The 41,103-nt window shown below is 70.0% G+C and carries 45 protein-coding genes (1 of these 45 running past the window's edge); 18 read left to right on the top strand and 27 right to left on the bottom strand.

The window, feature by feature from the left end:
* Positions 1-285 (bottom strand): hypothetical protein (locus CQ034_RS12490; protein ID WP_146114840.1); only part of this gene is annotated, 285 nt, incomplete at its 3' end.
* A 268-nt stretch (positions 286-553) separates the two neighbouring features.
* On the opposite strand from CQ034_RS12490, the gene CQ034_RS19775 reads away from it, so the two are divergent.
* Entirely contained in the window at positions 554-1,894 is a 1,341-nt protein-coding gene (locus CQ034_RS19775; protein ID WP_258134195.1) for a M23 family metallopeptidase, read from the top strand.
* Positions 1,895-1,946: 52 nt separating this feature from the next.
* Here CQ034_RS19775 and CQ034_RS12480 read toward each other — a convergent pair whose 3' ends face one another.
* Complete coding sequence (locus CQ034_RS12480; RefSeq protein WP_105711289.1) at positions 1,947-3,398, bottom strand: gamma-aminobutyraldehyde dehydrogenase; 1,452 nt, start codon at positions 3,396-3,398, stop codon at positions 1,947-1,949.
* A 100-nt stretch (positions 3,399-3,498) separates the two neighbouring features.
* On the opposite strand from CQ034_RS12480, the gene CQ034_RS12475 reads away from it, so the two are divergent.
* The 3 genes from CQ034_RS12475 to CQ034_RS12465 are packed head-to-tail and all read left to right on the top strand — an operon-like array spanning position 3,499 to position 5,742.
* Positions 3,499-3,966, top strand: a complete 468-nt coding sequence (locus CQ034_RS12475; RefSeq protein WP_029262144.1) for an Lrp/AsnC family transcriptional regulator — start codon at positions 3,499-3,501, stop codon at positions 3,964-3,966.
* A 28-nt stretch (positions 3,967-3,994) separates the two neighbouring features.
* Positions 3,995-5,398 (top strand): FAD-binding oxidoreductase, encoded by a 1,404-nt coding sequence (locus tag CQ034_RS12470; RefSeq protein ID WP_105711288.1) that lies wholly within the window; start codon positions 3,995-3,997, stop codon positions 5,396-5,398.
* On the top strand, positions 5,395-5,742 hold the full coding sequence (locus CQ034_RS12465) for a cupin domain-containing protein (protein WP_105711287.1): 348 nt from the start codon (positions 5,395-5,397) through the stop codon (positions 5,740-5,742). Before CQ034_RS12470 ends, CQ034_RS12465 begins: the two co-directional genes overlap by 4 nt.
* 20 nt (positions 5,743-5,762) lie before the next feature.
* On the opposite strand, the gene CQ034_RS12460 is transcribed toward CQ034_RS12465, so the two are convergent.
* The 6 genes from CQ034_RS12460 to CQ034_RS12435 all read right to left on the bottom strand — a co-directional run bounded on the left by CQ034_RS12460 (position 5,763) and on the right by CQ034_RS12435 (position 11,941).
* Positions 5,763-7,274, bottom strand: a complete 1,512-nt coding sequence (locus CQ034_RS12460) for a carboxylesterase/lipase family protein (protein ID WP_105711286.1) — start codon at positions 7,272-7,274, stop codon at positions 5,763-5,765.
* Positions 7,275-7,324: 50 nt separating this feature from the next.
* Positions 7,325-8,302, bottom strand: coding sequence for a site-specific DNA-methyltransferase (locus tag CQ034_RS12455; protein ID WP_258134194.1), 978 nt, complete (start codon positions 8,300-8,302; stop codon positions 7,325-7,327).
* On the bottom strand, positions 8,281-9,330 hold the full coding sequence (locus CQ034_RS12450) for a biotin/lipoate A/B protein ligase family protein (protein WP_105711285.1): 1,050 nt from the start codon (positions 9,328-9,330) through the stop codon (positions 8,281-8,283). Before CQ034_RS12450 ends, CQ034_RS12455 begins: the two co-directional genes overlap by 22 nt.
* Positions 9,331-9,398: 68 nt before the next feature.
* Positions 9,399-10,136, bottom strand: coding sequence for a DUF1684 domain-containing protein (locus CQ034_RS12445; RefSeq protein WP_029262138.1), 738 nt, complete (start codon positions 10,134-10,136; stop codon positions 9,399-9,401).
* 176 nt (positions 10,137-10,312) lie between these two features.
* Positions 10,313-11,170: an alpha/beta fold hydrolase gene (locus CQ034_RS12440; protein ID WP_029262137.1), complete on the bottom strand. Its 858-nt coding sequence runs from the start codon at positions 11,168-11,170 to the stop codon at positions 10,313-10,315.
* Positions 11,171-11,203: 33 nt separating this feature from the next.
* Positions 11,204-11,941, bottom strand: a complete 738-nt coding sequence (locus CQ034_RS12435) for a copper homeostasis protein CutC (RefSeq protein WP_105711284.1) — start codon at positions 11,939-11,941, stop codon at positions 11,204-11,206.
* 59 nt (positions 11,942-12,000) lie between these two features.
* Here CQ034_RS12435 and CQ034_RS12430 point away from each other — a divergent pair, with 59 nt between their 5' ends.
* The 3 genes from CQ034_RS12430 (at position 12,001) to CQ034_RS12420 (ending at position 14,135) form a co-directional block, all read left to right on the top strand.
* A complete protein-coding gene (locus CQ034_RS12430) occupies positions 12,001-12,441 on the top strand; it encodes a MarR family winged helix-turn-helix transcriptional regulator (RefSeq protein ID WP_029262135.1) in 441 nt (146 codons plus the stop codon).
* A 5-nt stretch (positions 12,442-12,446) separates the two neighbouring features.
* Entirely contained in the window at positions 12,447-13,784 is a 1,338-nt protein-coding gene (locus CQ034_RS12425; protein ID WP_029262134.1) for an MFS transporter, read from the top strand.
* Between the two features lie 63 nt (positions 13,785-13,847).
* Positions 13,848-14,135, top strand: a complete 288-nt coding sequence (locus tag CQ034_RS12420; RefSeq protein ID WP_105711283.1) for a hypothetical protein — start codon at positions 13,848-13,850, stop codon at positions 14,133-14,135.
* A 95-nt stretch (positions 14,136-14,230) separates the two neighbouring features.
* Here the strand turns inward: CQ034_RS12420 and rocD are convergent, their stop codons facing one another.
* The 5 genes from rocD to CQ034_RS12395 form a co-directional block, all read right to left on the bottom strand.
* Positions 14,231-15,451 carry an ornithine--oxo-acid transaminase gene (rocD, locus tag CQ034_RS12415; protein WP_105711282.1) on the bottom strand — a complete coding sequence of 407 codons (1,221 nt, stop codon included), beginning with the start codon at positions 15,449-15,451 and terminating at the stop codon, positions 14,231-14,233.
* Positions 15,448-16,326: a dimethylargininase gene (ddaH, locus tag CQ034_RS12410; RefSeq protein WP_105711281.1), complete on the bottom strand. Its 879-nt coding sequence runs from the start codon at positions 16,324-16,326 to the stop codon at positions 15,448-15,450. The genes rocD and ddaH overlap by 4 nt, the downstream gene beginning before the upstream one ends.
* A gap of 171 nt (positions 16,327-16,497) precedes the next feature.
* Complete coding sequence (locus tag CQ034_RS12405) at positions 16,498-17,499, bottom strand: NAD(P)-dependent alcohol dehydrogenase (protein ID WP_105711280.1); 1,002 nt, start codon at positions 17,497-17,499, stop codon at positions 16,498-16,500.
* Positions 17,496-17,732 (bottom strand): helix-turn-helix transcriptional regulator, encoded by a 237-nt coding sequence (locus CQ034_RS12400; RefSeq protein WP_105711279.1) that lies wholly within the window; start codon positions 17,730-17,732, stop codon positions 17,496-17,498. The genes CQ034_RS12405 and CQ034_RS12400 overlap by 4 nt, the downstream gene beginning before the upstream one ends.
* Entirely contained in the window at positions 17,732-18,166 is a 435-nt protein-coding gene (locus CQ034_RS12395; RefSeq protein ID WP_029262128.1) for a hypothetical protein, read from the bottom strand. The genes CQ034_RS12400 and CQ034_RS12395 overlap by 1 nt, the downstream gene beginning before the upstream one ends.
* Positions 18,167-18,286: 120 nt before the next feature.
* Here CQ034_RS12395 and CQ034_RS19445 point away from each other — a divergent pair, with 120 nt between their 5' ends.
* Complete coding sequence (locus CQ034_RS19445; protein ID WP_146114839.1) at positions 18,287-18,529, top strand: hypothetical protein; 243 nt, start codon at positions 18,287-18,289, stop codon at positions 18,527-18,529.
* 195 nt (positions 18,530-18,724) lie between these two features.
* Here CQ034_RS19445 and CQ034_RS12390 read toward each other — a convergent pair whose 3' ends face one another.
* Both CQ034_RS12390 and CQ034_RS12385 read right to left on the bottom strand, forming a co-directional pair.
* Positions 18,725-18,979, bottom strand: coding sequence for a hypothetical protein (locus CQ034_RS12390; protein WP_105711278.1), 255 nt, complete (start codon positions 18,977-18,979; stop codon positions 18,725-18,727).
* Positions 18,980-19,029: 50 nt separating this feature from the next.
* A complete protein-coding gene (locus tag CQ034_RS12385; RefSeq protein ID WP_105711277.1) occupies positions 19,030-22,695 on the bottom strand; it encodes a bifunctional proline dehydrogenase/L-glutamate gamma-semialdehyde dehydrogenase in 3,666 nt (1,221 codons plus the stop codon).
* A gap of 101 nt (positions 22,696-22,796) precedes the next feature.
* On the opposite strand from CQ034_RS12385, the gene CQ034_RS12380 reads away from it, so the two are divergent.
* From CQ034_RS12380 to CQ034_RS12370, 3 genes are read left to right on the top strand one after another with little or no spacing between them, the layout of a single operon-like run.
* Positions 22,797-23,501 carry a hypothetical protein gene (locus CQ034_RS12380; RefSeq protein ID WP_105711276.1) on the top strand — a complete coding sequence of 235 codons (705 nt, stop codon included), beginning with the start codon at positions 22,797-22,799 and terminating at the stop codon, positions 23,499-23,501.
* Positions 23,498-24,058 carry a hypothetical protein gene (locus tag CQ034_RS12375; RefSeq protein WP_051662546.1) on the top strand — a complete coding sequence of 187 codons (561 nt, stop codon included), beginning with the start codon at positions 23,498-23,500 and terminating at the stop codon, positions 24,056-24,058. Before CQ034_RS12380 ends, CQ034_RS12375 begins: the two co-directional genes overlap by 4 nt.
* Positions 24,055-24,654 (top strand): hypothetical protein, encoded by a 600-nt coding sequence (locus CQ034_RS12370; protein WP_105711275.1) that lies wholly within the window; start codon positions 24,055-24,057, stop codon positions 24,652-24,654. Before CQ034_RS12375 ends, CQ034_RS12370 begins: the two co-directional genes overlap by 4 nt.
* Here the strand turns inward: CQ034_RS12370 and CQ034_RS12365 are convergent.
* Complete coding sequence (locus CQ034_RS12365) at positions 24,609-26,009, bottom strand: hypothetical protein (RefSeq protein WP_105711274.1); 1,401 nt, start codon at positions 26,007-26,009, stop codon at positions 24,609-24,611. The two genes, CQ034_RS12370 and CQ034_RS12365, sit on opposite strands and share 46 nt — an antisense overlap.
* 43 nt (positions 26,010-26,052) lie before the next feature.
* Positions 26,053-26,613: an acyl-CoA thioesterase gene (locus tag CQ034_RS12360; RefSeq protein ID WP_105711304.1), complete on the bottom strand. Its 561-nt coding sequence runs from the start codon at positions 26,611-26,613 to the stop codon at positions 26,053-26,055.
* A 131-nt stretch (positions 26,614-26,744) separates the two neighbouring features.
* Between CQ034_RS12360 and CQ034_RS12355 the strand changes: the two genes are divergently transcribed.
* The gene (locus tag CQ034_RS12355; protein WP_029262118.1) at positions 26,745-27,254 is read left to right on the top strand and encodes a GNAT family N-acetyltransferase; all 510 of its coding nucleotides are present in this window, start codon (positions 26,745-26,747) and stop codon (positions 27,252-27,254) included.
* 66 nt (positions 27,255-27,320) lie between these two features.
* On the opposite strand, the gene CQ034_RS12350 is transcribed toward CQ034_RS12355, so the two are convergent.
* A complete protein-coding gene (locus tag CQ034_RS12350) occupies positions 27,321-28,472 on the bottom strand; it encodes an acetyl-CoA C-acetyltransferase (protein ID WP_105711272.1) in 1,152 nt (383 codons plus the stop codon).
* 130 nt (positions 28,473-28,602) lie between these two features.
* Between CQ034_RS12350 and CQ034_RS12345 the strand changes: the two genes are divergently transcribed.
* On the top strand, positions 28,603-29,037 hold the full coding sequence (locus tag CQ034_RS12345; RefSeq protein WP_105711271.1) for a hypothetical protein: 435 nt from the start codon (positions 28,603-28,605) through the stop codon (positions 29,035-29,037).
* On the opposite strand, the gene CQ034_RS12340 is transcribed toward CQ034_RS12345, so the two are convergent.
* The 4 genes from CQ034_RS12340 to CQ034_RS12325 form a co-directional block, all read right to left on the bottom strand.
* A complete protein-coding gene (locus CQ034_RS12340; protein ID WP_105711303.1) occupies positions 29,012-29,452 on the bottom strand; it encodes an ASCH domain-containing protein in 441 nt (146 codons plus the stop codon). The two genes, CQ034_RS12345 and CQ034_RS12340, sit on opposite strands and share 26 nt — an antisense overlap.
* Before the next feature lie 55 nt (positions 29,453-29,507).
* Positions 29,508-30,692, bottom strand: a complete 1,185-nt coding sequence (locus CQ034_RS12335; protein WP_258134193.1) for a cytochrome b/b6 domain-containing protein — start codon at positions 30,690-30,692, stop codon at positions 29,508-29,510.
* A 509-nt stretch (positions 30,693-31,201) separates the two neighbouring features.
* On the bottom strand, positions 31,202-32,173 hold the full coding sequence (locus CQ034_RS12330) for an electron transfer flavoprotein subunit alpha/FixB family protein (protein ID WP_105711269.1): 972 nt from the start codon (positions 32,171-32,173) through the stop codon (positions 31,202-31,204).
* Position 32,174: 1 nt separating this feature from the next.
* Positions 32,175-32,951, bottom strand: a complete 777-nt coding sequence (locus CQ034_RS12325) for an electron transfer flavoprotein subunit beta/FixA family protein (RefSeq protein WP_105711268.1) — start codon at positions 32,949-32,951, stop codon at positions 32,175-32,177.
* 140 nt (positions 32,952-33,091) lie between these two features.
* Here CQ034_RS12325 and CQ034_RS12320 point away from each other — a divergent pair, with 140 nt between their 5' ends.
* From CQ034_RS12320 to CQ034_RS12310, 3 genes are read left to right on the top strand one after another with little or no spacing between them, the layout of a single operon-like run.
* Positions 33,092-33,628: a MarR family winged helix-turn-helix transcriptional regulator gene (locus CQ034_RS12320; protein ID WP_091031433.1), complete on the top strand. Its 537-nt coding sequence runs from the start codon at positions 33,092-33,094 to the stop codon at positions 33,626-33,628.
* 1 nt (position 33,629) lies between these two features.
* Positions 33,630-34,100: an SRPBCC family protein gene (locus CQ034_RS12315; protein ID WP_105711267.1), complete on the top strand. Its 471-nt coding sequence runs from the start codon at positions 33,630-33,632 to the stop codon at positions 34,098-34,100.
* Positions 34,097-34,540, top strand: coding sequence for a YdeI/OmpD-associated family protein (locus tag CQ034_RS12310; RefSeq protein ID WP_105711266.1), 444 nt, complete (start codon positions 34,097-34,099; stop codon positions 34,538-34,540). Before CQ034_RS12315 ends, CQ034_RS12310 begins: the two co-directional genes overlap by 4 nt.
* A 97-nt stretch (positions 34,541-34,637) precedes the next feature.
* Here CQ034_RS12310 and CQ034_RS12305 read toward each other — a convergent pair whose 3' ends face one another.
* From CQ034_RS12305 to CQ034_RS12290, 4 genes are read right to left on the bottom strand one after another with little or no spacing between them, the layout of a single operon-like run.
* Positions 34,638-35,414: an enoyl-CoA hydratase-related protein gene (locus CQ034_RS12305; protein WP_105711265.1), complete on the bottom strand. Its 777-nt coding sequence runs from the start codon at positions 35,412-35,414 to the stop codon at positions 34,638-34,640.
* Between the two features lie 28 nt (positions 35,415-35,442).
* Positions 35,443-36,348, bottom strand: coding sequence for a 3-hydroxyisobutyrate dehydrogenase (mmsB, locus tag CQ034_RS12300; RefSeq protein WP_105711264.1), 906 nt, complete (start codon positions 36,346-36,348; stop codon positions 35,443-35,445).
* Entirely contained in the window at positions 36,345-37,526 is a 1,182-nt protein-coding gene (locus CQ034_RS12295) for an acyl-CoA dehydrogenase family protein (RefSeq protein WP_105711263.1), read from the bottom strand. Before CQ034_RS12295 ends, mmsB begins: the two co-directional genes overlap by 4 nt.
* A 38-nt stretch (positions 37,527-37,564) precedes the next feature.
* Positions 37,565-39,067, bottom strand: coding sequence for a CoA-acylating methylmalonate-semialdehyde dehydrogenase (locus CQ034_RS12290; protein WP_105711262.1), 1,503 nt, complete (start codon positions 39,065-39,067; stop codon positions 37,565-37,567).
* A 416-nt stretch (positions 39,068-39,483) separates the two neighbouring features.
* Between CQ034_RS12290 and CQ034_RS12285 the strand changes: the two genes are divergently transcribed.
* Positions 39,484-40,068 (top strand): antibiotic biosynthesis monooxygenase, encoded by a 585-nt coding sequence (locus CQ034_RS12285; RefSeq protein ID WP_091031451.1) that lies wholly within the window; start codon positions 39,484-39,486, stop codon positions 40,066-40,068.
* Between the two features lie 22 nt (positions 40,069-40,090).
* On the opposite strand, the gene CQ034_RS12280 is transcribed toward CQ034_RS12285, so the two are convergent.
* The gene (locus CQ034_RS12280) at positions 40,091-40,984 is read right to left on the bottom strand and encodes a LysR family transcriptional regulator (protein ID WP_105711261.1); all 894 of its coding nucleotides are present in this window, start codon (positions 40,982-40,984) and stop codon (positions 40,091-40,093) included.
* Between the two features lie 93 nt (positions 40,985-41,077).
* Between CQ034_RS12280 and CQ034_RS12275 the strand changes: the two genes are divergently transcribed.
* A protein-coding gene (locus CQ034_RS12275; protein WP_105711260.1) for a type 1 glutamine amidotransferase domain-containing protein crosses the window boundary here: on the top strand, positions 41,078-41,103 show its 5' portion. 640 nt of this gene lie beyond the right edge of the window; only the first 26 of its 666 coding nucleotides appear in the window; the start codon lies at positions 41,078-41,080; the stop codon falls past the right edge of the window.

Raw genomic sequence — 41,103 nt, 5'->3', positions numbered from 1 at the left:
CCGCCCCGCCCCCGCAGCATCCGTGCGCACCACCCGCTGCAACAACTCGTTCACCGTGCGGCAGCCATAGCGCCCGCAGAACGCCGGCTCCCCCGACCCCGCCGGCCGTTCATCGACCGACGCGACCGCCTCCACGACCACCGCCCCCACGCGCCGCTGCACCTCACCCGCGACCCGCAACAGCCCCATCTTCTCGTCGTCACCGAGCCGGGCGATCACGTCAGAGCGCAGCACCGCATCCAGGTCAGCGACGACCTGGCCGAGCAGTTCCGCGGGGTTGTTCATACCCCCAGTCAACCCGGGACCACCGACATTCGAACCTCGATAACCCCAGTTCAGAGCAATATTCCGAAACACGCGAAACACCGACACGCCCTCCACAGAAACACCGACTCAACACTTGTCCACACTGGCTAGAGCACGCCCCACTGCGACACACGCGGACGCCCCCACCAGGGCAGAGTGTGAGTATCCGCGCCGACACCGCACACACCGATGTCGCCGGAGACAGACCATCCGTCGTCGACATGACGTCGAGCATCCGCTCTTCGATTTGACGCTCACAGGTTCGCCAACTAAATTACAGATCGGTAACGGTGGCATCCGGGGGGATCGACCGCCGCGTACATCTGCCCTCCGGAAGGACTCCGTCACGAACTCCCTGCCACCCGAGCGCGCTCACGACGCCCCGGAAGCCCCCGAAGAAGCACCAGTCGCACCCCGCCCGCTGCTGCGGCGCGATCGGCGGAACTCCGCCCCCACGACTCCTGAAGCTCCCCGCGCGGCGGACGCGCCCTCGAACGCACAGCCTCCCCGCACGGCGGACACGCCCTCGGACGCACAGCCTCCCCGCACGGCCGACGCCTCCACCGCGGAGCGGTCTCCCGTCGACGCGAGCACCGCGACCGCGACGCAGTCTCCCGTCGACGCGAGCACCGCGACCGCGACCGCCACCGAGACGCAGTCTCCCGTCGACGCGAGCACCGCCACAGACGCGCAGTCTCCCGTCGATGCGAGCACCGCCACCACGGACACCCCACGCCCGTCGCACCCGAAGGCCACCGGCACGCCCGGCCGCCCCCGGAGCCCGCGAGGGCGTCTCGCGCGAAAGCCCGCCTCGTCTCCGGTCCGTCCCCGCCGCGCGAAGCGTCCGTGGGCGAAGGCCAAGGCGCTCGGCGCCACATTCGCGATCGGCGTGATGGTCACCGGCGCCGCACTGCCCGCACTCGCCACCGGGAGCGAAGGAGTCGTCGCCGGCGCCACCACCAGCCTCACCACTGCGGCCGCTGCCGATGCCGCGCAGTCCTACACATCCACGTCCGCGTCCGCGTCCTCGTCCTCGGACGAGATCCGCGCGGAGATCGCTCCGCGCGGGACCTTCTCGGCGACGACGCCCGAGGAGATCGAGGAGACACGCTCCCGTGCCGTCGCGGCGGCACTCGCTGCCGGCATGCCGCTCGGAAGCGCCGTCGACATCCCCATCGCCGATCGCATCATCATGCCGATGGCAGACGGGACCTACTCGTTCACCGATGGCTTCGGTGCGTCACGGCCGGGCCGGTCTCACCTCGGCCAGGACTTCGCCGCGGGTGTGGGCACCCCTATCAACGCCGCGATGAAGGGCTGCGTCTCCCGCTCCACCGAGAGCTACCAGGGCTACGGCGTGACGATTCAGATCGAGAGCATCGTCGACGGACAGGCCGTGAGCACCGTCTACTCGCACCTGAACTACGGAACCCGTGCGGTCGAGGTCGGCGACTGTGTCGACGAAGGCCAGTACATCGGCGACGTCGGATCGACCGGCTACGTGTTCGGCTCCTGCCTGCACTTCGAGGTCCACATCAACACCGTCGCCATCGACCCCATGCCCTGGCTCCAGACGCACGTGAGCTGACCCTCACACTCGAACCGTCGGCGCGTTGCGCGGGCTCCGCGGCCGCTGCCACTCAGTCGAGCGCGCTCATCACGTGCTTGATGCGGGTGTAGTCATCGAAGCCGTACTGCGAGAGGTCCTTGCCGTATCCGGAGTGCTTGAACCCGCCGTGGGGCATGTCCGACACGAACGGGATGTGCGTGTTGATCCACACGCAGCCGAAGTCGAGGTCGCGGGAGAACCGCATCGCCCTGGCATGATCCGTCGTCCATACCGACGCGGCGAGCGCATAGGGCACGTCGTTCGCCATCTCCAGCGCCTCGTCGTCGTCGGAGAACGCCTGCACGGTCAGCACCGGACCGAAGATCTCGCCCTGCACGACCTCGTCGTCCTGCCGCACGCCCGACACGATCGTGGCCTCCCAGAAGTAGCCCCGGTCTCCCTGGCGGCGTCCGCCGGTCTCGACGGTCGCATGCGCCGGCAGGCGGTCGATGAAGCCCTGCACCTGAGCGAGCTGCGCCGCGCTGCTCAGCGGGCCGTACAGCACCCCCTCCTCATGCGGTCCGCCGGTGCGCGCGTGCGTCTTCGCCCTGGCCACGAGCGCCGCGACGAGCTCGTCGTGCTGCGACTCGTGCACCAGCACCCGAGTGGCCGCCGTGCAGTCCTGGCCGCCGTTGAAGAAGGCCCCGGTGATGATCCCGTCGACCGCCTTCTCGAGCACGGCATCCGCGAACACGATCGCCGGCGCCTTGCCGCCGAGTTCCAGGTGCACGCGCTTCACGTCGTTCGCCGCCGAGCGCGCCACCGCCATGCCCGCACGCACCGAACCGGTGATCGCGACCATCTGCGGGGTCGGATGCTCGACCAGCGCCACACCCGTGTCGCGATCGCCCAGCACGACGTTCAGAGTGCCGGCCGGGGTATGCAGCGCGACGATCTCGGCGAGCAGAAGCGTGGTCAACGGCGTCGACTCCGCGGGCTTGAGCACGACCGTGTTCCCGGCGGCGAGCGCAGGCGCGATCTTCCAGACGGCCATGTTCAGCGGATAGTTCCACGGCGTCACCTGACCGATCACGCCGATCGGCTCCCGACGCACGAACGACGTGTGCCCGGCGAGGTACTCCCCCGCCGCCCGACCTTCGAGACTGCGGGCGGCACCGGCGAAGAAACGCAGCTGATCGACCGACTGCATGATCTCGTCGGCGACGAGGCTGGCGCGCGGCTTGCCGGTGTCCTGCGATTCCAGGTCGGCGAACTCCTCGGCCCGCGACTCCATCTCATCGGCGATGCGGAACAGCGCCAGCTGCCGATCGGCGGGCGTCGTGTCACGCCAGAGCGGGAAGGCCGCGGATGCCGCGGCATAGGCAGCGTCGACGTCGGCACCGTCGGAGAGCGGCAGTTCGCCGTACGCGGCTTCGGTGACAGGATCGAGGAGCGGCATCCGTTCCGCCCCACTCGCGGGCACGTAGCGACCGCCGATGAAGTTCTGCAACGGCGCGGAGTTCTTCAGAAGGCTGCGGGACATGCCGTCATGGTAGCGCGCGACCTGCGGAATCGGAAGATATCGGCCGCGCGCAGCGACTGAATCAGTTGCAGGATCGAGCCATGACTGTCAATATCGACAGATGAGCCCCAAGCCTGCCCAGCCTGCACTGGACGACATCTCGAAGCGCATCGTCGAACTCCTGCAGGAGGACGGACGCCGCCCCTACGCCGAGATCGCGCGCGAGGTCGGGCTCAGCGAGGCGGCTGCTCGCCAGCGTGTGCAGCGGATGACCGAGGCCGGCATCATCCAGATCGTCGCGGTCACCGATCCGATGCAGCTGGGCTTCCACCGCATGTCGATGATCGGCATCCGCGTCTCCGGCGACCCCCGCGCGATCGCCGAAGAGCTCACCACGATCCCCGAGCTGGCCTACGTCGTCGTCACTCTCGGGACGTTCGACATCCTCGTCGAGGCCGTATGCGAGGACGACGAGCACCTGATCACCCTCATCGCCACCCGCATCCGCACCATCCCGGGCATCGTCCACACCGAGAGTCTGCTCTACGCGGGCCTCTACAAAGACCTCTACAACTGGGGAACGCGCTGAGGCGCACCCCCGACGCATCGGAGTGATCATGGGAACCACCGTCTTCGAACGCCGTCGGCCGCCGCAGCGGGTCGTCGACGACTCCCTGCGCGACACCGCGCTCCGCGTGTTCTGGCTCGATGATGTCGATCGACCGACTCATCCGCGCCTGAACGGCACGGTCCGCGCCGACCTCGCGATCGTCGGCGGCGGCTACGCCGGACTGTGGACGGCCGTGCGCGCCAAAGAGCGCGACCCCGAGCGCCGCGTCGTCCTCCTGGAGGCGTCGCGGATCGCGTGGGCGGCATCCGGTCGCAACGGCGGCTTCTGCGAGTCGAGCCTCACCCACGGTCACGAGAACGGGGTCACCCGCTGGCCCGAGGAGATCGACCGGCTCGAGGAGCTGGGCCACGAGAACCTCGACGGCATCGAGCAGACCGTCGCACGCTACGGCATGGACGCGGAGTTCGAGCGCACCGGTCAGCTGGCCGTCGCAGTCGAGCCGCACCAGGTCGAGTGGCTCCGGGACGAACCGGGCTTCCTCGACCGCGAAGCCGTGCAGGCGGAGGTGCACTCCGAGACGTTCCTCGCCGGAGCCTGGGACCGCGAGGGCTCTGCCCTGGTGCACCCGGCCAAACTGGGCGTCGAGCTGGCACGCGTCGCCGCAGACCTCGGCGTCGAGATCTACGAGCACAGCATCGTGCGCGCCATCGAAGGCGACGCCTCGGGTCCGATCACGCTGGTCACGCCGAACGGTCGGGTCGTGGCGGATGCCGTGGCCCTCGCCACCAACGTGTTCCCCTCGCTCCTCAAGCGCAACCGCCTGATGACCGTGCCGGTCTACGACTACGTGCTGATGACCGAGCCGCTCTCCGCCGAACAGCTCGCGTCGATCGGCTGGTCGAACCGCCAGGGCCTCGCCGACAGCGCGAACCAGTTCCACTACTACCGACTCACCGCCGACGACCGCATCCTGTTCGGCGGCTACGACGCGGTCTACCACTACGGCGGCAAGGTGCGCCCGGAGTACGAGGACCGCATCGAGAGCCACCGCAAGCTCGCCTCGCACTTCTTCACGACCTTCCCGCAGTTGGAGGGCCTGCGCTTCACCCACCGCTGGGCCGGGGCGATCGACTCGTCGAGCCGTTTCTGCGCGTTCTTCGGCACCGCCCGCAAGGGCCGCGTCACCTACGCGACCGGCTTCACCGGACTGGGTGTGGGGGCTGCCCGCTTCGCCGCCGACGTCATGCTCGACACGCTGTCGGGGGATTCGACCGAACGCACCGAGCTGCGGATGGTGCGCGAGAAGCCGATCCCGTTCCCGCCGGAGCCCGCCGCGTCGATCGGCGTGAACCTGGTGCGCGCGGCCATGGACCGGGCGGACCACAACGAGGGCAAGCGCAACCTGTTCCTCAAGACGCTCGACGCCGTCGGCATGGGCTTCGACTCGTGAACGCTCTCGCGGCGGGGACGGGGATGGATGCTCGTGGTCTCGCGCTCGCGCACGAGCCGTTGCCCGCGGGCGAGGTGCTCGCCGGCGCCCCGACGACCGCCGTACACGAGCTGGCGAGTCTCGGCGGGGTCGAGATCGGCGTGTGGGAGATGACACCCGGCACTGCGACCGACACCGAGGCCGACGAGGTGTTCGTCGTGCTGAGCGGCCGCGCCACGATCTCGTTCGGCTCGTCGGGGCTGCCCGACCTCGAGATCGGCCCCGGCTCGGTCGTGCGTCTCGCCGAGGGCATGCGCACGACCTGGACCGTGACCGAGACGCTCCGCAAGGTGTACGTGGCCTGACGGCAGGTCGGCTCAGACCGTCAGGACGACTCTCCCAGCAGCGGACGCACGGAGGCATAGGCATCGCGGACGTCGCGCGTCGGCACGTCGTAGACCCGGACGATGCCCGCACCCCCCTCGTGCCGCGGCCACCCGGGATCCCCGCCCGTGACGAACGCGACCGCCGCGCCGTGCACCTCATCGGCCAGCTGCTGCGGCGGGTTCGGGCCGGCGAGCGGCTCGATCGCGGGCCCGTCCAGGCAGTCGAAGAAGAACGGCACATCGAGGCAGTGCTCCGCGAAACCGAAGCGCCCCGACGGCCACGAGAACCGGTACACCCAGGTCGGCGCGGCTCCGCGGTCGGCGACGACCTTCAGCAGCGCCGAGCGGAACATCCGGTCGGTCAGCAGTCGCCCGGCGACACGGGCATTGCCGAGTCCCGTGACGTCGGCGTTGGCGGCGAGGTACGCACGGCGCGCGGCCTTCGGCAGCCCGAGCTTTCCCAGCAGGAGCGACCGGGGCACCCAGCGCAGCTTCTTCGCCGCGTCCGAGAACACCATCGTGAACTCGTCGTCGGTCGCCCCGAGCACGAGCGGCTTGTCGGCGCCGACACCCGCGGCGAGCGCCTCGCGCGTCGACCGTGGCAGCAGATCGCCGTCGATGCGCGGTCCGAGCGGCAGCCCCTCCTCCATCATGGTGCCGACCGACGACGGCCCGAGCTGGGTCGCCTTCTTCTGCAGCTCGAGGATGCGCTCCTCGGACAGCGACGAGAAGCCGGCGACGGTCGGCTCGACCCCGCCGGCGGTGGCGAGCGCGCGACCGAACGTCTCGGCACGGGTGGCGGCGACATCGGCGAGCGCGCCGGAGATCGAGTAGACACCGTGGAACAGGTGCTGCGCCTTCTCCATGCCGAGCAGGGTCAGCACGGCACCGCCGCCCGCGGACTGGCCGGCGATCGTCACGCGCGACGGGTCGCCGCCGAACGCGGCGATGTTCTGCTGCACCCACTCCAGCGCGAGCAGCCAGTCGCGCACACCACGGTTCGAGGGAGCATCCTCGATCCAGCCGAAGCCGTCGAAGCCGAGGCGGTACGAGATCGACACGGTCACGACATCGTCGCGGTTGAAGTTGCGGCCGTCGTACCAGACGCTCGCGGGCGAGCCGGCGAAGTACCCGCCGCCGTGGATCCAGACGAGCACCGGGAGCCCGGTTCCCTGCCCGGCGCGGGCCGGGCTCGGCGTGAACACGTTGACGTTGAGTGTCGACTCGCCCTCGACGCTCGGCTCGGGGATGAGCGTGACGCCGGGATCGCCGCGCTGCGCGGTGGCGGCGAACTCGAGCGCGTCGCGCACGCCCTCCCACGGCGCCTTCGGCACGGGCGCCTGGAAGCGCAGCTCACCGACCGGGGCCTCCGCGAACGGGATGCCCAGGAACGCCGCCGACCGCGGATTGCCTCGACCACCGGTGGTCGGACGCCAGCGGCCGCGCACGCGTCCTGCGGTGGTCGTCACCTCGACGAGGTCGGCGGTCGTCTCGAAGTCGGTATCCGTCATCACAGCATTCTCCCGTCTGTGGACGGCGAGCGGCGACACCGCGAACGCCCTCAGCCGGGCGTGATCACCTCGGCGTGCGGCATCCGCGTCTTCATGATCCCGATCGCCTCGGGGTTGTCATCGACCAGCACGGCATCGCGACCGAGCGCCGAGGCCACGGCCCCGGTCGTGCCGCTGCCGGCGAAGAGGTCGAGCACCCGGTCGCCGGGTCGACTCGACGCGGTCACGATGCGGCGCAGGATCCCCTCCGGCTTCTGCGTGGGATAACCGGTCTTCTCGCGCCCGGTCGTCGGCACGATCGTGTGCCACCACACATCGGTCGGCAGCTTGCCGCGCGCAGCCTTCTCGGCCGTGACCAGTCCGGGTGCCATGTAGGGCTCGCGGTCGACCTCGTCGGAGTTGAACACGTACTCCCGCGGGTTCTTCACGTACACCAGGATCGTGTCGTGCTTCGTGGGCCAGCGGCTGCGCGACTTCGCGCCGTAGTCGTACGCCCAGATGAGTTCGTTGAGGAAGCAGTCCCGCCCGAACACGGCGTCGAGCATCACCTTCGCGTAGTGCGCCTCACGGTAGTCGAGGTGCAGATACAGCGTGCCGTCGTCGGCGAGCAGCCGCCACGCCTCCTCGAGCCGCGGCATCAGGAAGGAGCCGTAGTCGTCGAAGCGGTCGTCGTACGCGCGCAGCATCCCGCGCACCCGCTCGTACGCATGGCCGTGGAACCCGTTCCGCACCTCGGTCGCGGGCGCGGTCTCAGGCTCGGGCTCGGTCGCCGGCGGTTCAGAACTCAGGAAGACCGGTGCCGCCTCGCTCGATTCGACGGGCTCCGCGCCCGAATCTGCGGATTCTTCCTGAGTCGTGAACGTCCGCCGCGCGGTAACCACCTGCCGGCCCTGCGTCCGGCCGGTGTTGAACGGCGGGTCGAGGTACACGAGCGTGAAGGAACCCGTGGGCAGGGTCGCCGCGACGGCGAGGTTGTCGCCCTCGATGACGGTGACCGCGCCCGCGGTCACGGCACCCGATGCAGCCACGCCTCGGTGGCGAACTTCGACTCGACGAGAGCCTCCGCGTCGGCGTACTCGTCCGCCGCGATCGACCCCGTCTCTGCGTCGGTCAGCGAGCGGAAGGTGTCCTTGAACCGCTCGATGATCTCAGCGCGCTCGAGTCCGGTCTGGCTGCGCAGCGGATCGACGCGCTTGGCGGCCGAGGTGGTGCCCTTGTCGCTGAGCTTCTCGCGGCCGATGCGCAGCACCTCGGTCATGACCTGGCCGTCGATGTCGTACGACAGGGTCGCGTGGTGCAGCACTCCCCCGTTGGCGAGGCGCTTCTGCGCGGCACCGCCGATCTTGCCGGTCGGGCTCGCGATGTCGTTGAGCGGCTGATAGACCGCGTCGATGCCGAGCGACCGCAGCGCCTGCAGCACCCAGTCGTCGAGGAAGGCGTACGAGTCGGCGAAGGTCATGCCGGCGACGAGCGATGCCGGCACATACAGCGAGTACGTGATGATCTGCCCCGCGGCCATGAGCATCGCCCCGCCGCCGGAGATGCGGCGGACCACATCGAACCCGTGCCGTGCGGCGCCTTCGGGGTCGACCTCGTTGCGGTACGACTGGAATGACCCGATCACGACGGCCGACTCGTCCCACTCCCAGATGCGCAGGGTGGGACGACGGCGCCCCTCGCCGACGCGGGCGGTGAGCACCTCGTCGAGGGCGAGGTTCATGCGCGGCGAGACCGCCTTGTCGTGCACGATCTCCCAGTCGAAGTCGCGCCACCCCGGGGCCGTCACGAGCGCACGGCGCACCGCGGTGCCGACGGCTTCGGGCGAGAAGCCGAGCAGCTGAGCGCCATCCGGAAGGGCACTGCGGACGGCCGCGGCGATCGCCGTCGAATCCGTCTCTGCGGGCAGCCCGTTGACCGCGGCGTTGATGTCGTCGAGCGCCGAGTCCGGCTCGAGGAAGAAGTCGCCGGCGAGGCGGAAGCGGGCGATCCGGTCGTCCTCGATCTCGAGGTCGACGACGACGAGCTTTCCACCTGGGACCTTGTATTCACCGTGCACGGTTCCAGCTTAAGGCGCGAGAGCCCCGATCCGGCGGGTCAGCCGTGACGGAGCACCACCGTGACGGATCAGCCCCCGAGCACCACCACGCGCTCCCCGGCACGGATCGGTGTCGAGTACCGGTTGCCGGCGGGCGGCAGCGGGCAGACGTACTGGTCCGAGAACGCGCACGGCGGCAGATAGGCGCGGTTGAAGTCGATCACGGCCGTGCCGTCGGCGGCGGGCTCGTCGACCGGCAGGAACCGGAAGCGGTACGTCTCCAGACCGTTGGTACCGTCGGCGAAGACCGCGCTCAACGCCCCCTGTCCGTTCCTGGTGACGGTCAGCGTCTGGGCTGCCCCCGCCAGCTCGAACCGCAACCGCCCGGCGACCGGCGTCTCCCGGGCCTCACCGTCGACCGATGTGATCAGGATCTGCTCATCCGGCGTCTCCTCGAACACCGCCGGGAGTCGCCAACGCTCGTCGGGCGCGTAGGCGTCGATCGCGGTGAACCACTCGCGCTGCGGCCGTGCCGGATTCAGCACCCGCAGCGCGAGGGCACCGTGGCGATCGAACACCCGCAGCTCACGCCTGCCGAGGCGGACACTCTCCGTGCCACGCAGGACCACGGTCGACCCCGCCTGACCGAGCTCGCTCCCCCGGATGCCGCCGTCGCCGGTCAGCGCCCAGAGCCCGGGGATGCCGTCGACCGCTGCCGCCTCCGTGATGAGCCAGTTCGTCGACTCGAGCGCCGACGGACCGTACTCCGACCCTGCGTAGCGCTCGCGCGACGCGTGCCAGTCCTGCCAGTCCTTCACGAAGCTCATCGGTGCGGTCCCTCCCGTGCGAGGGCAGCCCACAACGGCGCGCTCCTCGCTCCTGCGCGGAATACTGACCCGAATCTACGGTCGTCTCCGAGCCCGGAGAACGGGTCTGTCACACGCCTTCACCGGGCGTAACGTCGCGTCACACCGCTCGGAAGCGGGAATGCGAGGCGCGTTGCTCAGCGCGCGGGGATGTGCGCGTCGAGCCAGGCGAGCACGTCGGCGCGCACCTCTTCCTGCTGCAGCTCGGCGAAGATCTCGTGGCGCGCATCCGGGTACACGAGGGTCGTGATGTCGGTGAGCCCGGACCGGCTGCGGTACTCGTCGGCGAGCTTGTGCACGCTGCGGGGTCCGCCCACCGGGTCATCGCGACCGACGAGGAGCAGCATCGGGATGTCGCGGCCCAGGTCCTTGGCCGGACGCCCGTAGAGCCGCGCGGCCTCGATCGGACCGAAGAGCTTGAGCAGCGGGACGTCGGTCGTGAGCGGATCGTCGGCGAACGCGGCCCACACGGCGGGATCGCGGCTGAGCCATTCGAGCCCCGTGGCGCCTTCGTCCTTCGCCCACCGCGCGTTCAGGGGTGCCGCGTTGAGGAACCCGGGGGTGCGCAGCGCGGAGCCCGAGAGGATCACGGCATCCCACGCCTCCGGGTGGTGGTTCACGAGCATCTGCGCCAGGAACGAACCCCACGAGTGGCCGAGCAGCACGAGCGGCAGGTCGGGGTTCTCGTCGCGGATGATTCCGGTCAGCTGCCAGACGGCATCCTCGGCCGCGCGGAGTCCGCCGACGCCGAGTCGCCCCAGCTTCTCGGGTCCGCCGTGCTGACGGATGCCGGTGCGGCCATGGCCCCGGTGGTCGTCGGCGTAGACGTGGAAGCCGGCCTCGGTGAGGGCGCCGATCAGAGCGCCGTATCGTCCGGCATGCTCGCCGACGCCGTGCAGGAGCTGCACGACTCCGCGCGGAGTCCCCGCAGCCGGATGCACGTCATAGACGATGGCCACGCCATGGGCGTCGGTGAACTCGCGCGTATCCGTCACGCTGCGAGCCTAGCGACCGCGGGCCGAGAGCGCCTACCGCGCGACGGCATCCCGGATCGCGAAGGCGATGTCGCGGTCGGTGACCTCGTAGCCGCCGACGCCGTCGGAGGCCGAGCCCATCCGCACGCCGCCCTCCTCGATCACCGAGCGCTTGGCGGAGAAGTGGATCGCGTCCACCCCCGCCGCGGCGAGCACCGGGGCACTCGCGACGTCGACGCCGCTGCCGGCCATGATCTCGATCTCGCCTTCGGCCGCGGCGACGAGTGCGCGCAGGGTGTCGATGCCGTCGATCGCGGCGGATGCCCCACCCGAGGTCAGCACGCGGCGCAGACCGAGCTCGCGGGCGCTGCGCAGCGTCGCCACGGGGTCGGCCGTCACGTCGATGGCGCGATGCAGGGTGACGGGCGCTCCGCCCGCGGCATCGCGGAGCCGGGCCATGGCGAACAGGTCGAGGTGCCCCGCCGCGTCGAGCGCGCCGATGACGACGCCGGTCGCACCCGCAGCGATCGCGCGGCGCACGTCGCGCTCGGTGATCGCCAGCTCGTCGTCGGTGTAGTGGAAGCCGCCCCCGCGCGGCCGGACGAGCACGTGCACCTCGGGGCCATCTGCTCCGGCCGCCTCGACCGCCAACTCGAGCGTCGCGGGAGACGGGGTCAGTCCGCCGAGGGCGAGGGCCGTGGCGAGCTCGACGCGGTCGGCGCCGATCTCGGCGGCGATGCGCACTCCGGCGGGGTCCTGCACGGCGATTTCCAAGGCGAGTGTTCGGGTCACTCCTCCATTGTGCCCGGCACCGAGACAGTGTCAGAAAAATTAGATAGGCTATCTAAGTAATGTCTGCGTCCGATGAATCCCTCGCCCTCACCGCCACAGACCTGCGCATGGCCACGTTCCGCCTGGCCCGTCGCCTCCGCTGCGCCCGCGCGGCCGACTCGATGAGCGATGCACAGCTGGCGGTACTCGCCGACCTGCGCATGAACGGCCGCCGCACGATCTCGACCCTCGCCGTGCGCGAGCGCGTGACCGCACCATCGATGACCAGCACCATCAACGGACTCGAGGAGCAGGGCTTCGTCGTCCGCACTCCCGACGAGGAAGATCGCCGCCGCGTGCAGGTCGACATCACCGACGCCGGCATCGAGCTCGTCGTCGAGACGATCCGCCGCCGCGACGAGCTGCTGGCCGACATGCTGCGCGAGGTCGAATACACCGAGGCCGAGCTCACGACGCTCCGAGAAGCGAGCGCCCTGATGCGACGGGTGGTGGAGCGATGAGCGCGATGTTCCGTTCCTTCGCGAACATCAACTACCGGATCTGGTTCGCCGGCGCCCTCGTCTCGAACGTCGGCGGCTGGATGCAGGCCACTGCCCAGGACTGGGTCGTGCTCACCGAGCTGACCGACAACGACGCCACCGCGATGGGCGTCACCATGGCGCTGCAGTTCGGTCCGCCGCTCGTGCTGGTGAGCCTCACCGGCTGGGTGGCCGACCGCTTCGACCGACGCCACATCCTGTTCGCCACCCAGTCGGCGCTCCTGGCCCTCGCGATCGCGGTGGGCGTGCTGCTGCTGAACGATGTGATGACCCTGCCGATGATGTTCGCCTTCGCCCTCGGTTTCGGTGTCGTGAACGCATTCGATGCTCCGGCCCGGCAGGCATTCGTCTCGGACATGGTGTCGACGGGCGACACGTCGAACGCGGTCGCCCTGAACTCGGCATCCTTCAACCTCGCCCGCATGGTCGGCCCGGCGGTCGGCGGTCTGCTGATCGTGGCGATCGGCTCCGGCTGGGTCTTCATCGTGAACGCCGCGACCTTCCTCGCGATGATCCTCGCGCTGTCGATGCTGCGCACCGGCCTGCTCGCGCCACGGCTGAAGAACCGCAGCCGCGGCGGGCTCGCGGCCGGGTTCCGGTACGTCTGGGGGCGCAGCGACCTGCGGGTCGTGTTCGTCACGGTGTTCCTGATCGGCGCGTTCGGCATGAACTTCCCGATCTTCGCCTCGACCATGGCGCTCGAGTTCGGCGCGGGTGCCGACGGCTACGGCGTGCTCAGCTCGGTGCTCGCGATCGGCTCCCTGATCGGCGCCCTGCTCGCGGCGCGCCGGGATCGCGCGCGGGTGCGCGTCGTGATCATGGCCGCCGGCGGATTCGGCATCGCCGCGTTCGTGTCGTCCGCCATGCCGACGTACGCCTCGTATGCCGTCACCCTGACCTTCACCGGCTTCATGATCGTGACGCTGCTCACCACGGCCAACGGGTACGTGCAGATCACCACCGAGCCGGCGCTGCGCGGGCGCGTGCTCGCGCTGTACATGGCCGTGATCATGGGCTCGACCCCGGTGGGTGCTCCCATCGCCGGGTGGGTCGCCGACTCCTTCGGCCCGCGCGCGGCCATCATGCTCGGCGGCACGGCCGGATTCGTCGCCTGCGCGATCGGGGTGATCTGGGTGGCGACCTCGGGCCGCCTGCGCCGCGCCGAGAACCGCCGCTTCCTGCTCACCCTCGACGAGACCCGGCCACTGAGTGTGGTCGAGCGGCCCGACCCGATCGAGTTCAGCGACGAAGCAGCCGTCACCACGCCCATCCGCACGGCGAAGAGGAACGACCTCGAGGGCTGAGCCTCTTTCCGCGGTTTGTCAACGCCCTCTACGGAGTGCACCCGACGTACGTACCGTCGGTGCATGGACGACACCACGGAACGCACACCCCACCCGCAGGACCCGGCCGAGGGCGCTCCCGGCGTCGGCGTCCCCGATGAGGATGCCGGTCAGGGCGACGGCACCGGCGGCGCGATCCAGGGCGACAGCTCGCGCGGCGAATCGACCGGCGGCGCCATCCAGGGCGATGCCGGCCAGGGCCACCGCTCTGCCCTCGGCGGCGACGAGGGGACCGAAGACCAACTCGACGCCGACAACGCGGCCGAGGAAGACACGTTGAAGACGCTCGACCCGGATTCCCCACCGGCCTGAGCGCTCCGAGAGGGCAGCGTCACCGCAGCCGTCTCCCCCAGAGACGGCCTCCCCCCTGCGGTGGCGCTGCCCGTCACAGCCTCCTGCGCTGAGTACTACGCGCCGAGGACGAGCTTGAGCTGCTCCACCGCCCAGTCGAGTTCCGTCGCGCGGATCACCAGCGGCGGCGCGATGCGCACCGTCTGACCGTGCGTATCCTTCACCAGGACGCCGCGATCGAGCAGCTTCTCGGCGATCTCGCGGCCGGTTCCCCGGGCGGGATCAATGTCGACTCCGGCCCAGAGCCCGGCGATGCGCACGGCGGTCACGCCGTGTCCGATCAGCGGCTGCAGCGCCTGCTCCAGGTGCGCGCCGAGAGCCCGCGCCCGCTCCTGGAACTCGCCGGTCTGCAGCATCTCGACCACGCGCAGACCCACGGCCGCAGCGAGCGGGTTGCCGCCGAAGGTCGAGCCGTGCTCGCCCGGACGGATGACACCGAGCACATCGGTGTTCCCGACCACGGCCGAGACCGGGAGGATGCCGCCGCCCAGAGCCTTGCCCAGCAGATACAGGTCCGGCACGACGCCCTCGCGGTCGCAGGCGAACGTCTCGCCGACGCGGCCGAGCCCCGCCTGGATCTCGTCGGCGATGAACAGCACGTTGTTCTCGTCGCAGATCTCGCGGATGCGGCGCAGGTATCCCTCCGGCGGGATCACGACGCCGGCCTCGCCCTGGATGGGCTCGACGAGCACGGCGGCCGTGTCCTCGGTGATGGCCGCGGCGATGGCCTCCGCGTCGCCGTACGGGACGACGTCGAAGCCCGGGGTGTACGGACCGAAGTCGTCTCGCGCCTGCTCATCGTCGCTGAAGCTGACGATCGTGGTCGTGCGGCCGTGGAAGTTGCCGGCGGCGACGATGATGCGCGCCTTGCCCGCAGCGATCCCCTTGACCCGGTACCCCCAGGCGCGGGCGACCTTGATGCCGGTCTCGACCGCCTCGGCGCCGGTGTTCATCGGCAGCACCAGGTCTTTGCCGGCGAGCTCTGCGAGCGCCGCGGCGAACGGCTCGAGCCGGTCGCTCTGGAACGCGCGGCTGACGAGCGTGACCCGGCCGAGCTGCTCGGTGAGCGCGGCCACGAGCGCCGGATGCCGGTGCCCGAAGTTCACGGCCGAGTACGCGGCGAGCAGGTCGAGGTAGCGCTTGCCCTCGACATCCGTCACCCAGGCGCCCTCACCGCGGGCGATGTTCACCGGCAGCGGGTGGTAGTTGTGCGCGACGTGCGGCTCGGTGTTCGTCACCGTGGCCTCGCCCTCGTTCGCGATGTCGACCGCGGTCACTTGGCACCCCGCAGCTCGAGCGTGCAGCACTTGATGCCGCCGCCGCCGAGCAGCAGCTCGGAGAGGTCGACGGTGATCGGGTTGTATCCGCGCTCGCGCAGCTGCTTCTCGAAGCCCTTGGCGCGCGGCGAGATGATCACGTTGTAGCCGTCGCTCGCCGAGTTGAGCCCGAACACCGAACCGTCCTCGTCCGACACGAGGATCGCGTCGGGGAAGCGCTTCTCGAGTTCGGCACGGCTGGCGTCGTCGAAGGCGCCGGGGAGGTACGCGATGTTCGCACGCTCCGGGCCGCCGTTGTCGGCGCCCTGCACCGGGTCGAGCACGGCGATCGCGGTGTCGAGGTGGTAGAAGCGCGGGTCGACGAGGTTCAGCGAGACGACCTCACGGCCGAAGACCTCGCCGACCTCGCGGTGGCTGTCTCCGGTGGAGCGGAAGCCGGTACCGGCCAGGATCACGTCGCCGACGAGCAGGAAATCGCCCTCGCCCTCGTTGACCTCCTTCGGCATCACGGTGTCGTAGCCGGCGGCGCGGAACCAGTCGGCGAACGCCGGGGCCTCACCCTGGCGCTCGACGAAGCGGAACTCGGGCACGTACGCGCGGCCGTCGATCAGGAATCCGCCGTTGGCCGTGTAGACCATGTCGGGGTAGCCCGCGAGCGGCTCGATGAGTTCGACCGTGTGGCCGAGCTCGAGGTACAGGTCGTGCAGCTTCTGCCACTGCACGACGGCGTTGGCGGTGTCGGTCGGCCGCGACGGCTCCATCCACGGGTTGATGGAGTAGTTCACGGTGAAGTGCTCGGGCTTGCACATCAGGTAGTGGCGGCGGTGCGCGGTGCGGGCGGGTGCGGTGCGGACGGCAGTTTCAGTCGTCGACATGGGGGCTCCTCGAATGGACGGGCGCGGCGGACGCTGTCCTGGGGCCCGGCGGTCCTTCGACCCGCTGCTCGTTCAGAGCCGGCGACGGGGAAGATGCGACTCGGGCACGCCGGAGTCCATTGTGTCACCCGCCCCCTGTATGCCGCCAGAGCCGCATTCCATCCGAGGCGCTCAGACCCCCGAGCCGCGGACCACGACCTTCCCCGCGGTGTGCCCGGCCTCGAGGTGGGCGAGGGCGGCGGATGCTTCCGCGAACGGATACTCGCGCTCGATCACGGGCACGATGCGGCCGTCGGCGACGAGTTCGAGGAGCTTGGCCAACACCTCCGGGCGCGGCGTCGCGGCGAGGGGACGGATGCTCCGGGAGCCGACTGACAGGACCGCGGCGCGCAGCATCCGCGGGACGGGACCGAGCACATGCCCACCGTCGCCGGTCACCAGCACGATCCGACCACCGTGCCCGACGAGACGCTGCAGCTCGCGCAGCGGCATCCCTCCGGCGATGTCGATGATCGCGTCGAAGCGGCTGGCGGGGATCTCGCTCAGCGGCGACTCGCGATGGTCGAAGGTGCGCACGGCGCCGAGGCGCTCGACCAGCGGCGCGTTCCGAGCGCTGCACGCTGCCCAGACCTCGGCCCCGCGGAGGGCGGCGAGCTGCACCGCGAACGTGCCGACGCCGCCGGATGCCCCGATGATCAGCACCCGGGGAGCCTCGTTTCCGCGCAGACCGACGCCGGCCAGGTCGAGCGCCTGCCACGCAGTGCCGCCCGCGATGGGGAGGGAGGCCGCAGCCTCGGGAGTGATGTCGGGTGGGATCGGCACGAGTCGGGAGGCGGGAACCCGCACGTACTCGGCGAGCCCTCCGCCGCCGACCAGTTCGCCCACGACGTCTTCGCCGATCTCGGCGCTCACCACGTCGGGCCCGACCGCGACGACGGTGCCGGCGACCTCCATGCCGCGCACCGGATGCTTCGGACGGGTGAGGCCGAACACCGGGCGCACCAGGAGCGGGTCGCCGAGCAGCAGTCGCACGTCGCCCGCGTTCAGCGAGGTGGCACGCACCTTCAGGAGCACCTCGCCGCGGTGCGGCGCCGGCACGAGGATCTGCTCGAGGTTCACCCCGGTCGCCGGGCCATAGGTCTCACGTCGCCAGGCGTTCATCGTCTCGGTCAAGATGCTCCTCCGGATGCGGGTGGGGCGGGGTATTCGAACAGGTCGTCGAGGCCGACCCCGAATGCGCGGGCGATCTGGAACGCCAGCTCCAGGGTGGGCGAGTACTTCTGCTGCTCGATCGCGATGAGCGTCTGCCGGGTCACTCCGACGGTGCGGGCGAGCTCGGCCTGGGTGAGCCCGGCCTGCTCGCGATGCGCGCGGATGCTGTTGGAGACGAGGGTGGGCTTCACCATCAGACGAGCCCCCGCCGGTACGCGATCACGCGGGCGACGCCGCCGACGAGCGCGGACACCGCGAAGCCGAGGTACATGGTGTTCGCGATCCAGAACACATCGGCGCCGACCGCGCACAGCGCGATGACCCCGAGCCCGGCGATCACGACGAAGGCCTGCTCGACCCGGCCGCCCATGCGACCGATGTCACGGTCGCGGATGTCGGAGCGGCCGGCGCCGTCCGGGTCTCTCATTCCGGCGAGGATGCCCCAGACGATGCTGATCACGATCGTCGCGACGATGCCTCCGCCGATCGTCCACAGCATGAGCGGGAACCAGTCGACGGCGGTGAGCGGTCCTCCCCCGGCCTGCTGGAGCACGAGCACGACATAGACGACCAGCGCGATCGGGCTGACGATGAGTCCCGCCCAGGCGTTGCGTTCCTCGTAGACCATGATGCCTCCGATGTAAAAGATTCTTGACACTCACGCTACGCCGCCGACACGGCTGTGTCAAGAATTCTTTACACACCCATCTCGCCCCGTCGTCCGGTCGCGCATCGCGAGGCCGATCCGATGACGCATGATGATCGGGTGAGGAAATCGATCGCACTGCCGTGGTTTCTCGCGGGCATCGTGGCGAGCGGAACACTCGCCGCTTCCGTGGCTGTCACGATTGCGACTGTCAATATGCCCGGCCATTCGCCGAGCCTCAAGGACGCAGCCAACGTCACAGCCCTCGTCTTCTGCCTCGTCTCGCTCTGCGGCGCGCCATTGCAACGCTGTCCGCGCGCTCCAGCCGAACGAAACGACGCGTAACGAGCTGGGCGACGTTCGGCACGGCCCTCGTCGGAGCGCTGGTCACAGCAGCACTACTGATCCTCGCCACCACCTGAGGCACAGTTCGACGGCACGGACGCGCCGGTCACGACCAGGTTGAGGTGCGCGGCTTTCCTGGACACCACCGCCGGGTTGACGACTGGGGCCAGCCGCTCGATCGGCTGGCCCCAGCGATCAGTCCTCGGCATCCGCAATCAGCCACACCAGCCCTAAACGCCCCTGACCGTCTATGGTCCGCATCGCGATAGAGATTGCGGACGTACGGTCAGCACGAGACATGGCCCACTGTTTTGCAGCATCCAGAGTCGTTTCATCAAGGTCAAAGGTCTCTCGGCGCCCCTCGGCGTCCTGGATGAAAACCCTGAGATCCAGCGCCGATTTCTCCCACCGTGTATCGCGTTCGTCGACCTCACGTGGAGCGTGATCCATTTCGCCTCCTGACTCTGCCCGCACGGCGGGCGTCCGTACGCCGGTGAACCTCAGATCACGTCGCTGCTCCAGGGGTCGAGGTTGCCGTAGCGGTGGGCGGTGATCGAGATCGACTGCTCGTGCACGAACGGCAGCAGCTCGATCCGGGCGGCCGCTGTGACCTCGCCGTCGTACACCGCGAGGTCAGGATCGCCCCCCGATGCCGTCGCCAGGGCCGTGTGCAGCGCGGCGACCGCGGCACGACCGCCGACCAGACGCACCCGGTCGCTCACGGGCAGCGCGACGACGCCCTCCACGGCATCCTCGTCACGGAGCATCCGCTGCATCCACTCCTCGTCGGTCTCGAGGAAGACCGAGGCATCGAGGTCGCCGAGCGCGCGGCGCACATCGCCGGGCAGACCGACCGGCGTCGAGAGCACGAAGGCCGCACCCGAGCGCACACCCGCGATCACCACGCGCAGCAGATCCTGCAACGCGGCATCCTCCGTCGCCCGGATCTCGACGGGTACGGGACGGTACCGGAACAGGTTCCGCTCCACGCCGAGGTGCGACACGTCACGCACCTGACCGAACTCGCGGTCCCACGCCAGCGCATCCGAGAGCGCCGAGCGCCGTAGCCACTCGAACTTCTCGTACTCCAGCGACGACTGCGCCGACTCGATGAGCGCCGTGATGCGGGAGTCGAGCCCGCGCAGATGCAGGGTGCTGGATGCCGGACCGCCCGGCTGCGAGCGCCAGGACCCCAGACCGATCAGGTAGTTCGGGCCACCCGCCTTGGCGCCCGGTCCGACGGCCGACCGCTTCCAGCCGCCGAACGGCTGCCGCTGCACGATCGCCCCGGTGATGCCGCGATTCACGTAGAGGTTGCCCGCCTGCACGCGGTCGAGCCAGAAGGCGAGGTCGCCCGGATCCTGCGTGTGCAGCCCGGCGGTGAGCCCATAGGCGACGGCGTTCTGCAGCTCGACGGCCTTCTCGAGGGTCGGTGCGTGCATGATGCCGAGCACCGGCCCGAAGAACTCCTCGGTGTGGAAGCGCGACCCCGACTGCACGCCGACGCGGATGCCGGGGCGCCACAGCCGCCCGCTGCCGTCGTCGTCGGCCGCGAGCGCGGGCTCGATCAGCCACTGCTCCTCGCCCTCGAGCTCGCTCAGCGCCCAGGCGAGCTTGCCCTGCGGAGGCTCGATCACCGGGCCGACCTCGGCGAGCGGATCGGTGGGCGTGCCCACGTGCAGCGAGCGCACGGCATCTGCGAGCTGCCGCTTGAACCGCGGTGAGCGCCCGACGGGGCCGACGAGGATCGCGAGCGAGGCGGCCGAGCACTTCTGACCGGCGTGCCCGAAGGCGCTCTTCACCAGGTCGGCGACGGCCAGGTCGAGGTCGGCCGAGGGGGTGATGATCATCGCGTTCTTGCCGCTGGTCTCGGCGAGCAGCGGCAGGTCGGGACGCCAGGAGCGGAACAGCGCGGCGGTGTCCCACGCGCCGGTGAGGATCACGCGGTCGACCGCGTCGTGGGTGATGAGCTCGCGTCCGAGCTCGCCCTCCTCGATGTCGACGAGCGCGAGCAGATCGCGCGGGATGCCCGCCTGCCACAGCGTCTCCGCGATCACGGCGGCACAGCGGCGGGCCTGTGGCGCGGGCTTGAAAACGACGCCCGAACCCGCAGCGAGCGCGGCGAGCACTCCTCCGGCGGGGATCGCGAGCGGGAAGTTCCACGGCGGCGCGACGACCGTGACGGATGCCGGCACGAATACGGCACCCGCGATCGCGTCGAGCTCGCGTGCGGTGGCCGCGTAGTACCGGGCGAAGTCGACGGCCTCGCTCACCTCGATGTCGGCCTCGGCGAAGATCTTGCCGGTCTCGGAGGCGGCGACCTCGATCAGGTCGCCGCGTCGAGCCTCGAGGGCGGCGGCGGCGCGCAGCAGCACCTCGGCCCGCTCGGCGGCGGGACGCCCACCCCACGCCGGAGCCGCACCGCGGACCCCCTGCACGATCTGTTCCAGGGATTCCGCGTCGTCGATGCGAGCGGCCGCGATCGTGGCGTCACCGAGCTCGGACGAGCCGATGCGCTCCCGCACCTCGCGCGCCCAGTCCCGGTTCACCGGCAGGGCGGGGTCGCTGTCGACCGTGTTCGAGAAGCCGGGGGCACCACCGGCATCCTGCTCCAGTTCGCGGGCGGAGTACACGGCGGTCTCGAGGAAGGCCTCGCGACCGCCGCCGTCTTCGGAGCCGCGCGAGATGCCGAGCACGGCCTGGGTCAGGTCGGTCTCCGGCAGCGGTGCCACGGGCGAGGGGCGCAGCGCTTCGTGCACCGGCGCGCTCCGATCCTGCGTGCGACGCGGTCCGGTCCGCAGCGTGGGATCGTCCGACCGGTCGAGTGCGTCGAGGAACCGATCCTGCTCCCGCACGAACAGGGCCTCGTCCTCGCCGAGCCGGAACGCGGCGGAGAGGAAGTTGTCGGGCGACGCGTTCTCTTCGAGCCGGCGCACCAGGTAGCTGATCGCGACGTCGAACTCGGCGGGTGCCACCACGGGCACGTACAGCAGCACGGGCCCGACCTCGCGCGAGACGGCCTGCACCTGCCCCTGTGCCATGCCGAGCAGCATCTCGAACTCGACGGCCTCGCGCACCTCCCGCTCGCCGGCGAGCAGCCACGCGTAGGCGATCCCGAACAGGTTGTGTCCCGCGACGCCGATCTTCACGGCGGAGGCATGCTCGGGGCGCAGGGCCCAGTCCAGGCAGCGCAGGTAGTTCGCGTCGGTGTCGAGCTTGGTGTCGTAGGTCGCGGGGGTCCAGCCGTGCATCCGCGCCTCGACCTGCTCCATCGCGAGGTTAGCGCCCTTGACGAGGCGCACCTTGATGCGGGCGCCGCCGTGCGCGACGCGGTCCTGCGACCAGGCGGTCAGCTCCTGCAGAGCGGGCAGGGCATCGGGCAGGTACGCCTGCAGCACGATCCCGGCCTCGAGCCCCGCGAGCCGAGGGTCTTCCAGGATGCGCGTGAACACCGCGATCGTCAGGTCGAGGTCGCGGTACTCCTCCATGTCGAGGTTGATGAAGGTGCCGTCCGCGGCCGCCGTGAGGTACAGCGGGAGCAGCCGCTCCACCACCTCGTCGACGATCTCGTCGAAGGCCCACATCGACAAGTGGCTGACGATGGCCGAGACCTTGACCGAGACGTAGTCGACATCGGCTCGTCGGATCAGGTCGTGAATGCCGTCGAGGCGGCGCTTCGCCTCCGCTTCGCCGAGCACGGCCTCGCCGAGCAGGTTGAGGTTCAGGCGCGAGCCCGTGGCCGTGATGCGTTCGATGGCCGCTTCGAGCTTGGCGGGCCGCGCATCGACGATGAGATGCCCGACCATGTCGCGCAGCACCTTCCGCGCGATCGGCACGACCGGCGACGGCAGGATCGGCGCGACGCCCCCGCCGAGCCGCACCACCGAGCGCAGGTACCAGGGCAGGAACTCGGGCACGATCGGCGCGATGCGGTGCAGCTGCGAGGCGGCGGCGCTCAGGCTCTCGGGGCGCATGACGCCGTCGACGAAGCCGAGCGTGAACGGCAGCCCGTTCGCATCCTGCAGCACTCCGGCGAGACGGGCGGCAGCGGGGTCGGGTTCGATCGCGGCGGCCTCGATCGCCCACCGCCGAGCAAGCTCGACGGCACGGTCTGCGAGGGGTGCGGATGCCACGGCATCCGCCGGAGATGACGACGACTCTGCCATGTGTCCACCCTAGGTCTGCATCACCCCGCAGGCCGGGAGCCCGCACCCCGGATGGAATGTGCGAGCCGCACTGTCCGCGCGCGCGGTCCTAAGCTGTTGCCGTGACCACGACGCCGCCGGAGAGCCCCGCCCAGGGGCAGGATCCGGCCGTCACCGCGGCGAACGCGAGCGCGAGGGCGAAGGTCCTCGGCTGGGCGCGACGCAGCATCGACCTGATCCCGACGTCCTGGCTCATCACCGGCGCCGGAGCCGTGCTGCTCGCGACCACCGCCGTCTTCGGCGGACTCGAGGCCGCGGCCGTCGATCCCACGCCGGTCGTCGAGGTCGGCGAGACCTTCGCGGGCTCCGACCTGGAGATGACGGTGCTCGGGGTCGAGCTGCGCGACGAGCTGAGCGCGGAGAGCGGTCGAACCCTGGTCTTCCCGGACGAGGAGAAGAGCGAGCGAATCCTGGTCGTCACGGTCGACGTCGTCAACACGTTCGACAAGCCCCGACCGTCGACGGCGAACCCCCCGCAATCCCCGGTGCTCGACGGCATCCGCATCGAGGGTCTCGATGAGAAGGGCGACGTCTTCCGTGCCGACGACGGCGAGCGCGCGCCCCGGTTGCAGCCTGACGTCCCCGCCCGCATGCTGCTCACCTGGACCGTCGGGCCGGACGACTTCCACGACGGCGACGAGATCACTCTCACCCTCCCCGAGTCGGACCACTACGTCGGTCAGAGCGTGATGCGCGGCGACTACTGGGTGGACGTCCGCGTCGGAGCGACCCTGACGGCGACCATCGACGAGGTGCCGCTCCCGTGAAGAAGCACATCCTGATCTGGGTCGCCACTGTGGCGTTGCTCGTCTGTGCGTGGGGCGTCTCGAAGGCGACGCTTCCCGACGACGCCCCGAATGCCGCGTTCGCCTCGGTCGCGCAGATCGGCGAACAGGCCTCCACGCGCAACCTGGTCGCTACCGTGACCGACGTGCACCTCGCGGATCGGGTCACGGATGCGGAGGGCTGGTCGGCCGACGGCACCTGGCTCGTCGTCGACCTCGAGGCCGCCACCGGCGTGACGCAGGATCAGAGCGGCTCACGGCTCGCGGAACTCACGATCGGCGACCGTACGTTCAGCGCGACGGATCGCGGCACCAGCTTCGTCGATCAGCGGCTGGTCACCGGCGTCCCCCGCTCCGGGAGCCTCGCGTTCGAGCTCCCGGACGACGTGACCGGCGACCGCGCGACGCTCCGCCTGGGCATGCCGGGTTCCGGCCTCGGAGAGGTGGTGCGCGACACCGTGATCGAGCTGTCGATCGACCTCGCCGCGCTGCCCGTCGAGGCCGAGGTGCTCCTGGACGAGAACGGCTGGGCCCGATGACCATCCCCCTCCCTCCGGTACCGCCCGCGCCTCGGGAAGACGCGGAGGCCGCCGCCGCCCCGGCGAAGCCGCCCTCCTGGTGGCGCCGCAACACTCTGGCTCTGGTCGCACTCGTCGTGCTGCTGCCGGCGACCGCCATCGCGGTCGGGTGGCAGGAGTGGTACCAGTTCTTCGGATTCGGGGCCCGTGCGGTCACACCGGTGGTGGTCGTCGAGGACGAGACGACCGATCTCGCCGGCGCGACCTGGGGGCCGGTGCGCGGTGGGGAGATCGAAGATCTCGCGGGTCTCGACGTCCCTCCTAACACACGCCTGATCGCCGTCGGGGTGCCTGTGGATCCTGATGCCGAGGGGATCGGGTGCGAGACGCCGACCCTCGTGGAGCAGTCCACGGGGCGCGAGTGGGGTCCCGTCCGCGCGGAGATCGGGCTGGACTGGAGCGCGGACGAACCGGAGACCTGCCTCAGCGAGCAGGCCGGCGCCTACGAGATGATCGTGCCGTTCGTGGTGCCGGAAGATGTCGAGGGCCCCTTCTGGGTCGACGTGCGCCCCTACGACGCCGGCGGGTCCTTCGTGAGGTTCGAGTTCGAGCCCTGACCCTCGACGCTGTCCCTGGCGGGCGCGGTGACCATCGCGGCGGCGACGGCATCCACCGATGACGGCAGGAGTCCGGCGGCATCGGCGACGGCACGCATCTCTCCCTCCGCCTCCGAGACGCCCACCGTGTCGGTGCGGTCCTGCTGCCGCTTGCGCAGCCGCGCGAGGGTGGCGTCGTAGGCCCCGCTGATCACCGCGATGCGCACCGGCTCCATGAGCAGCAGCGGCACGAGCGACACGAGCGGCGCGGCGATCGCCCAGAACACGTACTCCTGTGGGCCGACCAGCCGGGTGATGCCGAAGCCGAGGTACGACTCGAGCGCCTTGACGATGACGTAGAGCAGCGCGTAGGAGCCGACGAGGAGTGGCCCTGCGCGCCACATGAGCAGCAGTGCTCGCCCGATCGGGCGGAAGCGGGCACCGAGCTCTTCGCCGAGATCCTTGAGCCGGCGCACGAGCGGGTTCGGGATCACGGCCGCGTGTTCGCGCACGCGGGCGATCAGCTCGCTCTCCACACGCAGCTTCTCGGCGACGATCGCCTGGCCGAACACCACACCGGCGATGGTCAGCCACGCGAGCGGAGCGAGCAGCACCGGCCCCGCCTCGGAGAGCAGCCAGCCGATCCCCTCCCAGAGCCAGCGCAGCGGGGCGGCGGCATCCAGGATCTGCTCTCTGACCGTCTCGAGGAAGGCCATGGCCGCGCGGCTGTCGACCCACGCCTTGATCGTGTCGAAGATGTCGCCGAGCACCATCACCGAGAAGAAGACCCAGACGACCTCGAAGTAGACCGCGACCGGCGACAGCCACTTCGCGAGCTTCGCCGACCACTTCGACCACGCCCAACGGCCGGCGAAGGCGAGCACGATGATCGAAAGGGTCCACACGTTGATCGGCAGGTTCAGCACGGTGTCGACCGAGCTCACCGGACCTTCGCCGTTGGCAGCCGCCGTCCAGATGACGCCGTTGCGCACCTCGAGAGCGCGCAGCGAGTATGCCCGCACGTCTTCGCCCAGCAGCCCCTGCGCCCAGTAGACCGCGAAGAAGGGGAGGATGCCGGCGAGCAGCGCCGAGAGGAAGGTGCGGCGGCGGTCCGCGGCCGCCTCGGGCAGCGGCGCGACCTCCTGCAGGTTGCGCAGCCCGTCGCGCAGGACCAGGAACATCGCGACCAGGCTGATCAACCGCGCGAGGATCCCGATCGGAAGGACGAGGAACCCGAGGGTGGCGGAGTACGCACCGATGAACCCGGCGACCTCGGTGATGACGTAGTGCACCAGGACGCCGGCCAGATACCAGGCCATGAGCGCGGGCCAGTGTCGCCACAGCACGCGCCCGGTGGTCTTCAGGATCGCCAGCACACGGTCAATATATCGTTGCCGCCGACGGGAGCTGCGGACGGGGTCAGCCCCAGACGCTCGGCGCCTTCACCCGCACGGGCGGGAGGGCGGATGCCGCGGCCCAGTCGTGCACCCACGCGTCGATCTCCGGCACACCCTCGGGCTTGCCGACCGCGGCGAACAGCTCTTCGTTGCTGACCGTGCCGCCGGTGCGACGCAGCATCCGCGCCCGCACGATCGCCCGGGCGTAGACCTCGCCGTCGACCACGGCGCGGTGCTCCAGGAACAGCGCCTTCTCGTCGTGCCCGATGAACCGCGACTGCACCTCGAACCGCTGCCACAGCTGCAGCGACTTGCGGAACGTGATCGTCTCGCTGGAGACGACCGCGTACCACCCCTGAGCCTTCATGGCATCGAACAGCCCGGTGCGGATGAGCTGGTCCCAGCGTCCGAGGTCGAACAGCGACAGGTAACGGCCGTTGTTCATGTGCCGCAGGATGTCGAGGTCGGTGGGCAGCGTGGTGATGGTGATGCTCCCCACGGCCGTCGGGTCGAGGGTCTTCCCCCGACGCACGCGGCGTCGGGCGCCGAGGATCACCAGGAGGGTCCGCCAGATCACGTTCACGAGGATCGATCGTAGCCAGGCGTGCACGATTCGCGAACATCGTTGTACGAACCCTCCAGGCCGGCACGCCGAGCGTCATCGAACATCCACTCGATTTCTCCTTCGCGGATGCCGCGCGTAGAGTCACGATCATGAGCGCCGAAGCCCAGCCTGAAGTCATCGTCCGCCCGGTCCGTGATGTGGATGCGGAAGCCCTCGGTCGCGTGCACGCCCAGTGCTGGCATGAGACCTACGACCACCTGATCAGCAAGGCTGCGCTCGAGAAGGTCTCACCCCGGCGCATGGCCGAGCTGTGGACGCACTGGGCCTCGCAGGGTCCCGAGTTCAAGATGAACGCCGCGCTCGTCGACGGCGAGATCGTCGGGTTCGTCGGCTCCGGCCCCGCCCGCGACAAGGATGCTCCGGCGTTCCGCGAGCTGTACTTCATCTACCTGCTCGATGCGCTGCACGGCACCGGCATCGGCCAGAAGCTGTTCGACGCCGCGGTCGAGACCGACGAGCCCCTGTACCTGTGGGTCGCCGAGGACAACCCCCGCGCGCACCGCTTCTACACGCGCAACGGATTCACGCTCGACGGCGCGACGCACACCGAGCCGTTCCTCGGCGAGACGCTGACCGAAGTCCGCTTCGTCCGTCCCTGATCCACTCGTCATCTGAGACGGGCCGCTTCCCTTCGGGGACGCGGCCCGTTCTCGTTTCGCGAGAGGTCAGAGCCGCTCGATGATGGTGACGTTCGCGACGCCGCCGCCCTCGCACATGGTCTGCAGGCCGTAGCGCCCACCCGTGCGCTCCAGCTCATTGAGTAGGGTCGAGAAGATGCGCGTGCCGGTCGCGCCGATCGGATGCCCGAGGGCGATGCCGCCGCCGTTGACGTTGACCTTCTCGTGCGGCACCCCGGTCTCCTGCATCCAGGCGAGCACGACCGAGGCGAAGGCCTCGTTCACCTCGAACAGGTCGATGTCCTCCGGGCGCAGGCCCGTGCGCTCCAGAGCGTGCCGCGTCGCGGGGATGGGCGCGGTGAGCATGAGCACGGGGTCGTCGCCGCGCACGGAGAGATGATGGATGCGGGCGCGCGGGGTGAGCCCGTGCTCCTTCACCGCACGTGCGCTCGCGATGAGCACAGCACTGGACGCGTCGCTGATCTGCGAGGCGACCGCCGCCGTGATCCTGCCGTTCGGAGCGAGCGGCTGCAGCCCGGCCATCCGCTCGAGCGACGTGTCGCGGCGCACGCCCTCGTCGTGATCCAGACCGTTCAGCGGCGCGATCTCGTTCGTGAAGCGCCCCTCGTCCTGTGCGTGTGCCGCACGCCGGTGGCTCTCCAGGGCGAACTGCTCCATCGCCTCGCGGGTGATGTCCCACTTCTCGGCGATCAGCTCTGCGCCACGGAACTGCGAGATATCCTGGTCGCCGTAGCGCGCCCGCCAACCGGGTGATTCCGCGTACGGGGTCGTGAAGCCGTACGCCTCCCCCACCGTCGCCGCCGCCGTGAGCGGGATCTGCGACATGTTCTGCAGTCCGCCCGCGATGACCAGATCGCTCGTGCCGCTCATCACGGCCTGCGCGGCGAAGTGCACGGCCTGCTGACTCGACCCGCACTGTCGGTCGATCGTGACTCCGGGCACGTGCTCGGGAAAGCCGGCGACGAGCAGCGCGGTGCGGGCCACGTTTCCCGCCTGCCCGCCGATCGCGTCGATCGCCCCGAAGACGACGTCGTCGACGGCGCCGGGATCGATGCCCGTGCGCTCGACGAGTGCGGTGAGACTGTGCGCGCCGAGGTCGGCCGGATGGATATCGGAAAGCGAGCCGCCGCGTCTGCCGACGGGCGAGCGCACCGCGTCGACGATGTATGCCTCTGCCATGTTCTTCCTTTCGTGGAGTGCGCCGCCGCCGTCTCGATGCGTGAGCCGATCATCGCACGGACAAGTCATCGACTAGCCTTAAGTCTTGGGATCTATGGCCAAAAGTCGTAGATGGAGAATGGGGAGTTTCATGGGGAAGTCGAGCACGTCGACCGAAGTCACCCGGCGGGCGCTGATACGCGCCGCCGCATGGTCCGTACCGGTGGTCGCGGTGGCGGTGGCCACTCCGCTCGCCGCCGCATCGCGCCGGGCGGAGTTCGCCGTCGAGATGGCACCGGCGAGCGTCGACGGCGCGACGTTCACCTGGCCAGGGGCGCTGATCGCGAACAACGGGACGACTCCGCTGACGCTGACCTGGTCGATCGAGGTGACACCGACGCTCGACTCGCTCAGCGGCCCGCTCACCGGCACCATCACCATCCCGCCGCAGAGCTCCGCGACCGTGGCGGCCGGCGTGACCGGATACTACGTGGCGGCCGCCTGGGAGACGAAGCTGCTCCTGACCCTGATCCATGACGGCGGCTCGCAGACTGACGAGATCAGCTTCCGGGCCCGGGAGATGTAGTCGGGCCCGCCGGGAGCAGCAGGCGGAAGCGCTCGCAGATCACCGGCATGTCCGGCGCGTAGCCGCGCGGATTCTCGGAGTGCTGACGCCAGTACCGCTCATGCACCTCACGCCACTGTGCGAGGGTGCGATCGTCTTCTCCCTCGGCGTATGCGTGCGCCTCGTCGACCTCGTCGAAGGGCACGATGTCGATCGCGGTGGTCTCGATCACGGCCCGCGGCGCGCCCGACCCGTCGAGGATGATGCTCAGTTCGCCGACGACCGGCAGCGGGTCTCCGCTCTCGTCGTAGTCCCACAGCGACGAGGCGGTACCCACCTTGATCCCGGCGAGCACCAGCGCCAGAAGCTCATCGGCGTGCTCCGGAGTGGCGCCGAAAGCCCAGGCCTCCGGCGGCGTCTCCGGCAGCTCCGGCATCGCACTTCGCGCGTCGCGCCAGTAGTCCTGGATACGCGTGGTCTGGTCCACCGTGTCAGCGCCCCGAGACCTTGCCGAAGACCTTCGCGATCGGCGCGAGCACCAGCGGGCGGGCGGCCACCCAGGCGAGCGCGATCACCACGAGCGAGAGGATGAAGACCCAGAACCCGGTCCAGGTGGCCGCATCCTGCGACGCGAACATGTGGTTCAGGTTGCGCAGGAATCCGGTGAGCATCACGAGCGCGACGTGGGCGATGATGAACGCCACGAAGTACAGCATGATCGGGAAGTGCAGCGCACGCGCCCACTCCACCGGGTACGCCTTGGACAGCTTATCGGCCTTCTTCGGCCACAGCCCCGACATGCGGAACCCGGTGATCGCCGCCAGCGGCGCCGCGATGAACACGGTCACGAAGTACGCGAGCTGCTGCAGGCTGTTGTAGTTGTTCCAGCCGTTCTCGTGCGGCCAGTCGAACGAGATGTACTGCAGGGCCGCCGACAGCGCGTTCGGGAAGACCTCCCAGCTCGTCGGCACGATCCGCACCCAGTGCCCGGTGACGAACAGCAGCACGACGAAGATCACGCCGTTGACGAGCCACAGGATGTCGAGCGCCTGGTGGAACCAGAGATTCAGGCTGATCTTGCCCTTCGCGTTTCCGCGCGGCGTCCAGAACACCGTCGGCCGCTTCTCGGTGCGCACCTGCAGCCCCGAGCGGATGATCAGCACGATCAGGAACATGTTGAAGAAGTGCGCCCAGTTGACCCACGGCGCGAAACCGGGCTCGACCGCGATCGCCGGCTCGTACTCGCCGGGGAACGCCGCGAGGAAGTCCTGCATGAACGGGAAGCTCAGGAGCGCCCGCACGAAGGCGATGGCGGCGCCCGCCAGCACCCCGAGTGCCGCGGCGCCGAACAGGACCGCGATCGCCTGCGGCCAGGTCGGACGCGGGCGACCCGACGACGGAGTCTCGGCGACGTGGCGCGGAGCGCGACCTCTCCAGACCGTACGAGTCCACGGCAGCGGGGTGTCGAGGTCGGCGAGGACCGGGACGACCAGGGCGGAACCGGCGGCCGCCCCCCGGTCGTTGAGCGAGTCCGCCTCCACCACCCGGTCGTTGAGCGAGGACGGCGAAGCCGACCGAGACGAAACGTCCGCCACCGGGACAGTTCCCGCGGGCGGCCAGGCCTCCCCTCCCGCGATGCGTGGAAGCCCTCGACGGATGCTGGTGCCAGCAGACATGGAAGGTTCTGTGACTCGGGGCGTTTCGTCTCGCTGCGCTCGCTCAACGACCGGGGTCGCTCCCGACGCAATGACCGGGGCCGCGGTCGCGCTCGAGTCGGAGACCGAGGCCGTACCGACCGCGGAGCTAGCAGCACGCGCAGCAGCGGGCTGGCCAGGAAGGGCAACGTCCGCTGGAGGCCACGGCTCGCCACCCGGCACGCGCGGCAGCCCGCGACGGATACGCGATCCACCGCTCACCGCGGCGTCGACAACCGGAGATGCAGCTGCGACAGGGGCGCCTGCCCCCTCCGCCTCGGCGACAGCATCCGTCGTCGCCGCCACGGGGACCGGCTCGGCACCGACGTCGGCGACCGGTGCGACTGGTGCGACCGGTGCGACCGGTGCGACCGACGATTCCGCCACCGCACCCGACGATGCACCATCCGACACCACCGCATCGGCGGGCGGCCAGGGCTCCCCGCCCGGCACACGCGGCAGACCGCGTCGCAGCATCCGCGTCGCCATGACTACTTCTTCCGCGCCTCGAGGGCGGCGATCACCTTCGGGACCACCGCGAACACGTCCCCGACGATGCCGAAGTCGGCGACGTCGAAGATCGGTGCCTCCGGGTCCTTGTTGATCGCGACGATGTTCTTGGAGGTCTGCATGCCCGCGCGGTGCTGGATCGCACCCGAGATGCCGAGAGCGACATACAGCTGCGGAGACACCGAGACGCCGGTCTGACCGACCTGGTGCGACTGCGGGATGTATCCCGCGTCGACGGCGGCTCTGGACGCACCGACGGCAGCGCCGAGCGCATCGGCGAGCTCTTCGACGAGCACGAACTTCTCCTTCGACGCGAGACCGCGTCCACCGGAGACGACTCGCGTGGCCCCGCGCAGCTCGGGGCGGGAGGAGGCGACCTCGACCGCCTCGACCGGACCGGCCGTCGCGGCGACCGCGCCGGACGGGATGACGTCGAGCACCTCGACCGAGTGCGACGGCACGGCTTCGGCACGTGCATCCACCGCGCCCTGACGCACCGTGATCACCGGAGTACCGAAGGTGGCAGCCGAGTCGACGAGGTACGCCCCGCCGTAGACGGAGTGGTGGGCGACGATCCCCTCATCGTCACGGGAGACCCCCACGGCATCCACCGACAGCGCGCTCTTCGTGCGCGCCGCGAAGCGCCCGGCGACATCGCGGCCGGTGATCGAGTTCGAGATCAGCACCGCATCGGGGCGCACCTGTGCGGCCGCGGCCTGGAGGGCATCCACGATCGGCACGGTGAGCACGGACGGGTCGCCGTCGGCGGTGAGCACGACCGATGCTCCTGCCGCAGCGGCCTGATCCACCGCGGCCGGGCTGCCACCGACGATGAGCGCCACGGGCGAGCCGATCGTCGAGGCCGCACCGATGAGCGCCGCCGTGCTGCTCGCGACGTAGCCGGACGGGTCGACGTCGATGAGGACGAGGATCGGGTTCTCGGACGAAGTCATCTCACACCAGCCTGTTCTGCACGAGGTACTCGACGAGCTTGTCGGCCGCGTCGCCTTCATCGGTGATCTTCACGCCGGCGGCGCGCGGGGGCTTCTCGGACACGGCGGTCATGATCGTCCGCGGAGCGGCGGACGGATCTGCCGAGACGTCGAGGTCGGCGAGCGAGAGCACCTCGAGGGGCTTCTTCTTCGCCGCCATGATGCCCTTGAAGTTGGGGAAGCGTGCATCGGGGAGCGCCTCGGTGATCGAGATCACCGCGGGCAGCGGGGCCGAGACAGGCTGCCCGCCGGCGTCGGCGGCGCGGGTGCCGGAGACCTCGGAGTCGGTGATCTCCACGGAGCTGAGCGCGGTGGCCTGGGCGAATCCGAGGTGCTCGGCGAGCATCGCCGGGATGACGCCTCCGGAGCCGTCAGTCGACAGGTTGCCGGTGATCACGAGATCGGGCGCGCCGCGGCGGATGGCCGCGGCCAGCACTTCGGCGGTGAGACCGAGGTCGGCGCCGGCGAGCTGTTCGTCGGCGATGTGCACGGCCGATGCGGCGCCGATCGCGAGTGCCCGGCGCACCGAGGCGGTCGAGCCGGCGGGAGCCATCGACAAGGCGACGACCTCCGTGCCCTCGTTCTTGTCGGCGTAGCTGAGCGCGACCTCGAGCGCCCGCTCGGTGATCTCGTCGAGGACGACATCGCCGGCCGCACGATCGGCGAGTCCGGTCTCGAGATTCAGCTTGCGATCGCCATAGGTGTCCGGCACCTCTTTGACCAGGACGAAGATCTTCATCGAATGCTCCTCACGACTGCTGCAATTCTAGACGGCGATACTGAGTTCCAATCTCCCTGCGACTGGGAGTCACGGCTGGCGACATCGGATGCATCGCGCGCCGTCGCCGCCCGATGCCCTCCCGCCAGTACCGTGGAGAAATGGTCCGACCCCGTCCGCTCCCCATCGACCCGCTCGCCGAAGCCAAGCGGCAGTGGGTCGCCCACGGATGGACGGATGCCGCCGACGGCATGGCGCTGGTCACGTCTGTCATGCGCGCTCAGCAGCTGCTGCTCGCCCGGGTCGATGCGGCGCTGAAGCCGTTCGCGCTCAGCTTCGCCCGGTTCGAGGTGCTGCGCCTGCTGGCGTTCAGCCGCGCCGGCCGCCTCCCCCTGTCGAGCGTGGTCGCCCGCCTCCAGGTGCATCCGACGACGGTGACCAGCACGGCGGAACGCCTGGTCCGCGACGGGCTCATCGCCAGGGAGCCGCATCCGCACGACGGACGCGCCGCACTCCTCGCACTCACGGATGCCGGTCGAGAGCTGGTCGAACGGGCCACCCAGGCGCTGAACTCCGAGGTCTTCGCCGACCCCGGCATGAGCCGCGACGACGCCGCCGAGCTCGTCGCGATCGTCGCCCGCCTGCGCAAGGACGCCGGAGACTTCGCCGATCCGCGTCCACAGCCCGACGCCCTCTGACATGGCGCGGTTCACGCTCGAGACGGTCGTCGCGGCCCCGCCGGCCGAGGTGTTCGCCGCCTCGCTCGACCCCGGGCTCCACGTGAAGAGCATGGCCCGGTACGGCGAGACGATGATCGAAGCGCCGTCGGGCGGGGTCTTCACCGAGGGCTCGACGGCGACGTGGCGGGCGCGCCACTTCGGCATCCCCTTCCGCCTGCGGTCGATCGTGTTCGACGTCGATCCCCCGCGCGGGTTCTCGGACCGCCAGATCGCCGGCCCCTTCCGGGATTTCCTGCACGAGCACCGGTTCGAGGAGCATCCGGCCGGCACGCTCATGCACGACACCGTGACTTTCCATTCGCCGCTGGGGCCGCTCGGCCGCGTTGTCGACGCGATGTTCCTGCGCGCGTACATGCGCCGACTGATCGTGGAGCGCAACGCCGTTCTCGCCGCCGAATTCGAGGCTCCCGGGCGTACTCTTTCGGCATGAGCGAACTGCGGCTGCACACCGTCCTCACCGGCCGCGGCCCTGCTGCGGCGATCCTGCTCACGGACGAGCAGGTCGCGTCGCTCGGTGCCGGCAAGGCCTTCCCCGTGGCCGTCACCATCGGCGGACGCACGGCGCGACTGCGCGTGGCCCGCATGGGCAGCGAGAACATGATCGGCTTCAGCAAAGCCGTGCGCGCCGACCTCGGACTCGAGATCGACCAGGAGGTCGATGCCGTGATCCGCGTGGATTCGGCCGAGCGCACGGTCGACGTTCCGCCCGAGCTCGCCGCGGCCCTGGATGCCGACCCCGGGGTGCGCGCCGCTTTCGACGCCCTGTCCTACTCCGCCCGCAAGGAGCACGCGCGCTCCGTCACCGACGCGAAGCAGGACGCGACGCGCGAGCGCCGCATCACGAAGATCGTCGACGCCCTCCGCGACTGAGGCGGTGCACAACTCCGCAAGAATCCTCGCGACGTGAGCGCCGAGGCGGCGCGGCGGCCAGCCCGACGACTTTTCTGAGGAGTTGTGCACGGGCGGATCAGCGGTTCTGGAAGTCGGGCGACCGCTTCTCCCGGAAGGCCGACATGCCCTCCTTCTGATCAGCGGTGTCGAACAGCGTGGCGAACGCCTGCTTCTCGTGTGCGAGGCCTTCGGCCAGGGTCGTCTCCATCGCGGCATCCAGCGCGGCCTTCGCGGCGTACACCGAAGGCAGCGACTTCGAGGCGATCGTGTCGGACAGCTTCGTCGCCTCGGCGAGGAGATCGGATGTCGGCACGACGCGGGACACGAGCCCGGCACGTTCTGCTTCTTCGGCGCCCATGAAGCGCCCGGAGAGCACCAGTTCGGCCGCCTTGTAGTAGCCGACCGCGCGGATCAGGCGCTGCGTGCCGCCCATGCCCGGGATGACGCCGAGGTTGATCTCGGGCTGACCGAACTTGGCGTTGTCGGCGGCCAGGATGATGTCGCACATCATCGCCAACTCGCACCCGCCGCCGAGGGCGAACCCGGAGACGGCCGCGATCACCGGAGTGCGCACGGCGGCGAACTCATGCCAGACGCCGAAGTGGTCCGTCTCGATCATCTCCGCAGCGGACATGCCCTCCATCTCCTTGATGTCGGCACCGGCGGCGAAAGCCTTCTCCGAGCCGGTGACCACGATGGCTCCCACACCCTCGTCGGCATCGAAAGCGACGGCGGCGGCGGTGACCTCCTCGGCAAGCCGGCTGTTCAACGCGTTCAGCGCCTCGGGACGGTTCAGGGTGATCCACCCCACTCGTCCGCGCTGCTCGACCAGGATCGTCTCGTACTCGGTCATATCGCCCTCTCCGTCGAAGTACCGATCATCACACGACGCCGTCGCGGATGTCGGTGATGATGCCGGAGAAGTCCCGCCCCGCGCCATCCCCCGCGGCGAAGGCGGCATACAGCTCCTGCGCGAGCCGGCCCATGCGGGCATCCGTCGAGGTCTGCTCGATGGCCTGCAGCGCAAGGCCGAGGTCCTTCGCCATGAGCGCCCCCGCGAAGCCGGGCTGATAGTCGCGGTTGGCCGGGCTCGTGGGCACAGGCCCGGGAACAGGGCAGTTGGTCGTGATCGACCAGCACTGTCCGGATGCCTGCGAGACGACGTCGAACAGCGCCTGGTGCTCGAGCCCGAGCCGCTCCCCCAGCACGAAGGCCTCGGCGACGGCGATCTGCGAGACCGCGAGCACCATGTTGTTGCAGACCTTCGCCGCCTGGCCGAGCCCGGGACCACCGCAGTGCACGATGCGCGCACCCATGACCTCCAGCAGCGGGAGCGCCGCGGCGAAGTCGTCGTCGGATCCGCCCACCATGAACGCGAGGGTGCCGTTCTCGGCCCCCACGACCCCGCCCGAGACCGGGGCGTCGACGTTGCGGTGTCCCGCGGCGAGCGCCAGTGCGTGGGCCGCGCGGGCCTCGTCGACCGCGATGGTGGACGACTCGATGAAGAGGGTGTCCGGTCGCGCGGCCGCGAGCAGCTCCGTGCGATACGCCTCGATCACGTGCTTCCCCGCGGGGAACATCGTGATGACGACATCCGCATGCGCCACGGCATCCGCCCCGCTCGCCGCCACGGGGATGCCGGCAGCCTGCGCGGCCTCGATGGCCGCGGGCACGAGATCGAAGCCGTGCACCTCATGGCCGGCGGCGACGAGGTTCTTCGCCATCGGCAGACCCATGTGTCCGAGGCCGAGAAAAGCGACGACCGCTTTCGAGGACGACACGGTCATGATGCGCTCCGCATCGAGCTCGAACCCGCGGGTCGCAGCATCTCGCGTCCGACGATCAGTCGCATGATCTCGTTCGTCCCCTCCAGGATCTGGTGCACCCGCAGGTCGCGGACGACCCGCTCGATCCCGTAGTCCTGCAGATACCCGTAGCCGCCGTGCAGCTGCAGCGCCCGGTTGGCGACGTCGAAGCCGGCGTCTGTGGCGAAGCGCTTGGCCATCGCGCAGCGCATGGTGGCGTCGGGTGCCTGCTCGTCGACGGCCTGGGCGCCGTCGCGCACCATCAGCCGGGCGGCGTGCAGTTCGGTGCGCATGTCGGCGATCGCGAACAGGATCGACTGCTTCTCGGCGAGCGGCTCGCCGAACGCGACTCGCTCGTGCACGTACCGCACCGCCTTGTCGAGTGCCCACTCCGCGCCGCCGAGCGAGCAGGCGGCGATGTTGAGGCGACCGCCGTTGAGCGCCGACATCGCGATCGCGAACCCCCGCCCCTCGTCGCCGAGCATCGCGGATGCCGGGACACGGACGCCGTCGAAGATCACCTGTCGGGTCGGCTGCGCATGCCAGCCCATCTTCTTCTCGAGCGGACCGAAGCTCAGACCCTCGGCGTCGCCGGGAACCAGGAATGCGCTGATGCCCCGGGCGCCGGGCTCCCCTGTGCGCGCCATCACGACGTACACGGCGGCCTCGCCGGCACCGGAGATGAACTGCTTCATCCCGGTGAGCACGTAGTCGTCGCCCTCGCGGACCGCGCTGGTGGCGACGTTGGCGGCATCGGAGCCGACGCCGGGCTCGGTGAGGCAGTAGCCGCCGAACTCCTGCATCGCGGTGAGCGGCGGCAGCCACGTCTCGCGCTGCGTGTCGTCGCCGTAGGAGTCGATCATCCACACGACCATGTTGTGGATCGAGATGTACGCGGCGACCGCCGGGTCGCCCTTGGCGAGTTCCTCGAAGATCGCGACGGTGTCGCTGCGACTGAGGCCGGCGCCGCCGAAGTCCTCGCGCACATAGATGCCGCCGAGCCCCAGCTCTCCGCCGCGGTTCAGCGACTCGCGCGGGAAGATGTGCTTCTCGTCGCGCTCGGCGGCGAAGGGGGCGAGCTCGGCCTCGGCGAACTCGCGGACGGCGCTGAGGATCGCCTCGCGCTCCTCGGCGGTGGTGGTGACGGTGGTCATGGTCATCGCTTGTCCTTGTGGGATCTCGTGCCGGGACGTGGGGATCAGTGCATGGTGGGGATGACGAAGCTGGCTCCGTCGCGGATGCCCGCCGCGGGCCAACGACTCGTCACCGTCTTGGTCTTCGTGTAGAAGCGGAAGGCGTCGGTGCCGTGCTGGTTGAGGTCGCCGAAGCCGCTGCGCTTCCAGCCGCCGAACGTGTAGTACGCGATCGGCACCGGGATCGGGACGTTCACGCCGACCATCCCGACCTCGACGCGTGCGGCGAAGTCGCGGGCGGCATCGCCGTCGCGGGTGAAGATCGCGACACCGTTGCCGTACTCGTGCTCGGACGCCATCCGCAGCGCCTCCTCGTAGTCGGCGGCACGGGCGATCACCAGCACCGGGCCGAAGATCTCCTCGCGATAGATCGCCATGTCGGTGGCGACGTGGTCGAACAGGGTCGGTCCGAGGTAGAAGCCCTCCTCGTGCCCTTCGACGACGAACCCGCGGCCGTCGGCGAGCAGCGTCGCTCCCTCGTCGATACCCTGCTGGATGTAGCCTTCGACCCGCTCGACGGCCGCCCGCGTGACCAGAGGTCCGTAGTCGACATCGGTCGCGAGAGAGGGTCCGATACGCAGTTGCGCCACGCGCTCGGTGAGCTTGGCGGCGAGCGCGTCAGCCGTCTCCTGCCCGACCGGGACCGCGACCGAGATCGCCATGCACCGCTCGCCCGCTGAGCCGTATCCGGAACCGATCAGCGCGTCGACGGCCTGGTCGAGATCGGCATCCGGCATCACGATCATGTGGTTCTTCGCGCCGCCGAAGCACTGAGCCCGCTTGCCGTGCGCCGTCGCGGTCGCGTAGATGTACTCGGCGATGGGCGTGGAGCCGACGAACCCGACGGCGCGGATGCGGTCGTCGGTGAGCAGTGCGTCGACGGCCTCCTTGTCGCCGTGCACGACGTTGAGCACCCCTGCCGGGAGGCCCGCCTCGAGGAACAGCTCGGCGATGCGCACCGGAACGGAGGGGTCGCGCTCACTCGGCTTGAGCACGACCGCGTTGCCCGCGGCGAGCGCGGGGCCGGCCTTCCACAGCGGGATCATCGCGGGGAAGTTGAAGGGCGTGATCGCGGCGACCACCCCGAGCGGCTGACGCATCGAGTAGACGTCGATGCCGGTACCGGCACCCGTCGAGTACTCGCCCTTCAGCAGATGCGGCGCTCCGGCGGAGAACTCGATGACCTCGAGTCCGCGCTGGATGTCGCCCTTCGCGTCGTCGACCGTCTTGCCGTGCTCACTCGCCAGCAATTCGGCCAGCGAGGTCATCTCGCGCTGCACCAGGTCGAGGAACCGCAGCAGCACGCGGGCCCGCTTCTGGGGATTGGTCGCGGCCCAGGCGACCTGCGCCTCTTCGGCGTTCGCGATCACGCGGCGCACCTCGTCGGCGGAGGCCAGCGGCACACGCGCCTGCACGGCACCCGTGCTCGGATCGAACACGTCGGCGAAGCGACCGGAGTCGGGGGTGAGAAGCGATCCGCCCACGAAGTGCGGGATAGTACGAGTCATTGTGTGACGTCCCTTCGTGCCGTCGTTGGCACATTGGGGAGTTTACTCGGAGGCCCGGACATTTACTAGGACGTCCTTGCATTCGGTCGGCTCGAGCATGCGGCGGAACGTGGTTGTTCGCGCCCCGTTCACCGCCGCGTCATCTCGCCCGGGTACAACTGCAGGTGCGCGGACAGAGACTCAGACCGGATCGGGTGTCACGTCTACCGCGCGCACGGTGAGCACTCTCGCTCCCGTCGCGGCGCCCACGCCGCGAGACCCCCGCCGAATCGGGTCGGCGGGGGTCCTCTCCGTCCGGGCCCGAAGCGGCCTGCAGCCCTCCGCATCCGAATTAGAATCGACGGTGCGCTGCCACCCCTGGCGCATCCGCTTCGGCGTCCCGACCCCGGCCGCCCGTTCCCCCGAGGACCGCACCAATGTCCGAACCCCTCACCGTGTCCATCCGCCGCGAAGTCGACCCCGAGCGCATCGTCGAGGCGACCGCCTGGGTGCAGACGGGCGTGAACCTCGCGACGAAGTATCCGGGCTTCCTCGGATCGGGCTGGGTGCGTGCCGGCGAGGATTCGCAGGTGTGGCACATGCTGTACCGCTTCGCGAGCGAGGACTCGCTCACCGCGTGGGAGCAGTCGGCCGAGCGGGCCTGGTGGCTCTCGATGGGCGAGGGCTTCGTGCGCAGCGAGCGCTCCAAGCGGCGCACCGGGATCGAAGGCTGGTTCGACGAGCCGACCACCGGGACCATCACGCTCCCGGCAGCCGATGGCACCACCGAGACGGTCACCGTCGCCCCCGCTCCGCCGCGATGGAAGCAGGCGACCTCGATCTGGCTCGGGTTCTTCCCGGTGAACCTCGCGTTCACCTACGCGATGAGCCCCGTTCCCGGATGGAACGAGCTGCCGATCTGGCTGCGCGTGCTCGTCACCACTCTCGTGCTGACGCCGATCATGGCGTACTGGGTGCTCCCGTTCGTCACCCGCTCGCTGCGGAGCTGGCTCACCCGCTGAAGCCCTCCCTGGCGCCCGGCAATCAGGCGACGGCGGCTCGAAGCGCCCGATCGATCTCGGCGACGGCATCGGTGAGGGGACCGGGTCGGCGCACCACATAGAGCGTGTTGATCGGCGGATCGTCGGTCTCTCGCAGCACGACCAGCCGCCCGTCGGCGAGCTCCTCGCTGATCAGGTAGGTCGGCAGCACGGTCGCCCCCGCGCCAGCGACGGCTGCCGCGGCGAGCGCCCGCAGGTCGGGAACGATCAGCGCCGGTTCTCGGTCGAGCCGCACGCCGAACACGTGCCGCCAGTACCGCCGCAGGATCGGTACATCATGCGCGTAGGCGAGAAGCGGGACGGACTCGAGGTCATCCGGGGTGATCCCGCGTCGCGGGTCCAGATCGAGCGACGGCGCGGCGACGAGGACGAACTCCTCATCGACGAGAGCGGCGGCCGGAAGTGCGCGCCCCTTCGGGCGGACGGCGGAGACCACGAGGTCGAGACTGCCCATTCGCAGCTGCTCGAGCAGCTCGTCCGCCAGCCCCGTCGTCACCGCGATCCGCCGACCGTCGGCGACCATCGATGCCAGCGCCCGCATCCCCACGCGTTCGATGAACTCCGCCGCCCCGCCGATGCGCACCGGCGGCGCCTCTGCGGGTGGCGGGTTCCCGAGCGCCAGCGCGAGCGCGTCGAGGGGGCCCGAGAGGCGCGCGGCCAGGTCATCCGCTCGCGGCGTGGAACGGATGCCCCTGGCGTGCCGGACGAACAGCGGTGCACCCACGCTGCGCTCCAGCGCCTGCAACTGGGTCGTGACGGATGACTGCGCGAGCCCCAGCGTCCGGGCTGCCGCAGAAACCGACCCGGACCGGTGTGCGGCGAGGAACGTCCGCCAGAGCGCGAGATCGCGCAAGCCATCGTCATTCCGATCGGTCATATCGAGAATGTATCGGAATCGGTGACGATGAGGGGCGGTTGTCCCCCGTATCCGCATCCCACGGCATCCGCCGTCCGACCCTCTGGAGCACGCATGTCCTCAGTTCTCTTCGTCGTCAC

The sequence above is a fragment of the Microbacterium sp. MYb45 genome, assembly GCF_002979655.1.
GTDB lineage: Bacteria > Actinomycetota > Actinomycetes > Actinomycetales > Microbacteriaceae > Microbacterium.
This window is presented reverse-complemented; position numbering and strand designations above follow the sequence as displayed.

Coding starts and splice junctions, on each gene's coding strand:
- CQ034_RS12425 (WP_029262134.1), top strand. CDS start 12,447: ATGTTCCGTTCCTTCGCGAACATCAACTACCGGATCTGGTTCGCCGGC.
- CQ034_RS12350 (WP_105711272.1), bottom strand. CDS start 28,472: ATGGCAGAGGCATACATCGTCGACGCGGTGCGCTCGCCCGTCGGCAGA.
- CQ034_RS12430 (WP_029262135.1), top strand. CDS start 12,001: ATGTCTGCGTCCGATGAATCCCTCGCCCTCACCGCCACAGACCTGCGC.
- CQ034_RS12280 (WP_105711261.1), bottom strand. CDS start 40,984: ATGACCGATCGGAATGACGATGGCTTGCGCGATCTCGCGCTCTGGCGG.
- CQ034_RS12285 (WP_091031451.1), top strand. CDS start 39,484: ATGTCCGAACCCCTCACCGTGTCCATCCGCCGCGAAGTCGACCCCGAG.
- CQ034_RS12305 (WP_105711265.1), bottom strand. CDS start 35,414: ATGACCGAGTACGAGACGATCCTGGTCGAGCAGCGCGGACGAGTGGGG.
- ddaH (WP_105711281.1), bottom strand. CDS start 16,326: ATGTCGACGACTGAAACTGCCGTCCGCACCGCACCCGCCCGCACCGCG.
- mmsB (WP_105711264.1), bottom strand. CDS start 36,348: ATGACCGTGTCGTCCTCGAAAGCGGTCGTCGCTTTTCTCGGCCTCGGA.
- CQ034_RS12390 (WP_105711278.1), bottom strand. CDS start 18,979: ATGGATCACGCTCCACGTGAGGTCGACGAACGCGATACACGGTGGGAG.
- CQ034_RS12445 (WP_029262138.1), bottom strand. CDS start 10,136: ATGAGCTTCGTGAAGGACTGGCAGGACTGGCACGCGTCGCGCGAGCGC.
- CQ034_RS12420 (WP_105711283.1), top strand. CDS start 13,848: ATGGACGACACCACGGAACGCACACCCCACCCGCAGGACCCGGCCGAG.
- CQ034_RS12290 (WP_105711262.1), bottom strand. CDS start 39,067: ATGACTCGTACTATCCCGCACTTCGTGGGCGGATCGCTTCTCACCCCC.
- CQ034_RS12460 (WP_105711286.1), bottom strand. CDS start 7,274: ATGACGGATACCGACTTCGAGACGACCGCCGACCTCGTCGAGGTGACG.
- CQ034_RS12480 (WP_105711289.1), bottom strand. CDS start 3,398: ATGTCCCGCAGCCTTCTGAAGAACTCCGCGCCGTTGCAGAACTTCATC.
- CQ034_RS12400 (WP_105711279.1), bottom strand. CDS start 17,732: ATGGTGAAGCCCACCCTCGTCTCCAACAGCATCCGCGCGCATCGCGAG.
- CQ034_RS19445 (WP_146114839.1), top strand. CDS start 18,287: ATGACGCATGATGATCGGGTGAGGAAATCGATCGCACTGCCGTGGTTT.
- CQ034_RS12340 (WP_105711303.1), bottom strand. CDS start 29,452: ATGCCGGAGCTGCCGGAGACGCCGCCGGAGGCCTGGGCTTTCGGCGCC.
- CQ034_RS12330 (WP_105711269.1), bottom strand. CDS start 32,173: ATGACTTCGTCCGAGAACCCGATCCTCGTCCTCATCGACGTCGACCCG.
- CQ034_RS12385 (WP_105711277.1), bottom strand. CDS start 22,695: ATGGCAGAGTCGTCGTCATCTCCGGCGGATGCCGTGGCATCCGCACCC.
- CQ034_RS12395 (WP_029262128.1), bottom strand. CDS start 18,166: ATGGTCTACGAGGAACGCAACGCCTGGGCGGGACTCATCGTCAGCCCG.
- CQ034_RS12310 (WP_105711266.1), top strand. CDS start 34,097: ATGAGCGAACTGCGGCTGCACACCGTCCTCACCGGCCGCGGCCCTGCT.
- CQ034_RS12370 (WP_105711275.1), top strand. CDS start 24,055: ATGACCATCCCCCTCCCTCCGGTACCGCCCGCGCCTCGGGAAGACGCG.
- CQ034_RS12335 (WP_258134193.1), bottom strand. CDS start 30,692: ATGTCTGCTGGCACCAGCATCCGTCGAGGGCTTCCACGCATCGCGGGA.
- CQ034_RS12345 (WP_105711271.1), top strand. CDS start 28,603: ATGGGGAAGTCGAGCACGTCGACCGAAGTCACCCGGCGGGCGCTGATA.
- CQ034_RS12315 (WP_105711267.1), top strand. CDS start 33,630: ATGGCGCGGTTCACGCTCGAGACGGTCGTCGCGGCCCCGCCGGCCGAG.
- CQ034_RS12475 (WP_029262144.1), top strand. CDS start 3,499: ATGAGCCCCAAGCCTGCCCAGCCTGCACTGGACGACATCTCGAAGCGC.
- CQ034_RS12325 (WP_105711268.1), bottom strand. CDS start 32,951: ATGAAGATCTTCGTCCTGGTCAAAGAGGTGCCGGACACCTATGGCGAT.
- CQ034_RS12355 (WP_029262118.1), top strand. CDS start 26,745: ATGAGCGCCGAAGCCCAGCCTGAAGTCATCGTCCGCCCGGTCCGTGAT.
- CQ034_RS12295 (WP_105711263.1), bottom strand. CDS start 37,526: ATGACCATGACCACCGTCACCACCACCGCCGAGGAGCGCGAGGCGATC.
- CQ034_RS12470 (WP_105711288.1), top strand. CDS start 3,995: ATGGGAACCACCGTCTTCGAACGCCGTCGGCCGCCGCAGCGGGTCGTC.
- CQ034_RS12320 (WP_091031433.1), top strand. CDS start 33,092: ATGGTCCGACCCCGTCCGCTCCCCATCGACCCGCTCGCCGAAGCCAAG.